The sequence below is a fragment of the Ferroacidibacillus organovorans genome (genome assembly GCF_001642725.1).
Taxonomy (GTDB): domain Bacteria; phylum Bacillota; class Bacilli; order Alicyclobacillales; family SLC66; genus Ferroacidibacillus; species Ferroacidibacillus organovorans.
This window is the reverse complement of record NZ_LSUQ01000004.1, coordinates 57,672-115,342: the sequence shown is the minus strand read 5'-3', so window position 1 is coordinate 115,342 and position 57,671 is coordinate 57,672. Positions and strand designations below refer to the sequence as shown.

Here is a 57,671-nt window from a genome sequence, read left to right as displayed (position 1 = left end):
TGACGACGACCGCTGATTGGCGTCCGACACAGAGACCGTAAACGAGCCTGAACCGGGTTGCTGTGGGATTCCTGTGAGCGTTCCGCCCGAAGAGAGCGAGAGTCCAACCGGCAGACTCCCATAGGTCGCGCCAGTTACCGTCGAAAAGGTATAGGGAGCCGTTCCACCGATCACCTGAAGTTGTGCAGTGTAGGGGAGTCCGACCGTGGCGGCTGGAAGTGTCGTATTCTGAATCAACGGGGTCGGCGGAAATCCCACAGAAAGCGTATAGTTTGCAGTTTGTGAGGCTCCATAGTTGTCTTTTACCGTCACTGTGACCGGATACGTCCCTGTCGCTAGGGGGGTACCATAAAAGCTTCCGCTCACAAAAGTTAAACCGGACGGAAGTGCACCTTGCTCGCTGTAGGCGTAAGGTTCTGCACCGTCGTTGACAGTAAGAATTGTCGCAGCATAGGACGTATCAAGCGTCGCCGTGGGAAGTGCTGACGTTAGAATCGTCGGCACAGGAGATATCGTCGTCGCATAGGCGTCATTAACCGTTACTGCGGACACAGCGGTTGGCACCACATATGAAAAATTGCTCCCAGGCGCCCAGTTCACCGTTGTCCCGCTGATCTCAACAAATTTGTATTGAAATGCCTCCCCTGGGCTCATCATGACCGTATCGGTGTACACATCAGGCGTTGACGTAGCGTGAAAAGGGCCTACGCCACTCTGTGGCGTCCAGTTGCCCAGTTCTGGCGCATTTCCTGTAACATATACAGCGCCCGACGGCGTCTGCGGCAAAGTCACCTGAAATGTGACAGCCACTTGATTCACTGTGGAAGCGTTTGCAATAAAGCCAGCGAGTGGAAAAGCATTCGTTAACGCGAGCGCGACGGTGAGTGCAGTTGCCAGTTTCCTGGCGCGAACGGCCATTGGAACCCTCCTCATTGCATTCAAAATGTGATTTAAAATTGCATTCAAAAAGTGACGATATAGCCGCCGTGCAAACGTTTGCGCAGCAAAAGAAAAATAGTCTTGAACAATAACATTTTTACGATAATCATAGAAGATTTAAAAGTCAAGCATTTTTATCTCACCCGTTCGCGACGACACGCAAACTCAACTCTTGAATCTCGCTTCGTTCTTCCTCGGTGAGCGAAATGTGCAAAGCTCCTGCATTTTCCTGTGCTTGACGTACGTTTGACGCACCCGGGATCGCAAAGACGAGTTCACCGTGAAGAGTGACCAACGCGTGCAGCGCAATCTGTGACGCAGTGGCCTCATATTTTTTTGCGAACGTTTCCAAGCGATCAATCAGCGGCCGACTCGTCTCAATTCGCTTTGCAGTCACCTGGAGTTTTCGCGCACCACGCAGTACCTTGAGACGCTCTGCGTCACGATGGAAGGCGCCGGTGAGGATTCCTTGCTCAAGCGGGGAGTAAGCGATAATAGATATCCCCAAGTCGTGCGCCGTGTCTAGCACGCCATTTCGCTCAATCCGGCGATCAAGCAGGCTGTACTTCACTTGATTTGAGGCGAGTGGGATGCCATACCCAGCGAGCGCCTTGTGAGCAGCGCGCATTTGTGCAGCGCTAAAATTGCTGACGCCAACCGCGCGAATCAGTCCTTGCTCGTGAAGGCGGGCCATTTCTTTCATTTGACTCGGAATCGACGCGAGCGAGAATGGCTGATGAATCTGGTGAAGCGTGATCGGGTACGGGCTTAGGCACGAGACCCGCTCCGGAAACGTTTGCGCAATGGAAGCAGCGCGTCGTCCTAATGGCCACCATTTCGTTGCGATCACAACATTGTCTGACGCGACGTCAAGTGTTGACAATGCGTGCGCAAGTGCACGCTCTGATCCACCCCGACCATAGATCTCCGCCGTATCAAACCAGTTGATTCCGCCAGCAAGCGTCGTCTCTACGATCTCGCGCACACCCCGTTCCGCGATACTCGACCAATAACCGCCAATCAAACCGCGACCGTTGCTGAATTGCCAGCAACCTAACCCGAGTGCCGACAATTGGAGATCTGTCCTGCCTACGCTTCGCAACTTCAGCCCATCCACAAGACGACCTCCCTCTAACCCTGATCACTCCATCGACAATTTCCTGAATGGTGTCAAACCCATAGCCAAAAAAAGGGGACCGTAGTCCCCCAGCGAGTTAAAAGTAGATTGCCTTGCCTGATTTTGCAGATTCATAAATCGCTTCAAGGATCTGAGTGACGACGTAAGCCTGTTCCGGCAGTACGACAGGTGCGCGATCCTCACGAACCGCTTCAATCCAGAGACGCGCTTCCAGGTCTGCCGCATTCTCCATCTCACCATCGTAGAAATCGACTCCGCCTGCGCCGAGTTCAACATTCGTCGTGTACAATTTCCCGAACTGTTCCCCATTGATGCGCAGACCATCCTGCATGTCAGCGCCACCTTCCGTCCCGGAGAGCGTGCAGCGCGCTTCCCCCACTTGAAGGGTGTTTAGCGCCCAACTGGACTCAAGCAAGATCGTCGCACCGTTCTCCATCGTGACCATGCCAAAAGCGGAATCTTCCACCGTGAACTTTGCAGGGTCCCAAGGCCCCCAGGCATTCGCCGCGTTTTCACGTTTGCCAAGTTTATGGAAAGTCGTTCCTAGAACCGCTTTCGGTTGATAGTTGTCCATCATCCACAGTGCCAAGTCAAGTGCATGCGTGCCAATATCAATCAGCGGTCCCCCACCCTGCTTCTCTTCATCGAGAAAGACACCCCAGGTTGGAACGGCGCGGCGGCGAATCGCGTGCGCTTTCGCAAAATAAACTTCACCCAGTTCGCCCTTGTCACACGTTTTCTTTAAATATTGAGAGTCCGGACGGAAGCGATTCTGGTAGCCGATCGTCAGCTTCTTACCCGTCTCGTTTGCCGCTTCAATCATCCGCTTCGCTTCGGCAGACGTTTTTGCCATTGGTTTCTCACACATCACGTGTTTACCCGCATGGAGTGACGCCACCGTGATCTCTGCGTGACTGTCATTCGGTGTGCAGACGTGAATCACTTCAATACTCTGATCTTTCAATAACTCGCGATAATCGGTATACACCACCGCATCTTCTGACCCATACGAAGCGCGCGCCTTTTCTGCGCGATCCATTTCCAAGTCGCAAAACGCGACAATTGAAACATCCTTGACCTTCTTTAAGCTTGGCAAGTGTTTTCCATTAGCAATTCCGCCACATCCAATGATTCCGACACGCACAAGACGACTCACGTATGCTCCCCCTAAAGCCTCCATTAAAAAATCAATACAAGGCAGAGTGTGAAGCCCTCGTACAGCTTCATGAACTACTATAAACAAATCATTGACAGTACTCAACAAAACTGCTAAATATTAATTAGGCAAACTTACTGAAAAGTAAGGGCGCAAAGCCACGGACCTAAAGCGAGATCGCCAAGGTAGCCGGGTTGCCGGAACCCTAACCGAAAGAAGGGATTTTTGTGTTCAAATTTTTCAAACGTAGCCTTCCTGTGCTCACTTTTACGGTGTGCGCGAGTTTTTTTGCACTCAACCTCTTCGTAATTTCTCCAACAGGAACGTCAACATCAACCTCAACTTCGCACGGCTGGCGTGAGATTTGGTAATCTATCTTCTCCCTTGAGAAAAGTAAAAATTTTGAAAGGAGGATCACGTGTTGACACACGATCCTCCCTGTTGTTCATGTAAAAATAGATTTAATCAAGCAGCTAGACACGTTTCTCTTAAATTTTATCACGCAGCAATCGAATCTTATAAAGCCATTCTCGCATGCGCGAATACTCACGACATGAACGATGCTGTATGGGATGAACTGGGGAAAATATTTGTTCAACTCGGCACAGTGGATCATGCAAGATCCGCATTTATTCAGGCGATCGAGTTAAGTCGCGACCCCGTTCAACGCATTCGCTTTCAAATGCACTTAGCACTCATAGAGCGTCGCAACGGCAAGAATCAAGAGGCTCGTCTCATCCTCGAAAGTTTACTGCAAACTGAAATTCATATACCTTTTATATTACAAGCATCCCTTTTGGGTAATTATGGAATGTTGCTCGGCGAACTCGGCCTACTGGACGAATCCTTACACTTTTTAAATGAGAGTTTGCAAATCGCCCTCGCGCATCAGCTTGATTACATTCTCCCTGAGATATATACAAACCGCGCCATGGCACATCTCGAACTGAATCAATTCGAAAAAGCCAGCGATGATCTCGCAAGAGCGCACCAGTATGGCGATTATGCCTATCTTCCCGCCTATACTGTGCAAACACAACTCGATTTTGCGCTAAACCAGTTGGATGACGCTACGAAAACAGCAAAACGCGCGCTCGACGTCGTGTGGAGAAGTTACCTCCAATTTGAGCGTGAAGAAATCGCCAGCCTGGCGCAAATTTTGGCGATTGTGGCGCATCACGCAGGTGACCCTTCGCTCGCGCTTCGTTTGCTGCAAAAAGCGCTCGTGATGTTTGGACGTGCGCGCAACTGGCGGGCGTGGCAAACGGCGCAAACCTTGCAGGAGTCGTGGAGTGTCCCTTCCCACAAACGCCCCACCTATCCACTGACGCCCGAAGAGTGGACAAAGCTTGAACAGTTTGTCATCCTCTTGGACGTCACAGACGCGCTCGAACTGATCGAACCCAATTTCGCGCATCTGCTCGATGTGCGAACGTTTTACACGAGAGCGCTCGCCGAAGTTTGCCCTGAAACGGCCGCTGATGAAACGTCTGCCGTTTTTCTCAGCAGGCTCGCTGATTACGGGCTCACGATGGTCGAGCCTGAGATCATTAAAAATCCTCATCGCTCGATGGATGCCTGGAAACGCTACCAGCAACACCCGTTTTTCACCCTTGAGATGCTCACGGTCGAATGGCTCCCCGGAAATGTGTATACCGCCATTTTCCACCACCATGAAGCGTACGATGGCACAGGATTTCCCTTTCATCTCGCGGGTGATGAGATTACGCCGCTGGCGCGGATGGTTGCGATCACCGATACATATGCACAGAGCGTGACACGCGGCGTCGCGCATTCGGCCGCTCTTCAAGAAATCAGACAGCTTTCTGGAACGCGTTTTGATCCGCGTTACGTTGCATCCTTCTGTGAGTTATTTCAAATCTGATCGATGGAATGATTTGCGCCCGGGCCCTGAAGTGCGCTACGCTTAGAACGCATAGAATGTGAATGGAAATGAGGCGGCAACAATGAGCGAACCGACCCAAACCATTGAAGGCTGGTATGCATACCACGACTTTCGAACGGTGGACTGGGCATCCTGGAAAAGCATGCCCCCTGAGATGCGACAACAGCGCATCGAATCCCTGCAAGCATACTCGCGCAGCCAACGTGAAATCGAAGGGCGAGAAGATGGAAGCTATGGCGTCTATTTGATCGCTGGCCACAAAGCAGATTTGCTGATCGTTCATTTCCGCAAAACGATGGAAGAGCTTATCGCGTGTAAGACGGAGTTTGAAAAACTGGAGATCTCCGATGAACTGATTCCTGCCTATTCGTATGTATCGATCGTTGAATTGAGCAGCTATTTATCCAAACCGGGCTCCGATCCGAAAGATGATCCACGCCTCAAAGGAAGACTGGAACCAAAACTCAGTACGCAGCCAAAGCACGTCTGTTTTTACCCGATGAACAAGCGCCGAAACGCGGATGATAACTGGTATATGCTTGATAAAGAAAAACGCATTGAACTTATGACCAGCCACGGCATGATCGGTAGATCGTACGCCGGACGAGTCTATCAGATCATTACGGGATCGATTGGATTTGACGACTGGGAGTGGGGTGTCACGCTCTACGCGCAAGATCCACTCGAGTTTAAAAAACTGATCTATGAAATGCGTTTTGATGAAGTGAGCGCTCGCTATGCAGAATTCGGCCCATTCTACGTTGGTCACACAGTAGATGAAGGCGAACTCGCGGCGTGGCTGAACGTTTGAGCGAACGGTTGTTAAGCTGCGCGCAATTCATATCCATCTTATGATCCAACACAACGCATCTTCTGGCATGTCGACGCAAGGATTCTTCGCAAAAAAAAGGCGCGCCGTTCGCGAGTGGCTCCTTCATCTCGGAAGAATTTACCTGATCGTGCCCCTTCTGTCTGCGCTCATCTTCTCACTCTTTCCAAGCACTGCGCTGACCGATTCTCCACTTATGTTGCGGCGACAGTTCCAACTCGAGGGCGCAGCGATGGGGCACACCGATCTATTCTCGGCGCAGGGTGACACTGGGTTACTTTTGCGCGTCACCCGGCTCCGTCAGTTGCCGAGATATCAAAACGGGTGTGAGATTACGAGTCTGGCAATGCTTCTACGCTATCTTCATATCGACGTGTCCTTACCCGAACTTGCCCATAAGATTGCGCGCGATAAAACACCCCTCACGCAGTCTCCAAACGGGGCTATCCTCTCTTGGGGAAATCCGGAACGCGGTTTTGTGGGAAGTATGCGCGGCAACGCGCCAGGCTATGGCGTCTATCACACCCCCATTGCCAATCTGCTCAATCAGTTGGCGCAAAAGCGGGCGCTCGACATGACTGGCAAGCCCTTTCGCGCTCTTCTCACCCTTTTAGGCACAGGGCGTCCAGTCATCGTATGGACCACCATCGACTATACGGCGCACGTCCCCTTTATCACGTGGCAAAGCCCTACCGGGCGCGTGCGCGCAACCTGGCAAGAGCACGTAGTGCTCCTGGTCGGCTACAACGCGCGCGATGTTTATGTGAACAACCCCCTGACAGGGACACGCCAAGCCATACCGCGCAAAACGTTTGAGAGCAGTTACGTCGCCATGGGACGACAAGCGATCACCGTAACATCTCTCGCGCAAAAGCCTGCCCCAAGGCGCGCGTAAGCTTTACGCGGATGAGCCGCCACCAGAAAAGGATCGGGAAGAAGGGGAACTGTGCCTGAGCGAGTGACGATTCTCATTCCCACCTATAATCGACCGCGCATGCTACTGGAATGCGTGCGCGCGATTGCAGCCGATCCATACCCCGCCAAAGAAATTCTCATCATCAATGACGCAGGCAGTCCCATCAGCGATGCGCTGCATCATCTCTCGTCTGGGATGTCGGTTCGCTGCATCGAGCAACCCGTCAATCGCGGACACGTTCACGCCAGGAACACCGGGCTGCGCGAAGCGACGGGTGATTACATCATGTTTTGTGACGATGACGACATTCTCTTGCCAGGTCACGTCACGCGCATGATGCGCCAGATGCGCGAAGGAGGCGACGCCCTCCTCTTTTCTGACGCAGAGATCGTTCACTACGCACACGCAGACGGAGGTCGCAAAATGCGCTCGCGCCACCGTTTCGCCTTTGATCTGGATCCTTTTTTACTTCGCCGCTGGAACACGATCATCCCATCTGGCGTCGTGTATCCGCGAACCTTTCACGACACACTCGGCGCATACGATGAAGACATGCGCGATTACTGGGATTGGGATTTTTGGCTTCGCGCAAGCGCGCTCTTTCCCGCGCGGCGCGTACCTGTCGCGAGTGTTCTCTACATGGTCGGCACAGCCGGAGAAAACCTGTCCCAGTGCACTCCTGCGATGAGTCGGGCGCTCACGCGTTTTGTCGACAAACATCGTCTCGGCCCCCTGCCAGTCAGTTCTTTCGCGTTGATGGCGCAAGACCCGCGCTTGACACCCTTTCTCCGACCGACACGACTCATCTGGGATGGCTCACTCTAATCCACAAGCGACTACACCTTTTGCACGCCCCACGTCTCTTCAAAGAGCAAGTCTTCGAGCGGAATTCGTTTGCGCCATCCAGAGCGCTGCAAAAGCGGTTCCTGTGGCCACTCCAAAGGATAGCCGATGGTGAGCAGTCCAACAGGTTCAACGTGCGGCGGTATGTTCAAGATTTGCTGCACATCGGCGTGCTGGTAGATGCTCACCCAGCCAACCGCCACATTCTCCGCGCGCGCCGCGAGCCAGATGTTTTCAATCGCACAAGAGACCGAAAAGCGATCCGTATCGCGAATCGAGTTGCGCCCCAAGACATGCGCGCCACCCCGCGTGGGATCTGATGTGATGCACACCGTAATTGGCGCCTCACGGATACCCTCCACTTTCAGACGCAAGTAATCATCTCGCCGCTCACCCTCAAAATGAACAGCCGCTGCCATCCGTTCGCGATCGACGACGCGCCACAGCGTCTCCTTCGTTTCTCGGCTTCGGACCACCAAAAAATTCCACGGTTGCATGAACCCGACCGACGGACCGTGATGTCCCGCATCAAGAATCCGGTACAAAACATCATCAGGCAGCGGATCACGCGCAAACTGGCGAATGTCTCGGCGCAAAAAGATCGCCTTGTAGACCGCCGCTCGCTCGTTCTCCGTAAACGCGAGATTCTCTGTTGCATAGGCAAATCCAGGCTCATCCGAGGCGCGCTCGTGCTCATTCTGCACTGCACGCGACACAACCTGAGCCCCAGAGGCGTTGCGATCTGCCGTGGCCGTCAAGGCGCGTGCCAAAGGGTCGCCCGCAGGCACAATTTTTGTCTGTTCACGCGCGAGTTGCTCATCGTGCGCGTGATCGACACTCGCCTCTTCAAACGTCGCCATCTCACGCATAGCGCGCGCGCTCGCCTGTAGCACTGTGAGTGCGAGTGCGGCGCCACTCGCTTCCCCCAACCTCATCCCGAGTTGCAAGACTGGCGTGAGACCCAGTTGTTCAAGAGCGACGCGGTGACCGGGCTCCTCGGACTGATGACCCGCGATAAAATAGCGCACCAGCCGCGGTTCAAGCCGCTGCGCAATGACGCCCGCAACCGTGCTGATGAGCCCATCGAGCAGAATAACCGCGTGTCGCTGTGCGGCACCAATCGCAACGCCTGCAAGTCCCGCTATCTCATAACCACCGATGCATTGAAGCGCCCGAAAGGCGTCGCTGTGCGCATCGCGATGAAGCGCAAGCGCTCTGCGAATCACGTCCACTTTGTGCCGGCGCACCTCCGCGCTCACACCGGTCCCAACGCCAACCAACGCCTCTGGATCCATCCCTGTCAGCGCAGCAAGCAACGCCGCGCTCGTCGTCGTATTTCCGATGCCCATCTCGCCGAGCGCCACCACGCGGCCGCCCGGTTCGGCGAGTGACTGACCAAGCTCAATGCCCGCGAGCAGCGCGCGCGTCGCCTCACTCTCTGTCATCGCCTCTTCTCGCGCAAAATTGCGCGAACCACGACGCACAGCACGCTGAAACAGCAGCGGGTGCTCAACGTTTGTCGCCATGCCCATGTCAACGACGTGCACCTGTGCATTCGCCGTGCGCGCAAGCGCGTTGATCGCGGCGCCTCCCGCGAGAAAGTTGTGCACCATTTGCACCGTCACCTCGGACGGATACGCAGAAACGCCTTCCTCCACGATGCCGTGATCCGCCGCCATTACGACAATGTGCGGATGATCAAAATCGGGCAGTGCGCGCTGCTGAATCCCCGCGCTTTGAATCAGCAAGGTTTCACACATTCCCAGACTGCCACGCGGTTTTGTGAGTTGATTGAGTCGGGCGCGCGCCGCGTTCTCAGCACGCGCGTCTGGCCGTTCAATCTGCGCCAATGCCTCTTCAATCCTGCGATCAAGCATCCTTATTCATCTCCCTTAAAACGAATCGGTTTCGCGTCAAGCGAGTCATAGAACATGTGACCGTGGAGCAACTCCACATCGCTGTGTTTTTCACAATTGCCATAGAGCCGTTCTGCCAGATAGAGCCGCAGGGGACCACCGTGACTCACGACAGCAAATAACCGGTCGGTGCGCGCGGCATTTTCACGCAGTTCACACAGCACCGCGCGCACGCGCGAGGCAACCTGCCGTCCTGTCTCACCGCGCGGCGGACAGCGATCCATTGCGTTTTCATACCATTTTACGGCAGACGATCGATCAAATGACATGACCTCTTCATACGTCATTCCCTCAAAAACCCCAAAATTCATCTCGCGGAGTCGCCCGTCCTGTTCTACAGGCAGATGAACCAGTTCGCCAATCTGCGCGGCGGCGGCAAAAGCGCGCCCTAGATCAGAGGAGAGAACGCGCGCGAGCGGGAGCTTTGCGACACGCTCTGCCACGCGCATAAACGCGACAAGCGCCTTAGGGTCACACGGTGAATCGCTGTGCCCAAGGTACCGTCTCTGCTGATTGGCGAGCGTCTCTGGGTGGCGAATCAAAAGCAAACCGCGCATGAGGTGATCACACTCCCTCTAGTCTAAGGCAGATGCACTGCTGCAGCGAGAACGGTCGCCACCTGTGCGAGTTCAACCGCAGCGCCGTATACATCTCCCGTCATTCCACCAATACGCTGTCGCGCGACACGGCTGAGCCAAACTGCCACAGCGCCCGCGGCAAGCGCCATGATAAAACCGGAAAGTCGCGCAAGCCAGACGGTAAGTAGCAGCGCGACAAGATACGGAAGAAGATCCCGCCAGTCAAACACATCGAGCGCTTGTCGGCTCAGACCATCGTCGCGGGCAAGCGGATTGAAGCGAATCACAAGAAGAAGTTGTCCGCGCGCGAGAAAGGGCGCCACGAGAAGGACGCTGAGCCGTGTGGCAGTGGGGAGCGCGGCGAGTGCCGCGATGCGCACAGTGAGCGTGATGATGACGGCAAGCACCGCCATGGCTCCGACGCGACTGTCGCGCATGATGTCAAGGACGCGCGCCTTATCCCGGTAACTCAAAAATCCGTCTGCCGTATCCATCAGCCCGTCCAGGTGAAGCCCACCCGTGATCAACAGATCAAACGCGACGAGCAGGACACTTTGCAGCAGGCGCGATGGGAAAAGCAGCGGGAGCAGCAGCGCGAACAGTACCGTCAGAATGCCGATAAACAGGCCGACAAGCGGGTAGCAGCGCACGCTCGCGCGGAAATCGGCGTCATCAGGCGGACCGAGATCAGGCACGGGAATGCGCGTGAGAAACTGAAGCGCAATGAGAAACGGGCGTAGGAAAGGGATGTGCGAAAACCGTTTCGCAGTCACGGAGAATCAGCCGTCCGTGATCGCAGTTCCTGCTCCCGTGATCGCAGTTCCTGCTCCCGTGATCGCAGTTCCTGCTCCCGTGATCGCGTATCATGCTGGCTCGGCTTAATTTGAACCGGGATGCCGGCCACGGTAAGCGTGACGCGCGCGGCAAGCGCGGCGGCAAGCGCGTTCCAGCGACCAAGCGCATCGCGGTACATGCGCACCGCTGCGGTTTCAGGCACGATCCCCATACCGACTTCGTTGCTGACGATGACAAAGCGTGGCGTGCGCCGCGCAAGCCCCTCCAAGAGTGCCGTGCCTTCTGCGATCAACGCGTCGTCGCTTACGCGCGCGCCAGCATCGTGCCAAAGTGTCCCCATGTACGTGGCAAGGCAGTCAATGAGGCATACGGCGTCTGGATCAAGCGTATCAACGATCTCAAGCATGTCGCGCGGCGCCTCACGCGTGACAAAACGTGATGCGCGCAACTGAACGTGACGCTCAATGCGCGCGCGCATCTCCGGATCGGTTGCGACAGCCGTCGCGATGTAGAGAGGCGTGACATGCGCATTTTCTGCGAGCGTCAATGTGGCGCGCTCTGCAAAAGCGGTCTTGCCACTGCGCGCGCCACCCAGTACAACGTGTTCAATCAAGCGAGATCCCCCCCTCCACCGCTACGCGGTTGCGGTGCACTCGTTCCCCTTCACTCTTTCGCGCAAACGAGAGGCGCGGTTCTCCCGTGAATGGGTCGTCAAAGAGCGCGACATCAACAGCAAACGCGTCGCAGAGCGCGTGCGACGACATCACATCGCGCACTGCGTGATCCGCCGTTATCTTGCCGTCGCAAAGAAGAATGACGCGATCGGCAAACGTGACGACATGTTCCAGATGATGGATCGAAACGAACACCCCCTGTCCTTCTTGCGCGAGTGACTTGAGCACCGTGAGGATCTCTAACTGGTGCTGGATATCGAGCGCGGACACCGGTTCATCGAGAAGAAGATAGTCTGCCTTTTGCACAAGCGCTTTAGCGAGCAGCGCGCGCTGACGCTCACCCCCTGAGAGCGAACGCAGATCGCGATGCAACAGGTGTTCGACATGACAGCGCGCGATCGATTTTTCTATGATGTCGTGATCAGGACGGTCGTGCGCGTAGGCACCCATCTGGATGATGTCAGAGACGGTGTACGGCACGTCAAGCACGGTTGTCTGCGGCATATAGGATAGTCGCGCGGCGCGCTGCTTGGCGCGATACGAGCGGATTGGCCGATCAGCGAGTTGCACGATGCCAGAGGTCGGCGCAAGGAACCCTGCCGCCACTTGCAGCAGGGTGCTTTTTCCGGCGCCATTCGGGCCGATGAGCGCGACAAATTCACCTTTCTCTATGGAAAACGTGATGTCGCGAAGAATCGAGCGGTAGGACATCGACGTAATGGTCAACATACGCTCTCTCCTAGCGAAACGTTTTTCGTTCGGTGCGCAGCAACAGCGTGAGGAAAAAAGGACCGCCAAGAAACGACGTGACTACACCGACGTTGATCTCAAAGAGTGGATCGATGCTTCGCCCCAGCATATCTGCGAGAATCAGCAGGCTGGCGCCGAGTAGCGCGGACGCAGGGATGAGCAGCGCGTGGGATGAACCAACGAGGCGGCGCGCCATGTGGGGAACGAGCAATCCGACAAACCCGATCATGCCGCTCACAGAGACGGCCGCACCTGTCATGACGGCGACCAGCGTAATGAGAATACGCTTGGTCCACTCGACAGAAACACCGCTCGAGTACGCGTTGTCCTCTCCGAGATGGAGCAAGTCCAGTGGTCGCGCATAGAACAAAACGATGACAATGCCAAGCAGAATGGGCGGGGCGATCATGCCGACCTGGCTCCATCCATCCCCGTCAAAGCCGCCTAGCAGCCAAAAGACGATGCTGCGCATGCTCTCATTATTGACGAGCGTCAAGACGAGGGAAACGGCCGCGCCAATCATCGAACTGACAACGAGGCCCGCAAGCAACACTCCGATGAGGGAGGTACGCCCGGAGCGCGTCGCGAGCAAATAAACGATGGTCACGGAGAGGCCTGCCAACAAAAATGCGCAGAGCGGCAGAATGTATGGAGATGCGATGTCCCAGCCGAGCGCGAGCGCGATCACCGCCCCAAGCGTCCCGCCGGAAGATACCCCGAGAATGCCAGGATCGGCCATCGGGTTCTTGAACACCGACTGCACGATAACGCCGGATACAGAGAGCGCCGCCCCGACGAGCGCCGCGCAAACGACGCGCGGTTCGCGCAGTGCGCTGACGATGATATCATTCGGCGCGCTTCCATTCGGGTGAAAGACACCGTGAATGACCTGCGCGAGCGTGAGCCGCACAGGTCCGATCGCGATGCCAAGCAGCATGCTCACCGCGAGCAGGATGAGCAAAATGATCATCCTGATCGAGCGAAAGGAGGATGGACGCACCCCGGAGATCATTTCGTCGCGTTCAAAATCATTTGCCGCATGTCGCGCACACCCCAAACGACAAACTGAGAGACTGCCGAGAGATCCGCGTCAGGCGCCGTGTACACATGGTGATTCACCACCGCTTTAAGGTGCGCAAAGGCTGGATTGGCGAGAAACGTCTTTAACTCCGTGTCGGCCGCCCCCGAGTCATCCGGAATGACGATCACATCAGGGTTCATCGCAATCACCTGCTCGGCTGTCAATTGCGCCCACCCATTCACTTTGGCTGCCGCATTGATTCCACCCGCTGCAAGGATGATGTCATTCGCCGTCGTGTTTGTTCCCGAGACATAATTATAGCTGTCATAAAGCACCGTCGGTTTTTTCTTCGGTTGATGCGCTTTATACCATGCGAGGTTCGTTTTCATCTGATCGATGAGCTTGGTTGCTTGCCCTTGCGCGTTTACAAGTTGTCCAAGCACCTGAATGTTCTGTTCAATGTTTGCAATCGAGTTAAAGTTGTTAAACTCGTAGACCGGGATCCCCGCGTTCTTGAGTTGTGCAACCACTTTTTGATTCACATAATCCGCTACGAGAACGAGATCCGGCTTCGCTTTAATGATTGCCTCTGCATTCAGTGTGCCGTTTACGCTGCCAAACACAGGAATGTGATCTTTGACGATGGCTTGGGTGACGTGGGAGTATGTCGCTTCTGTCGCTGTATAGTCCACGCCAATGAGATGTTTGATAGGGATCATGTTGAACAGCGCCTCATCATTCCCAAGAGTTAGCGAAATGATCCGCGTCGGCTCTGATTTGAGCACCACAGTTTGCCCCGTTTGATCTTTAATCGTGAGTGGATACACCGTTTGCGGCGACGATGAGCGACGCGCTATCGTCGCTGCGCGATGAGTGGTCTGCTTGCCAGCGTGTGCCGTAGCGGCATGGGCGAGACCGACGCCAAGCAGCGACGTGCCAAGTGCGAGTGTTGACGCAATTCGGGTGAGTGAACCTTTCTTCAAAACAAAAACCCCCTCTGAAAATATGCCCCAGTACATGTTAAGCATCGCAAAAATAGCCGACAGCTTCGCTGTCGGCTTGTATCGAATAGGCGTTGTCAATGAGCTTATAGACGCACGATCCGCTACACCCTACCTTTTGCGCGAAGGTCTTCTGGTGGCATTTGAAGGTAGGTCTCCTGGCTTTCGATCTCACACGTGAGACGCCTTCCCTCACCGCAGTGAAGTGGCTGCTCCATAGAGCCTGTCTCTCGCAAAACCGATACAGTGGCGCGACCGCTCGGGACTTTCACCCGATTCCCTTTTATGCGCTGATGCGCACCTTCATCAAGCATTATAGCGAAACCATGCGAGAAAGTCGATAGACTCCATTTGCCGCATATTCTAAAGAAGCCCGACAATCCGTTTGGATTGTCGGGCTTCTTATAGATGTCACTCAACGCAACAATTCGCGAGATTGATTACGCGTTACGCCACCGTCGAGTTTTTGCTCGCATTCTTCTTGAGCTCTTTCAAATCATTCGTCTCAAATCCGGAAGCGACAGCCCAGTAATAGCAGATGAGCGAAACAATCGCAATCACGATGATATCCATCGGGAAGGCGATAACGCCGATACCGCCAAAGTTTTTGTCTCCGAGATAAGAAATGATAAGCAGTGCCGCAATATAGACGACAAGCCAGATTCCACGAGAAATGTCGCTCGCGGAAAAACCGTTGACGAAAAAAGCCACCGCATAAATCACAAGTCCGGCGAGAATCGCGTAAAGGGCAGCTTGGTCAATATTCCAACCAGACCAGTACACGATAAGTCCTGACATGATAAAGGCGATCGGTGCCACGACTGGTAAGCTTTTTAAGAAAACTGGACGATGAAGATCGGGTGCCGTCTTCCGAAAGCTCGCCGCAGAGACGGGGCCGATCAGGTAGCTGAACACACCCGTCACGGAGATAAATCCAATAATATGCGCCCAACCTTGCGATGGGAACAGCGTAATGATACCCACAATCATGTTCAGAATCATCGCGTTGGCAGGCACACCTTGCGCGTTGATTTTGCCAAGCCATGAATGCATGTAGCGGTTTTTTGCCATAGCATAGAGCCCGCGTCCGGTCGAAGCCGTGTAAACAAGACCCGTTCCACTCGGCGAAAGCCATCCGTCAATCTTGAGAAGAAGTGCCAACCAACCGAGACTGAGCGTTACTGAGAGGCGTACCCACGGGTTGTCAAAACTCACATTGCCCCAACCTTTTGCCACATCGGCAGTAGGAACACCCGCGACAAACGCCGCCTGAAGCGCCGCGTAGACGACGATTCCGATCAGGATCGAGAGAACGACTGCGCGCGGTACGTCGCGCGTTGGATTCTTTGCCTCACCTGCGAGTTCAATCGCTTGACGAAACCCGAGAAACGAAAAGACGATGCCCGAAGTACCGATCGCGAGAAAGACTTTAGAAAATCCATTGCTGGCAAACCCTTGACTTGTAAAATTGCTGTAGTGATGCGCGCCAAACAGAAAAATGAGGGCAGTCCCTAGCGGCACCAGAAATTTAAACCATGTGAGTGCAGTGTTAGCGCGAGCAAAGTATTTCACACCGTAGTAGTTGATCAAGAAGAAAATGAGAATAAGCGCAGCCGATATGAGCAACCCTACAGGTGTGAGAAGGCTCGTCTGAGTATTGTAGAGTCCAGGAATATATGCGTTTGCAAGCTGTGTGACCGCTTCTGCCTCAGCGGGGGCGACGGTCACCCATGTCAGCCAGCCGGCCCACGCCATAATAAAACTGACAAACGTGCCATGTGAATACTGTGGATAGCGGATTGCCGCTCCCGCTTCCGGCATCATGGCGCCAAGCTCTGTGTACACCAAACCTAACAGCAATATGGCAACGCCACCGATAATCCAAGAGATAATCGCGGCGGGTCCTGCAATGGACGTGGCGGTCTGTGACGCCAAGATCCATCCGGATCCAATAATTCCTCCGACGGACGCGAAGGTCAAATCGACGAGAGATAGCTCTCTTTTTAATTCAGGTGCTTGCATGATACGCCCCCTCTTTTATTTTTGTGAGCTTGCAAATCGCTTGCAGACCCACACACAGCTGACTTCGCCATGTATGGGTCTAGTATATTCGCGAGTTATGACGCTTTTCCTGCAAGTCATCGCATATTCATTCAAAGAATTGCTTCGACATTCGTATTATTCAAGGATAAACAGAAGATCGCCCGCCGAAACAGAATCTCCGACACTCACCGCAATCTGTTCTACAAGCCCGTCGCGTGGGGCCTGCACCTGCATCTCCATCTTCATCGCTTCGGTCACCAACAAGTACTGTCCTGCAACGACGTGATCCCCTTCTTCAACCATAAGCGAAATGACCGTACCCGACATCGAGGCGCCCACTTCTTTGAGGTTCGAGGGGTTAGCCTTGCGTCGCCCCTTTGCGCTGACCGCTTCTTGTTGATCGATCACTTCCACTTCACGCGGCTGTCCGTTCAACTCATAAAAAACAACACGCGTTCCATCCGGTCGTGGAGCAGAAACGGAGATTAGGCGGATCATTAGCGTCTTGCCGCGATCGATTTCGACGATCGCTTCTTCTCCAGGGCGCAATCCGTAGAAAAATGTGCCTGTATCAAGCACAGACAAGTTACTGTATCGGTTCTGTGCCACCGAGAAATCGACGTACACCTGTCCGTACAGGGCGTACGAAATGACATCTTGTTCTGTGCATATGCGACCCGTCTTCTCTTTCAACTCTGCAGCAAGTTGTCCAAAGTCAACGGCGGGAAGTCCCGCGCCTGGACGTTCCTTGAGCGCTTTTCTTCCTTTTAATACAGCCTCCTGTAACCATGTCGGAAAGCCGCCAAACGGCTGCCCCATGTGACCTGAAAAATAGTCGACAACAGACGCCGGATAGTCAAGCTCGTGCGCTCGCCGCTCCAACTCCTGAGCGGAGATTCGGTTTTGTACGAGGAAAAGCGCGAAATCTCCCACCATTTTTGAACTTGGCGTCACTTTGACGATATCGCCCAAGAGATCGTTGACTTCACGGTACGCACGCTTCACTTCATCAAACCTTCCGCCCAGTCCGAGCGATTCTGCCTGCTTTTGCAAGTTGGTGTACTGTCCACCTGGCATCTCGTGCTCATACACGTCAGCCGCACCCGCTTGTAGCCCACTCTCAAACGGTTGATACCACTCGCGAATTGCGGAAAAATAGTCACTCTGTACGCGAAGAGCGGACAGATCCAAATGAGTGTCACGCGCTGTATTCATAAGTGATGCGACAACTGCGCTACTGCTCGGCTGTGATGTTTGACCAGACATCGAACTGAGGGCGACATCCGCAATATCAAGTCCTGCCTCGACCGCCTGCAGAATTGTGGCCACGCCTGTACCCGCCGTGTCATGTGTATGCAGATGAATTGGCAATCCAACGTGCTCTTTCAGCGTTTTCACCAATAAATGTGCGGCTTGCGGCTTTAAAAGTCCTGCCATATCTTTGATCGCGAGAATCGTCGCGCCCGCCTGCTCAAGCTGCTTAGCCAAGTCAACATAATAGGCAAGATTGAACTTCGTGCGCTTTTCGTCCAATAAATCGCCAGTGTAACAGATCGCCGCCTCAGCGATCATTCCGTTGTGTCTCACGCGCTCAATCGAACCAGCCATGTTCGGCACCCAGTTCAAGCTGTCAAAGATGCGAAAAACATCAATGCCGGCCATTGCCGCCTCATCAATGAAGTGATTGACCACATTGTCTGGATAGTTTTTGTAACCGACCGCGTTTGCCCCGCGCAAAAGCATTTGAAAAAGAATATTTGGGATGCGTTCGCGCAAAACGGCGAGGCGTTCCCACGGATCCTCTTTCAAAAAGCGCATTGACGTGTCAAACGTCGCGCCTCCCCACATTTCCAGCGAAAAATAGCCAGTTGTCTCATGCGCAATCACATCGGCGATTCGTACAAGATCATAGGTGCGCATACGTGTTGCCAAAAGCGACTGATGCGCATCACGCAACGTGGTGTCCGTCAACCAGAGTTGCTTGCTTTGTTTCATCATGCGTAGAAGCCCATCGACGCCTTCAGCAAGCAAAACGTCACGCGTACCTGGTTTTGGCTTATCGTCATAACGGTACGTCGGGAAAGAAGGGAGACGCACAGTCGGCTTCTTTACACCATGTTTAATTCCCTCAGAACCATTGACCGTCACATTAGAGATGTATTGAAGCAATTTGGTTGCTCGGTCTTGTCTTTTGCGAAAAATGAAGAGTTCAGGGTGATCCTCGATCAAGCGCACCGTGTACCGACCACTGCGAAACTCCGAGTGATGGATGACATTGTCAAGAAACGGGATGTTTGTTTTTACACCGCGGATTCGGAATTCTGCGAGTGCCCGACTCATCTTGTCGATCGCACCGTCAAAACGCAGCGACCACACCGACACTTTTTCAAGCATCGAATCATAGTACGGCAGAATGCGCGCGCCGCTGAATCCGTTTCCGCCATCCAGGCGTACGCCAAATCCACCGCCTGTGCGATAGGCAGTGATCCGTCCCGTATCCGGTAGAAAGTTGTTTTGTGGGTCTTCAGTCGTGACGCGGCTCTGAATTGCAAAACCGCGACACACGATACTCTCCTGCCGCTCAATGCCAATCTGTGGGTCGGACATTGGGACATCTTGCGCGATCAATAATTGTGCCTGTACGATGTCAATTCCGGTCACCAGTTCCGTGATTGTGTGTTCGACCTGTACGCGCGGATTCACCTCGATAAAATAGAGAGCACCATCCGCGCCAAGCAAAAACTCGACAGTTCCGGCGTTTTTGTAATTCACACTTTTCATAAGGCGAAGCGCCGTTTCACAGATCATCATGCGTTTCTCTTCAGGGAGCAAAGATGGCGCGACTTCGATCACCTTTTGATGGCGGCGCTGAACAGAACAATCTCGCTCGTAAAGGTGAACAATATTGCCTTGCGCATCGCCGAGAATCTGCACTTCGATATGTTTGGGGTTGTCAACCAGCTTCTCAACATAGAGACTCGCCGCACCGAACGCAGTCTGTGCTTCAGATTGCGCGCGTGAGTACGCTTCTTCCAGTTCCGTGTGATTGGTCACCGCGCGCATACCTCGTCCGCCGCCACCACTGACCGCCTTAACCATCAGCGGATACCCGAACTCATCCGCAAACTCGCGCGCCTCTTGAAGTGAAACAGGCCCTTTACTGCCTGGGACGACCGGCACATTCGCCTCCATTGCTTTTAGGCGCGCTGTCACCTTGTCTCCAAACATCTCAAGGTGTTCAGGTGTAGGACCGATAAATACGATTCCCGCTTCCTCGCACGCTCGCGCAAACGTTGCGTTCTCGGAAAGAAAGCCGTATCCCGGGTGGATCGCGTCACACTCGTGACGCTTAGCGATGTCTAGAATACCTGGAATATCGAGGTACGCCTCGACTGGCGCTTTGTTCGCGCCCACAAGGTATGCCTCATCCGCTTTGTAGCGGTGCAGCGCCAAACTATCCTCTTTTGAATAGATCGCGACGGTGCGAATGTTCAATTCAGTACACGCGCGACAAATACGAATGGCAATCTCACCGCGATTTGCGACAAGAACCTTTTTAAATTTCATCAGTGCTCTCTCCTGTCTCCTTATCTGTGTGGTGAGACAGGGATATTGTACCATGACAACACAAAACCATTCGAGTGCATTCAAAGAATTCAGCAAGAGACGCCCGAATCAAAATCCTTGGAATACAGGCGCCATTGGAGATTTGATATCCGGATCGATAATTGGTGAGTCAATCACGTCAGAATCGATGTACACACTGTTCATGAGAAACGCGATGGTGGCATCTCCCATATTTAGATACGCGGCCACTTTCGTCACTGCGTGGGAATCCCAGCCATTCTGGATGTTTTGGCCAAAAAAGATGCCCACGTCATTCGCCTGTGCCGACGTCTTAATAAATCCGCAATTGATTATCGCCGCCATATCCTAACCTCCTGTGCGTTTATCCGCCCTGCACATAGCTCATCGCAGGAGATTTGATATCATTGTCAAAAATCGGTGCATCGATCAGATCACTGTCAAAGAGTTGACTCATCCACACCAGCAGTTGATTGCCATCTCCTACGACCGCGCCAAATCCTGCATTCGTTTTTCCGTGACTATCCCACCCATGCTGCATGTTATCTCCGATAAAGATCCCGCAGTCACTAGCCATCGATCCGACACGGATACCGCCTAGATTTACATTTACGTTCAGGAGCACCACCCCCGCAGACTTTAGCCTACGCCGGAAATAGCCGGAATGTGTATCGATTTTTTGATTTAACCGCATTGATTTTCTCCGCATACGCTGATTTTCAGGAGGAATGAACATGAGTGACTTCGAACTGAACATCGGATCAGTTTCATCAAATTTCATTTTAAGCAACTCAGGAATTTATGTGGGGAAAACGCGTAAAACGCACGTGCGAGCAACCTCGAAGGCAAACGCTGGGTTTGGAAAAATCACTGGCGATGAGAATAAATTCATCGCTTCAACACGAACAAAGGACTTTGATTTTCTCGACACGATTAAAAAGATCGACTAAATCAATCCTTAGCACCTATTCAAAGCGGATGGGGACGTCTTTGCCCGTGCGGGCGGGGCGTTCCCCATCTTTCATCATGCGAATCTCAAGAAAGCCCTGACGATACGACGCGCGCACCTTATCGGTACGCACACGAACAGGAAGAGCAATCTCGCGCGTAAAATCTCCACGAAAAAGCTCCACATGGATGTTTTCATGGTCCGTGATCGGTTGTAGCGGGTTCTTGATATGCCCGCGAATCACGAGCGCCTCTGGATCAACACTGATTTTTACATCTCCAGGGGACGCGCCGGGAACTTCCGCAAGCACGATCACTTCATGACGCGTCGTATACACGTCGATTCGCGGAAAAGAGATCATCGCCCCTTGATGCTGCCCCCCTTGATTCGAAGAACCCGGTTCACTCGCAACCCCCTGTTTTCCGAAAGGGAAAAACGGATTTTGACCAAACGGAACTCCGCCGTTTGCAATTCCACTCTCTCCTTGACGCGAACCACCAGACATTCCCACACCACCAAATCCAGCGCCGTTTGCCATGTCAGAGAGATTGACCGATTTCATTAGATTTTGTACGAAATCATCGCCAAAAACACGGCGGAACTGTTCCGTCATGGATTGCCACATCCCCGATGGATCCATGCCCGAGTTCATCGGTCATGACCCTCCCCGTGAATCCTCGGTCGATACGTCTGGTACGTCTCAGCCATAATTGAATCCACCGTGTCTGGATCATCCACGCGACTCTTCGTATCTTCGATATGGTTATGGCTTCCCGTAATTTTCCCGAATCCCGTGTTTGTCTTGCTGTAGCTATCCCAGTCTGCCTGAACACTCTGCCCAAAGTTGACAGCCGATGCGTTTTCAATGTTTGAAAACCGAATGGAGCCAATGTTGAATGTCATACGAATGCGCACGCGTTTTCACCTCGCAAGCCATCGTATGCGCCGAGTGAATGTGTTGGCACATGCGAGACGACGTTCAGTCAATCACACACAATTCGCGCGTAAACTGTGTCAAAACCTCAACGCCCGTTTCGGTAACGCACACATCATCTTCAATGCGGACGCCAAATTTTCCCGATAAATACACTCCAGGTTCAACGGTGAACACCATACCTGGCCTAAGAATCAGCTCATTGCCCTCCATCACACTCGGAAACTCATGGACATCGAGTCCAAGCCCATGTCCAGTACGGTGAGTAAAATAAACTCCCAATCCCGCCCCGCGAATCACTTCACGCGCCGCGCGATCCACTTCCTGCGCTGTAATGCCAGGCCTTACAATCTGAACAGCCGCAGCCTGCGCCTTTTTGACCACTTCATAGACAGATAACGCCTCTTCTGACGGCACTCCGAATGAAACTGTACGCGTCGTGTCAGCCGCGTATCCATCGATCATTGCGCCATAATCGAGCACCACCAGATCCCCACGCTTTATGACCGACATGCTGGGGCCTCCGTGAGGCAGCGCGCCGCGCGGACCCGCACAAGCGATGGTTGCAAATGGAGTACCTTCCGATCCCAGTTTGCGCATCTGATATTCTAGTTCTGCAGCGACCTCCAATTCGGTCATCCCTGATTTAAAAAGCGGGAGAGAACGCACAAGCGCGCCATCCACGATCTGCGCCGCTCGGCGAATTTTTTCGAGTTCATCCTCCCCTTTGATCAGTCGAATCGAAGCCAGTACGTCATCCGCGGCAAGAAAGGATATCCCCGCAAAACCTGCCAACGCCTGGTACTCAAACATGCGAATCATCTGCGCTTCGTAACCGAGAATCGTTTCAAATGAGAACCCCATTTTCTGGGTTAATGCTTGCAGGGCACGAAGTGGACCTTCCTCATCGCGATACGTTTCAAGATGCAAAAAATCAGCGCCTTTGGCAGACTCCGCCTCAAGCGCAGGGAGGAGCGCCGATTTTTCTCCGTCAATGTTTACAAACAAAAGTGTCAATCGCTCACTCGCATGTAAAGAAAGCCCAGATAGATAGCGAAAGCTGGCGCCTGGTGTCAAGACGAGATCAGAGATGCCCAATGTCTCGAAGGACTCTCGCAGTGTATGGTTATTCATCGATAAGCTCCTTTAATAAGTAATCGTTTGACCAGCAAATTCCCCGACGTACGATTCATTTCCGGAATTGTTATTTACAAGTCCTGACGAGTGACGCCCGCGAGTCGTCTCCTTTGTCCAAACAATGTCCTTCGTGACGTTCACATGCGCTCCGTTTGAGTAAATCGCCGTCACCGCTGGTCTAGTATGAATGAGTGAAACGGGTGAACGTTGTGACGATAAATGAAGCGTGACGACGTGGGCAATCTGCAGATTAATGGAGGCCAGTTGTGACCTATAGACAACATTTACGGTCACGATCTGATCACGATTCGACAGCGTAGTCACCACCCCATTTACCACACGGATCACATCGTTTGACGCGTACCAATCGCCAGAAGGCGTAACATTCTTAGAACTCTTATAGCTTGATCCATAAAATGCATTCAATGGAAGAGGCAATCCGGAAAAGAGGGTGAGACCTGTTGTCGGTCGCGCGATAAATAGCCCTTTTCCCTGCTGCCAGTCAATCGTGTCAAACGTGACCGTTCCATTTTTGTGCCGCGCAATGTTGCGCACGTCCATTCCGAATGACGGCCCTGCAAACATCTTGTTCGAAGGATGACTCGAAGCTGTTAATTTATTGTTTCCTGTCATGCTGGGATAGGCGTCATCATACGATATTCCACTGTCTGCGGGAGCCAACAAATCGTTTTTTCCGGATGCCCCGATAATCGCCAAATCATCGTGTTTCGTCACGTTTTGCGCAGGGGTGTTTAATACATTGTTCAACCAGTCTGGACTGTTCGGGTTGACCTGGCTTGCATCCACGTGCCAGATCAGGAGTCCTTGATTGGGCAGCGCCGTGTCATATCCGATCGGTTCCACGTTATCGAGCAGCAAATACTCCTTTTGATGCTGCGGCGCAGGAATCAAGTCAATGGACGCGAACTTTTCAATCGGCAACAATACATTGCCTGTCACACTGTGATCTAAGATCTTTGGCTGCGCCCAGCCAAGAAATAAGAGACTGTACGGATCGAGAAAGGAAGGCGAAGATCCAGAAGGGTTCCCGTTCCAATTGCCTGTTCCCATCAGACTAAACGGGCCGTCTCCAACCCCGGCGCTCGCGCTTCCCGACGTGTCATAGAGATCATCCAACCCTAACATGTGCCCAAATTCATGCGCATAAACACCAATTGATGACGGTGAACCTCCGGGATCCGCGAGTTCAGGTGCTAAATCATACGTACTCACCTTGGCAGAGACAGGGCTTGAAGCGTACACCGGAACAGAGATTGACGTATTCAGCGTGCTCTCGACAGGCCAGATCAATCCAGTGTCCGTTGGATCAACATCCGCCCCATAGCCACTGTAGACAATCGCCAAATATGGAATCACTCCACGGTATACATACGGGCTAAAAATAAAATGTGCTTTTACTAATTGCGCAATCACGTCGTTTACAATTCCGTCATCATTGGTGGGAAACGGTCCACCCGATCCATTATCTTTATTTGCGTAGTACGCCTCCGTGTGGGGAAGAGTCATCCACGCTAACGACTTTCCCTGTGCCCCTACAACATTCCCTTTCATCTTAAACTGTCCATATGAAACACTACGGAAATAGGCAGCCACAGAGTTTGGCGAATAAAAATACGTGTTTGCAAGATGGACGAGTGACGTTGTCGCCTTTTGCCCCGCAAATTGTACTGCGACGACAAGCACTTGCGCATTCGCGAGGGTCGGCATCGTCCCAAAAGCATACTGAGAAGAATGTTTTTTACTGGATCGATGCAGCGCCGCACTGCGAAGCAGCGCGTTTACGTGTAGCTGTGTGTTTACAACAGCGTGACGCGCCACCTTTGTAGAGAGACGTTGCGCAAACGTATCGCTCACAGGCAAGAGTGCAGAAATTCCGAGGATAGCGATAATAAAAATGCGCACAGAAGTGTGAGTCATTTTAACGCGCAAAGGCGTAAACGTCAGACGAACCACCCGATTCTAACCATTGTTGTAACTCGATCATACAATGGCTGAGCAAACCTTACAATCTTTTTGCTTCTAGGGCATGTTATTCATGGATGATAGAAGCATCCTGCTCCAACATGTTGTATAAAACCAACGCCGCACTCTCACCAATCTGTGCGAAGGTTCGAGTAAACATTTTCACGGCGCTCTCCGCCGGTGAACACAGTGTGTCGGAAAAAAATGCGTGGAGACTTCCGTATTGATCCCGCAAAGCGACACACCTTTTCGCATTTTCAATCGTCGCCTTCACTTTCCGAGCATTTCGTACAATTCCAGACTGAATCGAGAGCAATTGCTCAAAACGCGCATCATCATAGACTGCGACCTCATCAAGTGCAAAAAAATCAAATGCAATCCGAAAAGCAGGCCAACGTTTGCTTACAACATGTGCACTGAATCCTGTAAGAAAAACCACGCGCGTCAACATCTCAAAGTATTGTTCATCACTTTTAAACGTTACATTTGCACGTGGTATCGAAGACAGCATTCGTTCCATGGTGTTCCCCCTCGCAACGGTTAATAGAACGATCGTAACCGCAACGCAAACATCTGACCATGCAGGATTGTAGCATTTCATCACGTATTGAATAGTCTTCCTTTTATGAAATAAAATGCCTCCGAAATTGAAAAATAGATCCGCCGATTGAAAACGCTAGTTCACCCCCGCGTCCCATTGAGACGGTATAAATGCGCAAGACCTGAAACGTAAGCAAGGCGCCTAACAGTTTATTGAGCGCGTGTGTTGATCTCGTCTGCTCTGGGAATGTAAATTTACTCGGCAGTTTGCGTTCAACGCGTTGTATCGTATTAGCCGTTGTAACGAAGCGAATCTCCTTGCCTTCTGGAAAACTGACTGCCGTAATGACAAAAGGCAATTTGCGAAAGAAAAGTTGCACTCCTACCGCAAAATTCATAAGTGCGAGCACAGCCTTCGCTGTGCCGAGGTGTTCAATCGAGCGCTCCGTCGATAGACGTTTCCACTCGAACATTGGAGAGCGTATGCGTAGAAACAACGCAGAAGCACCCACAGTGATTCCATCGACGTACGCTTCACCCGTAAAGAGAAGAAGCGCCATATACGCTTCGAGTTGAATATAAAACTCTGATCCTGGACGATGCAAAAGCGGCTGCAACCCACTCGTCAGTCGCCAGAATAGTGGGCCTCGCAGGTCAAAATGAAACTCCCTCGAAGTGATATTTACCGAACCTATGTTCACATACCCAGTCGCGAGCAATATACCCGCCAAGATAGCTAATTCTCTTTTTGTAAGTTGTGTCAAACGCGTTTTCACATGACGGATTTCCTCTCACTCTCACGCTCTCGAGCGTCTTCAATCGTTTCCTTCCACCACGGTTTAAGGTGATCAAACGCCAAAAGTGTTACTGCGACAATCCCTAGGATCGAAGCGACACCTGCTGCTCCACGCGTTCTTTTCACCCAAGTAGGCTCTGGCGTATTGTCACTCGGCTGCGTGGAGCGATTCTGTTCATTCGCTTTCATAATAGATTCCCTCCAGATTATGTGGGCAATAAATAGAAGAACAAAAATAGTACAATACCCGTAAAAAGCAGAATGATATCATGAATAATGTCTTGTTTTTTTCCACTCACAGCGCTCACCGCCATCACATTTTGCCCTGCCCCTCATTGTATGGCAAAAGCAGAGACACGGGTACCTCCAAACACACAGCACCATTCTCCAAACAGCCTAAACCTTAACGATCCGGCTTTTAGTCTCGGCAAAACAGCGTGTTTCGTGACAACTTCAATGCTCTTCTTGACGTTACCGCGTCAATCGAATCACTGTCCACTGTGCAAATGAAAATGAGTCAGAACCGCATCATCAAGCGACGCATATGATTCTGACAATATTTTCTATTCAACCTAAAAAAAGAATCCCTTGTTACAGGGATTCTCTTCATTTCAAATCACAGTCAACAGCCTTACGCGCAAGCGATTACTCTTCGCTGCCAACGAGTACAGCCAAGCGTTCGACAGCCTGCTCAGCGTCGCTGCCCGTCGCGCGAAGCGTGACTGTCGCACCTTTTGGAATGACGAGTGACATGACACCCATAATGCTCTTTGCGTTGACAGACTTGCCGTCCTTGTCTAGAAATACATCACTGCTAAAGCGGTTTGCTTCCTGCACAAATTGAGCCGCAGGGCGCGCTTGAAGTCCCGCACGCAAATTGACTTGCACCGTACGTTCTGCCATCTTCCGTTCCCCCAATAACCCTGTGTCGTCAGTCGCATTTCATTCAACATTACAGTCCATCCATGATTTATCACATTATACCAAATCCGAGACAGTGTGACTATGTGTGAAACTGCCATCATCAGAAATCCCACATTCTGCACGGATTCGTTGGGCAATTTCATCAAGTTTGCGCAATCGGTGGTTTAATCCTGACTTACTTACGCGTTCCGGTAAAAGTTCCGCAAGCTCCAACAGCGTGATTTCCGGGTGACGCAAGCGCATCTCTGCGACGACGCGTAGCTTTGGCGCAAGCGTATGCAGCCCGCGTTCCTCTTCAATCAATCGAATGTTTTCAAGCTGTCGCACAGCCGCCATGATCGTTTTGTTCAGGTTAGCCGTCTCGCAGTTTACGAGCCGATTCACCTGATTGCGCATTCCTTTTACGACGCGGACATCCTCAAAATGTAACAGCGCTTGATGCGCACCAATCAATCCTAAAAACTCGACGATTTTCTCGCCTTCTTTGATATAGACCAGGAATTCTTTCTTGCGCGCCGCAGTCTTTGCGTGAAAGTGGTAACCGCTCATCAGGTCGAGAATCGCTTGCGCCTGTCGCTCTGTATGTGCAGATACTTCCAAGTGATACGAGTTGCTATCAGGATCATTTACCGACCCACTCGCCATAAACGCCCCACGCAAATAGGAGCGCTTGCAGCAATCGCGCGCGATGGCAGATGGAGGAATCGCAGATTGGAGCGTGTCTTCCGTCAATCCAAGGGCGTTCAGCACAGCGATCCGCTCGCGGCGAATCCGAACGATGTAGACATTGTTTTTCTTGAGCCTCATTTTTTTCTGAACGATAACCTCAAGCGCGGCGGACGTGTGTGTCTTTAGAAGCGAATAGATTCGACGCGCAATCGCCGCATTCTCCGTCGAGAGATCAAGGATGGCTCCCTCGCGTATCGCGCCACACTGCTGAATCAATGCCGTCAACTCTGCCCGCTCACAACACGGCTTTGTGACAATGTGCGTCAGTTCCTTTTTCGTGCGCGCAGCAAACGACATGATTCATCCCCCTCGCTTAGCGTCGATGTTCCCGTCCGATTAAAGCGAGCACTTGCTGCGCAATCAGATCAGGATCATGCCGGACATACGAAGCGTTGTGCAGAAAGTTTCGCGCAATCACCGTAAGCCCTAACGCATGTAGTTTTTCCACATCTGCTGTGACCGCGTGCGCGCCGCGTATGCCGTATTGATCGCTCATCTCCGCTGGAATCGAAGCAGAGTTCACAATGATCATATCAAAGAAACGCGGCCCGACATGACGATACACCGCTTCGACATGCTGTGAAGCCGTAAAGCCATCCGTTTCACCAGGTTGTGTCATCACATTACATACGTACATCACTTTGCCATGCGACTCACGCACCGCGTCAGCGATACCAGGGACGAGCAAATTAGGCAGCACACTCGTGAAAAGGCTCCCCGGACCAATTACGATCGCGTCTGCCTCGCGAATCGCGGCGAGCGCGTCAGGGAGTGCCAAGACATCAGGCGGGGCGATATCGATTCGCTCAATCGATTTTCCCTGCTTCGGAATCGCTGACTCTCCGACCTCCGTCGTTCCGTCTGTATACGTCGCAAAGAGCGTGATTTCCTGTGTCGCCGCAGGCAACACGCGTCCACGCACCGCCAAAACGCGGCTCGTCTCTTTGACAGCCGTTTCAAAATCACCCGTAATGCTCGTCATCGCGGCGAGAAATAAATTTCCGAAACTGTGCCCGGTCAGCACGGACCCTTCTTTAAACCGGTGTTGCAAGAGTTCCTCGAGAAGGGGCTCCGTATCGGCGAGCGCGACCAAACAATTGCGGATGTCTCCGGGGGGCGGCATGTCAAACTCTGTGCGCAAGCGACCCGAACTTCCACCGTCATCCCCTACGGTTACAATCGCGGTAATCTCCGCACCTTGGTTCTTCAGCCCACGCAAAAGCACAGGCTGCCCCGTTCCCCCGCCGATCACGACAACGCGCGGACGCCGCTCAAACACAAGTGCAGCATAGCGTTCACGTGCGCGCTGTCGCACAAAAACCAGAATCAGTGAGAACAGGCCAAGCAGCACACAAAAAAGGCCGATAAACCACCACTTCAGTGCGACGTACGGGGATGTGAGGTTGGTGATCAGAAGGCCTGCGCCAAACGCGACAATGATCCACGCGTACTTTACGATTCGTCCGCTCATCGCTCACCGTCCTTACCCACATCGCGGTGTGTGACCGTGACGGCGCGGCGCGCCTGCAAATGTTCACGCAACCGCTCTGCAAGCGCGACCGAGCGGTGGCGTCCGCCCGTGCAGCCGATGCCGATGATGATTTGCGACTTGCCTTCGTTCTCATACTGTGGAAGCAAAAAATCGATCATCTCAAACCAGCGCCTGACAAACTCCTCCGTCTGCTGAAACCCCATGATGTAATCGTACACTTCCGGATCTTGTCCCGTGCGCGGGCGAAGCGCCTCGACATAGTAAGGGTTCGGCAAAAAGCGGACGTCAAATACCAGATCAGCGTCAATCGGAAGTCCGTATTTAAAGCCGAATGAGATGACATTGACTGAAAAAACCGGGTCATCCCCACCTGCGCGAAACCGCTCTGTGAGTAGATCTTTCAATTCGAGCGGTCGAAGGCGACTCGTATTAAGGATGACATGCGCGCGTTCGCGCACCTCTTTGAGAAGCTCTCGCTCCCGGTTAATCCCGTCAACCAGCCGACCATTCGCAGAGAGTGGGTGTTTTCGTCGTGATGCTTTATAGCGTCGAACGAGCGTTTCATCATCCGCTTCTAGATAGAGAATCTGGTATTCAATCTCGTGTTCTTCGAGTTCTGTCAACGAATCGAACAGTTGATCAAAAAAGGCCCCCCCGCGCAGATCACAAACGAGCGCGACGCGACGCACCGCATTCGCAGAGTGCAAGAGCAATTCGCTAAATTTGCGAATCAGCGCAGGTGGCAAATTGTCGACACAAAAAAAACCGAGATCCTCCAGGCTTTGAACTGCGAGCGTCTTTCCTGCGCCGGACATTCCCGTGATGATCAGCATGCGAACAGGTTGCGCCACGTCGTCACCTCCTCACTTTCTGGCTTAACGATCCATTTCTAGTTTATTCAAACGCGAGATGCGCGACACCGACGACGCCTGCGTCATTGCCAAGCGTGGCCGGAACCACCTGAACAGCGTGGCGCACGCGTGTGAGCGCATACCGCGAGAATGCGTGTTGCAGTGGATGAAAAAGAGCGTCACCGGCGCGCGACATCCCGCCGCCTACCACGATGATGTCCGGGTTCAAAAGATTAGCCGCAATCGCCAGCCCCTGCCCCAGGCGTTCAATCGCGCGCGCCACCACATGGGACGCAGCCTCATCGCCGCGCGCCGCCGCCATAAAAACGTCCTTCGCGGTGATCTCTTCGCACTGAGCGAGCGTTGTTTCAACCCCTGATGCCACCGCTTCCTTCGCCATGCGCGAAACCCCTGTCGCAGACGATGTCGTCTCAAGGCACCCGCGATGCCCGCAATTACAGAGTGCGCCTTCGGGATCAAGCACAATATGTCCAATTTCGCCGGCCATATCACTCTGCCCGTGAAGAATTCGGTGATCAAGCACGATTCCGCCGCCGACACCTGTGCCAAGCGTAACGCACAAAACGTTCACTCGACCTTTTCCTGCTCCCGCGATCGCCTCTCCGAACGCGGCCGCATTTGCATCATTCTCTAGTCGAATCGGCAATTCGAGCGCCGACCCAAGCAACTGACCGACAGGAACGTCACGCCACCCCATGTTGACCACTTCTTTTGCGACGCCAGTCTTTCGATCAAGAAATCCCGGAATCGTCACACCGATACCGGCGAGCTCCGAGAGCGGGACCTGCGCGCGCGTTGCAAGATCGCGAATCATCACCGCGAGTCGCTCAAGGACGCGTTCCGCGCCTTCGTCCGCACGCGTTGGAATCTCATCTTTCACAAGGATTTCGCCGCCTTGCGCGACGACTGCCCCTTTCATAAACGTACCGCCAAGATCAATACCTACCGCTTTTCGCATACATGACCTCCTAGCTACCTAAGCGCTCGCATCATATTGAATGCATTGTAACATGAAGACAAAAAAAAGACGCAACGCTAGGCAACATGCCCACGTCACGCAAAGACAATCATCAAAAGGGGGTCAAATATGTTACAAGATCATCATAAGCGACGAAGATTGCAAAGCCGTTACACGAGAGTAAAGTTTCGGTTACCGTTGTATCTAGGAAAGATCAAGAAGTTTCTCGAAATGTTCATAGTAGGTCGGAAACGTTTTTGAAACACACATCGGATCGAGAATCTGCGTGTCGTGAACGCGCATTCCGAGCAGGCTGAACGCCATCGCCATGCGATGGTCATCATACGTCCTGACCGACACGCCCTCGCGGAGATTGCGGCAAGGGGAGATGCGCATCCCATCTGCAAATTCTTCAACCTCGACGCCAAACGCGCGAAGTTCTGCGACACACGCCGCGATGCGATCCGTCTCCTTGACGCGAATGTTTGCGACATTGCGAATGGTGACCGCCGATGAGGCGAAGGGAGCGATCGCCGCGAGTGTTGGCACCGTGTCAGAGAGGTGAAACAAATCGACATCGACACCGCGCAGGGGTTCATCTCCGCGCGCAATCGTGACTCCGTGTGAAGAAAATGTCACCGTACATCCCATTTGCTCCAGCACATCAGCAAACGCAACATCCCCTTGCAGTGACTCACGCGTCAACCCGCGAATCGTCACCTCACCGCCGCAAAGCGCCACTGCCGCCATAAAATAGCTCGCACCCGACGCGTCCGGTTCAATATCATACGTTGTATTCGCTTGATACACACCCTGTGGAATCTCCAAAATACGCTCCCGACGAACCGTGTGAACGCCAAACGCTGCCATCATGGACCGCGTCATTTCCACGTACGGCTCGGAGACCAATTCCCCAAGAATCTCGATGCGCAGCGGGCTTTGCGCGTACGGTGCCGCCATGAGCAGCGCCGACACAAACTGGCTGCTCTCATCGCCGCGAATCGAAACCGTCCCTCCGGGGAGTCCCGCGCCGCGAATCTCAATCGGTGGACATCCCGTCCCTAACAAATCGCGTACATCGACGCCCATAGCGCGCAAGCTATTTAGCAGGTCGCCAAGCGGCCGTTCACGCATCCGCGCAACGCCATCCATGCGATAGACGCCCTTGCCGAGCGCCAAAAGTGCAGTCAAAAACCGCGTGCTCGTACCTGAATTCCCGACGAATAGGTCATATTCCGCACGCTGTTGTAGCGGCTCGGTTTGCGCGCCAAAAACATCGATTGTCGCACTCGCTTCATCTGCATTCACCGTGTACCCAACCGTGCGCAGCGCAGCCATGAGGATGCGGCTGTCGTCACTGAACAGGGCGTTGTTTAAGCGCGTCGCACCCTTTGCGAGCGCCGCAATCGCCAACGCCCGATTCGTGATCGACTTAGACCCGGGAACGCTCACAACACCATAAACTGGCTTATCGTGGTATGGAACACGATATGTAGCGGAAATTGTCCCCACCCTATCCATTTTTGGATTTTCAATTATAGGTACGTCCGCACATCACCCGTGCGCTTCGTACGCTTTTGTCGATCAAAATACTCCAAAATCGCCAGCGCAAACTTCCGGCTACTGCCAATGGCGTCGCGAAACTGAGCCATCGTGAAAGAGCCGTGCTCCACAGTCAGGTCGCGCGCCAAACGATCCGCCTCGCGCAGTGCTTCGGCGCTCAATACTAGATCCGGACTGATGATGCTGATTTTACCTTCTTGTTCCAAAAGATGCATCATATTTTTAACAACGCGATCGCGGTTTTTTTCGCGTGCTTCAAGTTCCTGAATCGCGGGTGGCGAGAAAAGCGAGGTGTGGAGTGTGTCGAGGATTCGATCATAGATCTCCCGCTCAAACGGCTGTAAAGGAACCTCACGATCCGAGCGAATGCGCTCACCCAAAAGCGTAAAGGCGCCCTGCTCACACATGAGTTGAAACACATCCTCTGCAGAGCGGGTATCGAGACCTCGCTCGCGTAACATCTGAAAGATGAGCGATTTTGGCGCAAATACATCGTATTTGTTTCGCTCAAAATAGGTATCAAGCGTACGTTTTGCGTGTGTCAGACAATCCAAAAGATACGCTCGCGACAAAAGAAACCCCGTTTTTGTGACGAGCAACCCATCCCCACGAAGCGTATCGATCGCTTGTTCAATCTCCGCTTTTCCGAGGCCAAGCGTCGCTGAAAGCTCATCGATCCCCTGCACCAGCGGTCTTTGAAATAGCGATTCGAGCACACGCTCCTCAGGGCTTCCCTGCTCTTTGCGAATCAACCGCTCGCGCACAAGTTCACTGTGGCGACGGTGCAGTCGAGGCGGATGTGGATCAATAATTACCCCTCCGCCAATCGTGTGCATCGGCGAATAGGAGCGCAAGACAAAATGATCGCGCGCCTCAAAAACCGCATCCTGTTCGAGTAAAAGCTGCGCGAGTCCCTCTTCACCCGCTTGCAGATTCTGCACGCCAAGCATGAGCACCCGCCCGAGAATCTCGGCCGTCCCCGCGTAGACGCGAACGCGCTGTCTGTGCTCGAGCGAACGTTCACTGTCTTTAAGCATCTGGATGCGTACGTCGAGCAGACGTGTCGTTTCATACCCGTCGTGAATAGCAAGGGTCATCCCGCGTTCCAGCTCTAGCTTTCCACCCGTTAAAGAGACGGCCGTCCGCTGTCCCGCAAAGGCGCGCTCGACTGCTTGCCCGTGCACTTCGACACTGCGCACCCGCACGCGCTCCCCCGCAGGGTAAACGCTGAGCGTGTCACCCACAGCGACGCTTCCGCGCCACACCGTCCCGGTCACCACCGTCCCGATGCCGGGCACTGAAAAGATCTGATCCAAGGGCATGCGAAACGCGCCATCCCGTGGTTTCGGATGGGCGCGCTTTAATTGCTCCTCGATTGCCTGCTTTAACGCGTCGATGCCATCCCCCGTTTTGGCAGAAACTGCGAGAAAGGGGGATTCTTCAAGAAACGTTCCCTTTAATTCGCGCGCTGTCTCTTCCTTAACGAGTTCCAGCCACTCCTCATCCACCAAGTCTCTCTTTGTAAACACGACAATTCCCGCCGTGACAGACAATAGGCTCAGAATCGCAAGGTGTTCACGCGTTTGCGGCATTACCCCTTCGCGCGCATCCACGATGAGCAGAATTACGTCCATCCCGCCGGCTCCCGCCAACATATTGCGGATGAAACGCTCGTGTCCTGGCACATCGACAATCCCAATACGCTTGCCACTTGGCAAGCGAAAAGGGGCGAATCCCAGATCAATCGAGATGCCCCTCTCCTTCTCTTCTTTCATTCGATCCGTATCCACACCTGTAAGCGCCGCGACGAGCGTCGTTTTTCCGTGATCGATGTGGCCGGCTGTGCCGACAATAAAAAAGTCTTCCACGTTCGCCTCCCACACGCGCAACTCCCATTATTCTCGCGCAAATCCTTTTCTCGTGAGCGTTCAAATTACAGTGTAATCATGATCGCGTGTGCAGCTTTTGAAAGCGCCTTGACGGAGACCTCGTAACGCGCCGCTACAACCGCCTGCGGCTCTGTGCGTCCAGAGTATCTTCGCGTCACGTAGTCGAGCGCCGCCGACCAGACGCTTCGTTTGACGATGCGCGGGAGATCCGTATAAACCGCCTGCACATAGCGCAGCCAGAGTTCCGTTGCAACGTGTGTCAGTTCCTGATCGCGCGCCGCCATCTGTTGATGCACATCCTTCAAGATCGAGAGCAGTAACTTGTTCCACATAAGAAGTCGCTCATCCTGCATGGGAATGCTAACGTCCTGTAGCGCCCCTTGGAGATAGGCCGGGATCGTTTCGTGAATCCCCATCCGTTGCAATACGAACAGTCCATTCCAAATGATATCCTGGGACTGGCCTGTGTCTTTGACAAACTCCTTTAAAATATGCGTCGTCTCGCGATCGCCAAGCACTGCAAACGCCTGAAGTGCCTCACGCTTCGTCGAGTATGGCCCGCGATAAAGCGCAAAATAGAGCGACGAGCGAACGCTTGGATCCTTCGCCCAATGAACGACCTGCGTCGCGCCCTTTTGTTGCATGAGTCCAGTCGTTCCACTGTTGCGCAGGTGAAAGGGAAGCTGGTACGTGTAGCTCATAAAAAACTTCCCGCGCGCATCGACCACGCGATCCATCTCGCGCAGGTAGTAGTCTGCAATGTCCGTCTCCGGATCGAGCGCCTGCACCTCAAGCAGCCACTGCCTGGCGCGCTTGATTTGCCCGAGGTTTGCACTCGCCGCAGCGAGAGCAAAATAAAGCGTCGGGTCATGCCGATCTCCGTATTGAATCAATTGCAAAAAGATCCGATACGCTGCTTGATGCTCACCGAGAATTCCGAGCGTTGTCGCGAGTTTATACCCTTGATCAAACTGGAGCGGGACAAGCTTCTTTAAAAAATCGAGCAGTGTGTGATACGTTTCATCCTGGCCGCAATGCCGATAAAAAACCACCAGGTTACACAGCGCGTGAACATTCGCAGGATCCCGCTCCAGCACTTCTTCACAGAGCGCAATCGCGCGATCCATTTGCCCCAGATAGTAGCGCGCCAGCGCAAGATTATTGCGCGCAGCAATCGCGTCATCCTGGCGGCTAATCTCCTGTTCTAGCAGTTCGCTCGCCTCGTGAAACTTTCCTTCTTCTAAAAGCGTACGCGCGAGGTCTTTCTCCCGCGTCGTTTCGTGCTGCTGGCGTCGTCGCTCGCGCAGGATTTCGCCGCCGCCAAACTCGTGGATCAATACGTCAAGCATCTCATCCGCATCAGGTGCAAACTCACCCGAAGGATCCTCTTCCAGATACTTGACGACATGCTCTTCTGCAAGCTCGTATTGTCCTAGATTGGCATAGTTATTCGCCATATAAAAGTAGCACTCGCTCATATCCGGGGCGATCGATTCGACCACGCCTTGCAAAATCTCATTTGATTTTTCAAAATCGCCGAGTTCGGAAAGCACACCTGCTAAATTACAGTGATTGACCGCATTTCCCGGCTCACAATCGACGGCACGCTGAAACGATTTGAGCGCACGCGATAAATCGTGCCGGTTAAGAAACCGCACACCCCGCTCAAAGAAGAACGCTGCATCTGCCGCAAACGGCACAATCTTTTTTCCCTTCTCCCGACCTTCCATGAAGCAACCTCCTCAGTGGCATGATGGGAGTTGATCTACGAAATTAAGTATAGCACAGCAAAAAGTCGACTGTCATACAGGGGAAAATTGCCGCCTCCGTCAAGACTCGGTTATAATGTCAGGAAGTGCAGTCGAACGTAGAGAGGACGTTATGGTGTTGCAACGTTACAAACTTCAAATCGCGTCCCATTTTGTCGCGCAGACAGGATGGACCGCAGAAGAATTGGCAAACTTAATGGAAGTTCCGCCGGATCGAACGCTCGGGGATCTTGCGCTTCCCTGCTTCAAACTGGCAAAAACGATGCGTCTTGCGCCACCCGTGATCGCCCAAGCACTCGCACAAGATCTTCAGACGTGTACGATTGTCCATCACGCAGAGGCGACGGGCGGTTATCTCAACGTGCGCTTAACACGTGAAACGGTCACGACCGATACGCTCGTGCATTTGCGCTCGAACGAAACTGTCTTTCAAGACGCGCGCGGCGCGGGACAAACGGTGGCGATCGATCTCTCTTCGCCAAACATCGCCAAACCCTTTTCCATGGGACATCTTCGCTCGACGGTAATTGGCACAGCACTCGCCAACTTGTTTGAAACATCCGGATACAAAACGGTGCGAATCAATCACCTCGGCGATTGGGGTACGCAGTTTGGCAAGATCATCGTCGCGTATCGCACCTATGGGGACGAAGCCACGGTCAGTGCCAATCCGATCACGGAATTGAATCGCCTCTACGTCCAGTTTCACGAGGAGGCAAACGAGCGCCCCGAGCTTGACGACGCGGCACGCGCCGCGTTCAAACGATTGGAAGATGGCAACGAAGAAGATTTGACGCTCTGGCGCTACATGATTGACGTGAGTATGAAAGAGTTTGAGAAAACGTACCGTCTGCTTGGCACGAAGTTTGACTATAATTTGGGTGAAAGCTTCTACAACGACAAAATGGACGCTGTCGTCGACGAATTGCGCGAAAAAGGATTGCTCGAAGAGAGTGACGGCGCCGAAGTGGTACAGCTTGGGGAGACCATGCCGCCGTGTCTGATTCGTCGCTCAGACGGAGCAACGCTTTATCCAACGCGTGACTTAGCGGCTGCACTGTATCGCGCCCGTCATTTTCACGCAGATCACCTGCTCTATGTCGTCGGGGGCGAACAGCGCCTGCACTTTCAACAGGTGTTCGCAGTTCTTCGGAAAATGGGGTACACGTTTGCCGACGCGTGTGAGCATATCGCGTTTGGCTTGATGCGCATGGGTGGAAAGAAAATGTCGACGCGAAAAGGTCAGATCGTTCGTTTACAAGAGGTTTTAGATGAAGCGATCACCCGCGCCCGCGCCATCATCGAAGAGAAAAATCCTCACTTACAAAATGCAGACGCGGTGGCTCGCGCGGTAGGCGTCGGTGCCGTGATCTTCAATGATCTTAAAACGTACCGACTTCACGACATTGATTTTACGATGGACACCGCACTCGCGTTTGACGGCGAAACGGGTCCCTACGTCCAGTACGCACACGCGCGGACGTGTTCGATTCTGCGCAAGGCAGGTGTGCTTCAAGCAGGTCCCTCGGTAGAAGGGTGGGTCACATCTCTGCCAAATACGCACGCAGAAGATGCGGTCGACGACGCCACATGGTATCTCACACTCACACTTCAAGGCATTGAGGCGATTCGTGTGCGCGCGATTGAGGAACGCGATCCCTCACTCGTTGCAAAACACGCGCTCGATATCGCACAGGCGTTCAATCGCTTTTATCACGACTGCCCCATCCTCACGTCCGACGGCGAGCTCAAGGCGATGCGCCTTGCGTTGACCGACGCTGTACGCGTCGCACTCTTGCACGCCATGACATGGCTCGGCATCGAGGCCCCCTCCGAAATCTAGGCACACACCCGTCAAAAAGCCCCTTTGTGCAGATGCTGCACAAAGGGGCTTTTATCTTCTCGCAAATCTCAATACGTGATGCGCGGATCAATCAGTCCGTAGAGCAAGTCAACAATAAAGTTAAACGCGACGACGAATACAGCGGCGAAGAGCACCGTCCCCATGATGATAGGCGTGTCAAGATTGTTGATCGCCTGCACCGCCATCTGTCCAATCCCAGAGTATCCGAAGACATCTTCGATAACGACAATTCCACCAAACAGTGCGCCAATATCCGTTGCGCCATACGTGATCACCGGAATGATTGCGTTGCGAAACGCGTGACCCATGATCACACGAAGAGGCGCTGCGCCCTTCGCTCTCGCTGTGCGAATATAGTCAGAATTGAGTACGTCCACCATACTCGATTTAAGCAGTCGCGAATAATAAGCCGCGCCCGTAATCCCGTACGTGAGACCAGGAAGAATGACAAACGATAGTCCGCCTGTGCCGCCCACCGGAAAGAGATTGGCGCGATATGCGACCCAATACATCAGTTCAAGGCCGACAAAGAACGTTGGCAAGCTAATGCCGATCAGACTGACCAGGTTGAACACATGATCGGTCATCTTGCGATCTTTAAGCGCCATAAAAACGCCGATTGGCAATCCGATAATAAGTTCCATCAACCACGCGACTAGCGCGAGTTGAAAGGTTGCGGGGAGCCGCTGACCAATCAACGTGGCGACAGGCAAGTTTTGAAGAAAGGAGAAGCCAAGATTGCCGTGTATGATATTCATAAGATAGTTTCCGAATTGCTGAATAAAGGGTTCATCGAGCCCCATCTGCTTGCGCAGCGCGTCCACCTGTTGAAGGGTCGCATGCTGACCGAGAATCATGCGCGCAGGGTCAGACGGAACGGCATATGCGAGGATAAAGGTAATGAGTGCGATCCCAAAAAGAACAATCACAGATCCACCGAGACGGCGAATGATATACGAAATCACGGCAATCCCTACCCCCTTAAAGGCTGGGTTTCAGCGCCAGATGACGCTGAAACCCAGTTGAAAATCTCTTAGTGCTTCGCGATCCAAACGTATTGCAGTGGATCGACCTGATTTGGGTTCAGATAGTACCCTTTCAGCCAAGGCTGGACAGCCGCTGTGAAGACTGGATACGCGTATGGAATCCACGCAGCTTGCGACATGATGATGTTTTGCGCTTGCTTGTAGAGATTGTCACGCGCTGTTCCCGCAGGCATGTTTGCTGCAGTGTTTAGCAGTTTGTCAACCGCCGGATTGGAGTACATCGTCGAGTTGTTAACCGGTCGTTGGTTGGAATTGAACAGTGTGTTCAAGAAGTCAGACGGATCCGGGAAATCCTCAACCCACGCCAGGTTAAACATCGGCTGATTGCCCGTCTCGTTGTTGGTCAAGAACGTACCCCACGACGACTGATTAATGTTCGCCGTCACGCCGACTGCCTTCAACATGCTCTGCACCGCTTCAGTGATCCGCAGATCGTCTGGGTTCGAGTTGTCACAGTAGATCGTTGTCGTAAAGCCGTGCGGGTAGCCAGCTTGCGCGAGCAGTTTCTTTGCGAGCGCCGGATTGTACGAATACGTCGCATTCGCCGGCAGTTTCGCCTCATAGCCAGAAGGCATGCTCGGCGGGATGATCTGGTTCGCCGGGAGTGCGCGTCCACCCAAAACTTTGACAAGGTAGTTCTTGTTGATCGCGTACTCGAGCGCGCGACGGACTTTTACGTTTGCCGTCGGGCCGACCTTGTTGTTAAGGCCGATATACTGAGTCGCCACCTGAACCACTTTGTACACCTGCTTGCTGTACGTCGGGCTCATGACAATCGGCAAATAGTCTTGCGACGGAATGCCGTTACCGCCGATGTTGTAGCCGAGTAGCCCCGTCAAGCCTTGCTTGTAGTGCAGAAGTTCCGCCGAAGGAGACGAGTTGTTTGTAAACACAATCTCATTCAGATAAGGGATACCCTTTTGGAAATAGTGCGGGTTCTTCTTGAGTACCCACTGTTGGTTCGGTTGATAGCTCGCAAGATAGAACGGACCTGTACCCATTGGGTTGTGATCGATGTACGACTCGCTGTGCCCCGCGATATAGGTCGGATCGACTGCCGAGAAAAACGGCATCGCGAGCACATACAAGAAGACTGGATCACGCTGGGTCAAAGTGATTTGGAGCGTCTTGCCGCCGTTGAGCGATTTCAGTCCAGAGATCGTCTTGGCGTGACCGCTGTAGTACGCGTTCGAGCCTGCGATGAACGGATCGATAAACCCTTGGCCGCCGCTGCTGTTCACAGGGTTCAACACGCGCTCAAACTCGGTGATAAAGCTCTGCGCTGTCACCGGGTGACCATTCCAGAACTTCGCATTCGCTAAGTAAAAGGTATACACTTTACCGTTCGGGCTGATCGTGTAGCGCGAAGCCAAGCTCGGAATAATCGTATTCGTCGCGCCTTTGTACGTCACGAGCTGATTGTAAAACTGAAGTACCGCCTCATACGAGGTCGTATCGTACGCCTTGACTGGGTCAAGGTGTGGGAAAGCGCCCGCCAAATCAAGGTTTAGCGTTCCGCCGTAGACCGGTTGTGCGCCCGTTGTCGCAGGAGCGGTAGGTGTGGTAGGCGCTTGCGATGTTGCAGACGGTTGTGTGCTGCAGCCAGCGAGTGCCGCGCCGAGCAGTGTAACCGATGCGACGACACCCAGCAGGCGCGTCTTTTTATTTATCTTCATGCGTGTTCCCCCTCTATGATGATTGCCTAGCGATTTGCTCTATCTCCTTAGCGGACGCGGCGCGGATTAAACGCTTCGCGCAGACCATCCCCAAGGAGGTTAAAGCCGAGAACGGCTAAGAGAAGTGCAAGCCCTGGGTAATAAAGAAGCCACGGCGCGTACTGGAAAACCTGCTGGCCTTCCGCAAGCATGTTGCCCCAACTTGCATTCGGCGGAGCGACACCGATCCCGAGGTAACTGAGTGTCGACTCTAGCAACATGTTATTGCCGATTGAAAGCGTCGTCAAGACAATCACTGGCGGAATGATGTTCGGGAAGATGATTTTCGTCAGGATTCGCCAGTTAGACGCGCCGAGCGCCTTGGCTGCCTGTACGTACTCATACTCCTTCACAGAGAGCACCTGCGCGCGCACAACGCGCGCTGTGACCGCCCACCCGAGAACGCCGATTGCAATAAACAGGTTGGTGATGCTCTGCCCAAGCGACGCGACGAGCGCCACAACAAACAGAATCAGTGGGAAAGCAAGCATGATATCGGTCAAACGCATGATGACCGTATCTACAAATTTCCCAAAATAGCCGGAGATGATGCCGAGTGACGTACCGATAAACAGACTGATGATGCTGGAAAAAACGCCTACTTCGAGCGAAACGCGAGCGCCAAACAACACGCGACTAAAAATGTCTCGACCGAGATCGTCTGTTCCAAACACGAAGGTGGAGTTTGGTGGCAATGGCCCGCCCATGGCGGAGAGTCCATTCTGGAATTGCTGGTTTGGATTAAAGTGTTGCAACTGCGGTGCAAATACGGCGACAAAGATAAGTCCGAGCACCAGAATTCCACCCAGAAAGACCAAAGGATATGCCTTTAACAGTCGCCACACGCGCGGAGCAGGTTTTTTCTGTGGATAAGCAAGTGTTTGCTTGATCCCATTTTGCGTTTCCATCACGGTTGCCACGATCATTCCTCCTCTCTGAATCTGTCCTAATTAGGAGTACAGATGACAAGCGACAAAGTGGTCGGGGCGAATCTCTTCCCACGTTGGAACCACCGTTTTGCAAATGTCTTTCGCGTCTTTACACCGCGGGTGAAACGGGCAACCTGTAGGAGGCTTTGAGGGGCTCGGGAGATCCCCTTGCAAGATAATCCGATCACGTTTCGCCTCCGGGTCAGGAACTGGCACCGCTGAGAGCAGCGCCTGTGAGTATGGGTGCAACGGTTCCGAATAGAGCGCGTCAGCCGGTGACAGCTCCACCATGCGCCCGAGATACATGACACCGATGCGATCGCTGATGTGTTTTACGACACTCAGATCGTGCGCGATAAACACATAGGCAAGCCCCAACTCTTTTTGCAGGTCATCAAGCAGGTTCAGCACCTGCGACTGCACTGAAACGTCAAGCGCCGAGACCGGCTCGTCCGCGATGATCAATTTCGGGTCCACCGCGAGCGCCCGCGCGATTCCGATGCGCTGACGCTGGCCGCCTGAAAACTCGTGCGGATAGCGATCCAAACGCGAGGGGGACAGCCCGACGATTTCCATCAGTTGACTGGCGCGTTTTTTGCGCTCCGCCGCAGTCGAAAAGAGGTTGTGAATCAGCATCGGTTCTTCGAGCACCTGGCGCACCGTATAGCGTGGATTGAGTGACGCGTAGGGGTCCTGAAAAACGATCTGCATCTTGCGGCGCATTCGCCGCATTTCCGCCGAGCCCATCTTGCGAATGTCGCGACCTTCAAAGAGAATTTCTCCAGCAGTCGGTTCAATTAGACGCAGAATCGAGCGTCCTGTCGTCGATTTGCCGCAACCGCTCTCGCCGACCAAACCGAACGTTTCACCTGTATCCACGCTCAAGCTCACGCCGTCCACCGCGCGAACGTGACCAACCGTGCGCTGAATAAGGCCTCGCTTGATTGGGAAGTGTTTCTTTAAATCGCGCACGACAAGCAGCGGCATCTTCTCTTTGTCGGCAGCTATTTTTCCCTGTTCCACAGTTTGTACATCGGCCATCCTGAAACGCCCTCCTTTCAGACCAGCACGCAACGTGCTTGATAGTCACCACTTACGTCGCGAAGTCCCGGATCTGCATCAGCACACCGCTGCGTCGCGTGTTCACAGCGCGCCGCAAAGCGGCAACCCGCAGGCATGTTCTCGATGCTTGGCACAGCGCCTGGAATCGAATCAAGTCGCGTTTTGCGTTCATCAAGCTTTGGAATCGAGTTCAAAAGGCCAATCGTATAAGGATGCGTCGGATTGCGGAAAATATCGCGTACATTTCCTTGCTCAACGACTTTCCCAGCATACATGACAACGACGCGGTCACACATTTCTGCCACGACGCCAAGGTCATGCGTGATCAGCATCATCGCCATCTGGCGCTCCGCTTTCAACTTCCTCATCAGATCAAGGATCTGCGCCTGAATGGTCACGTCGAGCGCTGTCGTCGGTTCGTCTGCGATCAACAATTTTGGATCACACGCCATCGCAATCGCGATCATGACACGCTGACGCATACCACCAGAGAGACGGTGGGGGTACTCATCCACAATCTCTGCCGCGCGAGGAATGCCGACGAGATTGAGCAGTTCGATCGCCCGCGCTCGCGCCGCCGGCCCGCGCATCCCTTTGTGAATACGCAGCGACTCGGTAATCTGTTTGCCGATCTTGTGCACTGGATTGAGCGACGTCATCGGCTCCTGAAAGATCATTGCGATGTCGTTGCCTCGCACCTTGCGCATGTCCGCCTCAGACAGTTTCACGAGGTCGCGGTCTTCAAACTGAATGCTGCCGGATTGGATTTTTCCGTTTGCAGTAAGCAGTTTCATGATGGAAAGCGAAGTGACGCTCTTTCCACACCCTGACTCACCGACAATTCCTAGTGTTTCACCTTTGTCGATGTGAAAACTGACATCGTCAATCGCTGGCACATAGCCACTCGTCGTTCCAAAACTCGTCGTTAAATGTTCCACAGATAAAATGGTAGACATGGTCTCACCTCACCCATCTTACGTAACACGTACCGTTCTTTAAATCCACCTGGGACGGACATCCAAAAGTCCCTGAAAAAAACACGCGCTCTAACTTGTTATCACGTACGAACTATGGTAGCACATGCTTCGTTTACTTTCGATGAGAATCTTATTCCATAGAAACTAGAATGACCCAACACAATGGGTCACTCTATCATACGAAACTCGTATTCGTCAAATATCGACAATCGGTTTGAATGGGTTCACAAAAAAGTCCGAATGATCATTAGAATTTACTCAGTTTTTCGTGGTCGTTCGTAGCGCGTGGACAGTTCTTCTAGAACTGCAGACAGCGGAATTCCCGTATGTCGCAGCATGACAAACAGATGGTAAAGCAAGTCAGCCGCCTCATAGCGAATCTCCGTGGGATCATCATTTTTCACAGCGAGAATTACCTCTGAAGTCTCTTCGCCCAATTTTTTAAGAATTTTGTCGACACCTTTTTCAAACAGATAGGTCGTATAGGCACCTTCCGGCCGTTCTCTGTAGCGCTGATCAATCAGTGCTTCGAGCGCCGCCAGCACGCCATACGCCGCCTGGCTCTTGGCGACCCCTTCAAAACAAGAATAGGCGCCTGTGTGGCAGGCCGGTCCATGTGGCGAGACCCGATATAAAAGCGCGTCATGATCACAATCGCGATGAATCGAAAGTACCGTTTGTCGGTTGCCAGACGATGTGCCTTTATGCCAAAGTTCATTCCGAGAGCGGCTAAAGAGCCACGTCTCCCCTGTCTCCATCGTTCGCGCGACAGCCTCGCGATTCGCGTAGGCAAGCGTCAAGACAGCGTATGTCTGCGCGTCCTGAAGGATCACCGGAACGAGACCGTCACGGTCATAGGCGAGACGATCCAGATCAAAGTCGACACGGATCATCGGATCGACACTCCCCTTTCGCGAAGATTTTTTTTCACTTCTGTGACGGATGTCTCCGCAAAGTGAAAGATCGAAGCGGCAAGCGCAGCATCCGCGCCACCTGCTGTAAACACATCATAAAAGTGTTCTGCGCACCCCGCGCCACCCGACGCGATCACCGGGATGCTTACCGCGTCCGCGATCGCCCGCGTCAGCGCAAGGTCATATCCATCACGTTGCCCGTCTTCGTCAAAACTTGTGACAAGCAATTCTCCCGCGCCGCGCGCCTCCGCCTCTTTTGCCCAGGCGACCGCACTCTTCCCTGTGTTGATGCGACCGCCGCTCACCAGAACGTCCCACGATTGCTCTGTGCGCCGTTTCGCATCCAACGCGATCACGACACACTGAGAGCCAAAGCGCTTCGCCGACTCTGAGATCAACGCGGGATTTTTGACGGCAGCCGAATTGAGCGAAACCTTGTCGGCACCCGCCCGCAAGACGTCGCGCACTTCTGCAACCGATCCGATCCCTCCACCAACAGTAAAAGGAATGAAAACCTGAGCAGCCGTTTCACTCACGATGTCAAGCATCGTCCGCCGCCCTTCATGTGTCGCTGAGATGTCGAGCATCACAAGTTCATCTGCGCCCTGTTCATCATATCGCTTTGCGAGAATGACAGGATCCCCGGCATCGCGCTCATTCGCAAAAAACGACTGAAACTTTACCACGCGCCCATTTCGCACATCAAAACACGGAATGATCCGCTTCGTGATCACGCTACATCGGCACCTCCCCGGCGGTGAGATTCAGGGCATCACGCAAGGACATCCGCCCGTCGAGCAACGCTTTTCCTAAGATCACACCTGATACGCCCGCGTCCGCGCGCGCAATAATCTGCCTGACATCTGCCAGGTCTTTGACACCGCCAGAGACGATCACAGACAACCCGGAGCACTTGGAGAGTTCTACAGAACGTTCCAGGGAGGCACCTGCAAGCGTACCGTCTTTCGAAATATCGGTATGAATACAGTCTTCGAATCCGAACTCACACAGCGCTTTCGCGAGTGCGGTCGCTTCAAGCGTTTCCTCCGCCAGCCAACCAGCCGTCGCAACCTTCCCGTTTCGCGCATCAATCCCTACCGTGACGCTCTTTCCATACGTTTTGCGATAGCCTCCCGCAACCTCTGGCGCACGCGCCGCGACAGTGCCGAGGACGACCCGCCACACGCCGAGTTTCAGCCAGTACTCAATATCTTCTTCTGTCCGTATACCGCCGCCAAGTTCGATGTAAAGCCCCGTATCTTCAAGGATTTCACGGATACACTCCGCCGTTTGCGGTGTGCGCGTGCCACTTCGCGCCGCATCTAAATCAACGATGTGCAAATGGGTTGCGCCATCCTCCCGATAGCTGCGCGCGAGCTTGTGTGGATCCCCATAAGACGTGACACGCTCATAATCACCCTGATAGAGGCGAACTGCATCTCCTGAAAGAAGGTCAATCGCGGGCAAAATGTACACGCTCGACACCTCCTCGCGCTGATGTGGTGATTGTCTTTTCGTCGCGCGCCACACCGCTTTGATCCGGAAAAACGGCAAACTGTTTCAAAAGCTTTAAACCTGTGTTTGAACTTTTCTCAGGGTGAAACTGCATGCCTACGATGTTATTCTGCGCAACAATGGCCGGAACATCGACGCCATACTCTGCCGTCGCAAGAAGAATCGAATCATCTGCGACACGCACATAGTAACTATGGACAAAATACGCGTAATCTTCGCCCTCTAATGAAAGCGTGAGCGCGTGTCGGCGAGCGGGTTGCAACTGGTTCCACCCGACCTGCGGTATTTTATAAGGCCCCGGAATTCGTTCAACACGCCCCGGCAAGAGTCCGAGCCCCGCGTGATCGCCATGCTCAGAGCTCGCGTCAAAGAGGAGTTGCATGCCGAGGCAAATGCCAAGCAGCGGCCGGTTTGACGCCGCAAAGGCACGAATCGCTGTAACGAGATCGCGATCGTGGAGCAATTCCATCGCATCGCCAAACGCGCCAACCCCTGGGATCAAGAGTCGATCAAGCGCGTCAAACTCGGACGCCGATTGAATAACGACAGATGGTTCACCCAAATAGTCAAACGCCTTTTTTACACTGAACAGATTGCCGACACCGTAATCAAGGATTCCAATCACTGCGCAACACTTCCTTCACACAGCGAATCGCGGATGCGCGAAACGACGTGATCCACTTCGCTCCCGCGCACTTGGTAACTGCGGCGATTAGCAATGAGGCGTGTCGAAATGGCAGACAAAGACACGAGCTCGATGAGCCCATTTTCCTTCAACGTACGCCCTGTCTCGACAAGATCCACAATGCAGTCGGATAATCCGATGATCGGCGCCAGTTCCACACTGCCGCTCAGCGGAATAATTTCAATCTGACGACCGAGCGTGCGGAAATAGGCTTGCGCATAGCGCGGATACTTCGTGGCGACGCGCGTCACCCGTTTTACATCGAGCCCGCTTGGACCAGCCACGACAATTCGGCATCTTCCGTCTTGTAAGTCAATCAATTCGTGAACATCTGCCTGCGACTCATAGAGCACATCCTTGCCGACGACACCGAGGTCTGCGGCGCCGTGTTCAACATACACCGGAACGTCAGACGGTTTTGCCAATAAATAGCGCAAAGGGTGTTTTTTATCTTCAAGCACCAATTTGCGCGTGTCGAGCAATTCCTCCGGAGGCGAAAACCCAGCAGATCGCAAACGTTGCATCGTATCTTCAAGAATGCGTCCCTTGGCGAGTGCGACCGTCAGCATGTGATCCCTCCCTCACGCAGGAAAGCGCGATAGTCGTCTTGTAAACGCACATCGCCGTGTACGCGCGCTCCACTCACTTCAAGCACACGCATGATGCCACCAGAGCATCCCCCAGCCGTTTCACCCTCCGCACCCATTGCATCTGATGGCATGCGCTCTGTTCGGACGATCGAACCTTTTCGCCTCAGCCACTCAGCAAACGAGAGGGCAGACATCCGCCCCTTTTCAACATACCGCACCACGATCCTCTCCTCTTCTTCCTGTGGCTCCGCGACTACGCGCATGAGACGTTCAACGAAGAGGGCACAGCCAGTGGCAGGCAATGGTCGATCAAAGCACCCTAGCAGGTTGTCGTATCTTCCCCCCACACAGATCGGCTGCCCCAGATGCTCCGCATATCCTTCAAAGACTGGTCCCGTGTAGTAATCGTGGTCAAGGACAAGCCCTAAATCCACGTGCACATACTCAAGAACCCCATAGAGATCTAGTAAATCAAACAGCGTCAGAAGTTCGTCACAACACGCACGCCCTGCCGGATCGGTCGCGGCGCTTCGCGCCTGAAGCAGTGCCGTGCGCGTTCCGCGCACCCTTGGAAGCGACCGCACCGCGTCGTACCACGTCGCACTCTGGTAAGGCTTTAGCTCTGTCTCATATTGCACCCAGTCCTTCTCTAGCATCGCCTGACGCAAACCGCGTGCGAGAGTCTCGGGTATTTTTTCAAACCATGTTTGTACATACCCGGTGTGGCCAATCGCAATTCGGAACGTTTGAATGCCAAGCGCCTGCAGACTGCGCACCGCGAGCGCGATCACCTCGGCATCCGCTTCCAGTCCCTCATCGCCAATGCACTCAAACCCCGCCTGCGTCACTTCAATCGTCTGCTTCGCGCGCAATGTCGGCGTCTGATACGTTTTTGCCGCATACATCAAGCGCAGCGGCAATGGCTCGCGCGCAAGGAGGGTAGCCGCCACGCGCGCGACTGGCGTGGTCATCTCTGGCCGCAGTGCGAGGGTGTGCCCCGCTGGGTCAAACGTGCGAAAAAGCCGTTCCTCGTCATCTCGCAAAAGACCGAATTGAAACGTCTGCGAATACTCAAGCATCGGTGTCTCAATCTCGTCATAGTCAAACGTTTTCGCCGTATTGCGAATCGCATGGATGATCTGATTGCGTTGACGCATTGCATCTCCAAAGAAATCACGCGTTCCTACCGGTCTCTCCCAAGCACGCGCCATTTGCTCTCGTCCTTTTCCATACACTTTAGTGATTTAACATGCTAAAGCATCCGCTTGTACAATCCTATCATTCGGGCGTCGTTGCTGTCAATGAGCGAATGATTCGCGCAGGCACCCCTGCTGCAAATACGCCTGGCGGGACGTCGGATGAAACGACTGAGCCCGCCCCGATGACACTTCCGCTCCCGATCGTGACACCCGCGAGAATCGTTGAATTCGCTCCAATCATAACCTCATCGCCAATCGTGACTGGTCCGAATCGATACTCATGAATGAGGTATTCGTGTGTGAGTATCGTGGTCTGGTATCCGATGACACAATTTCGGCCAATCGAAATCCACTCGGGCTTCAGCATATCGAGCGTCACATCAAGCGCGATCGCCGTATGCACACCGATCTGTACCCCAAGCAGTCGCCGGTATATCGTATTTTTTAGTGAGAAACTGGGACAAACGCGAACCATTCGCTGGATGAGCACTGACCTTACGACACGAAAAAAAGGCACCGTCTCATAGAGACGATACAAGGGATTGCAGGGTTCTTTTCCAGTACGTTCAGGTAAGCGATAGACCGATACCTTGCGCGTCTCCACCACCTCCGACGCGCACAGTATGTCTCCGCCAGTCGGTTTTTACCCACCGCGTAGTGTAAGAAGCGTTTATTTTATTTCGCATTAGACCACATAGGACCTAATCTTCGTGCGCGTCCATCGAGGACATCAACTTTTCCGACAGTTCACGCGCCGCGTTGTACCCCATTCGTTTGAGGCGCTGATTCATCGCCGCCACCTCGATAATGATCGCAAGGTTTCGCCCCGGTCGCACAGGGATAATCAGACAGGTAAGATCTACATCGAGAATGCGCCGCTTGTCTTCATCGAGTCCGAGTCTGTCATACGAGCGATCATCCTGCCAAGCCTCAAGCTCAATGATCATTTCAATTTTCTTATGCGTGCGAATCGCGCCTGCGCCAAACAAGGTCATCGCGTTCAGTACGCCGAGTCCACGAATCTCAAGCAAATGCTGCAAGAGGGGAGGCGCCATCCCCACCAGCGTGTCCTCAGAAATCCGGCGAATTTCCACCGCGTCATCCGCCACCATGCGATGACCTCTTTTGAGCAGTTCGAGCGCTGTCTCACTCTTCCCAATGCCACTTGACCCGGTCATCAAAATGCCGATCCCGTACACGTCCACCAAGACACCATGGACGAGCGTTTCTGGCGCGAGGTGAAGTTCGAGAAAGGTTGTGATCTGAGCAATAAACTTAGGCGTCGAAAGGCGCGTCCGAAGAAGCGGAACGCCGTATTGTTCCGCTTCTTCACGCAGTTCATCTGAGATTTCCTGGTTGCGCGTCACTACGATACAGGGGGTCTGCTCAAAACTACAGATCCGCTTCAGTCGCTCACGCGCGTCCATCGCATCGATGGAGCTTAGGAAAGCCAGTTCTGTGCGCCCCAGCACCTGCACGCGATCGGATGGATAATACACGAGAAATCCGGCGAGCCCGAGGCCCGGACGATTGATCTCCTCTGAGTTGATCGTGCGCGCTAAACCGATTCCGCTGCCGATCAATTCAAGATTTAACTCTTCCACGAGTTGAGCGACCGTGACAAACCCGCTCATCGCGCAGCCCCCTTCCTATCAGAAGCTTGGGGATATAAGGTCATCACAGAATGGACAGTTCCGTCTCTTTGTCAAACATGTGAATCTTGCTCATGTCCATCACGAGTCTCACGTTTTCTGAAGCGTGCACGTCACTGCGCGCGACAATCCGTCCCGTAACCTGCTGGCCGCTGAGGTCCATCATCAAGTACATTTCCGACCCCATATGCTCAACCACTTCGATCACCGCTTCAAAAATGCCACCCGGATACGTCTCCGTGTAGACAGGCTCATCGTGGATGTGTTCTGGGCGAATGCCGAGCACCATCTCTTTACCAACCGCGCCCGCTGCACGCACCGCTTCGTGGCGTCCCTCCGGGATTTCTAGTGACAGTCCTTGCGCTACAAAGCGCAGTTTTCCGTTTTGTTCTTCAACCTGACCGTTGATAAAGTTCATGGAAGGTGAACCGATAAATCCAGCCACAAACAGATTGCGCGGATGATTGTAGATCTCTTGCGGGGTTGCCACCTGCTGAATAAAACCGTCTTTCATAACGACGATGCGATCGCCCATCGTCATCGCTTCCGTCTGATCGTGTGTGACATAGATGAACGTCGTTTGCAAGCGCTTGTGAAGTTTACTGATCTCTGTGCGCATCGCGACGCGCAACTTCGCGTCAAGGTTTGAAAGTGGCTCGTCCATCAAAAACGCCTGTGGTTCTCGGACAATCGCGCGTCCCAGCGCGACGCGTTGACGTTGCCCGCCAGAAAGCGCCTTTGGTTTTCTCGCCAACAAGTGGGTGATATCGAGGATTTGCGCCGCATCGCGCACGCGCTTGTCAATCTCAGCTTTTGGGAAGCGTCGCAGTTTGAGCCCAAACGCCATATTTTGATACACCGTCATGTGCGGATAGAGCGCGTAGTTCTGGAATACCATCGCAATATCGCGATCTTTTGGCGCGACGTCATTCATGCGACGTTGACCAATCATCAAATCGCCGTCCGAGATCTCTTCGAGCCCCGCAATCATGCGGAGTGTCGTGGATTTTCCGCAACCCGATGGGCCAACCAGGACGATAAACTCTTTATCTGCAATTTCAAGATTAAAATCGGTCACTGCGACAACGTTGCCGGTATAGCGTTTGTATACGTTTTTCAAAATTACTTCTGCCAAGGCTGTGAGCCCCTTTCAAAAAGTCGATGCGTTTCACTACTTTCGGTAGTATAGCCCGACTTGCCCACACCCCACCATATGGCACTCTACACAAAGTTCCACACCAATGTTTAGGCAGTTCGCGCGCCGAAAAATATTCGTTCACAGTCTACGCAAGAGAAGAGCCGCCCACACCGTCACCGCGTCGTCGAACCGACGAACGTCGTAGCCGGTCAATTCGCGTATGCGCTCAATCCGATACAGCAAGCTGTTGCGGTGCAGATAGAGTTTGCGCGCGGTTTCGCTCATGTTTAGATCGCATGCCACAAACGTCATCACCGTCTGCTCAAGCTCTGCCCCAAGCGTCATCGTGACAGACGGCGTGATCGTGTGCGCCGCATATGCCTGTCGCAAGTGCGGACGCAAGCCAAACAGCAATTCATAGACGCCGAGTCCCTGGGCCGTGAGCACGCGCGATTCTGGCGTGAGCGCCTCAGCGGTCATCACGACAAACAGCATGCGCCGAAGGGTCAGGAGCAATTCTGGCAAACTGCGCACCGCACCGCTATAGACCGCGCGCGCATCGATAAACGACTCAGATACCAGACCATCGACGAGCGCCTCAGCTGTTTCCCTAGGACTGTGCATATCTTCATCCGCATGCCTTGGAAAAACGCACACGACAAGCGCCTGGTCATATGTAAAGTAAAACTCACCGGAAGAGGCTTCGGCGAGCGAGTGAAGCGCGCTCTGCAATTCTTGACGCGTATCTTCTTTCGGTGTGTCGTGAGGCCGCACGCCAATCAAGTAGACGGGCCAACTCCACGGAACAGGCGTTTCTTCAACTTCATCTTCGATCCGAATCGCGCGTGGAAAAGGCTCCGGCGCTTCCCGCAGCGCGGCGTGAATCTCCTCTTGCCATCTCGGTTTTTCCAGCGTTTCGTCCTGATGATTCGTCAGCAAAAGGCGTAACAGCGTCTCTTCCGTTTTCGTCAATTGCGAAACGTGATACGCGACATAGTACTTTTTCCCGTGTTCGATCCAGGCAAAACAGCGCTGATCGCGCACGGTGCTCCCGCGTACCAATGCATCGAACGATTCGGCCTGGAACGCTTCTGGAGGCTCGTGATTGATCCGTAGTCGCCCCGCAAAAACGCGTTCAAGTTCGCGGATATAGCTCATCTCTGTTTCACCCTCCGTTCCTCGCTACGCGTCGACGGAGCGAAATACCACGCGGTCGCCAAAACCCAGACGCGCAGGCGGATCGGCATCCCACTGCCACAGCGCACCGGGCAGTGGATCAACGAGCGTCCCCAAAATCCACCATCCCCCAGCGCTCGCCGAAGGATAGATCCCCGTATAACCAGCTGCGATTGCCACCGCCCCAGGGAACACCTGAACGCGCGGAACAGCTTTGCGCGGTAGGTAAAGCGAATCCGGGAGGCCTTCGAGGTAGGCAAACCCTGGCACAAAACCCGCCGCGTCAACGATGTACGTCTGGCTCGTGTGCCGCGCGATCACGTCTGAAACGGAGAGGTTGACACGGCGTGCGACCTCTTCCAGATCGGTATCCTCGCCACCATAGCGCACGGTACACGCATGCAACTTTGGTTTTTGCGAAATGAACGCAGTCTCGCCTTGCCCCACAGCGTAAAGCCATGCGCAAATCACGGTGTGGAGCGCTGCTCGATCCGCGGAAATTTCGCGATCACGAGGCGGTGCTTGAAGATACAGCATCGCGTCTTCTCCCACACAAACGACCTCGCGCAGCCACGCTGGACGGACGGACAACACCAACGCATGGCGCAAGTCACGTGAAACGCCCTCAACGAGCGTCGCGTCATCGCCAAACCACGTGACGCGCATCTCAGGCAATCGGCGCGCCAAGCGGCACCGCGCGCTCTGGCGTGAGAAGTGTGACCGCCCCATCGTCATGCAGAGCACCGAGCACCAACACTTCCGATGTGAACCCGCCGATCAAACGCGGCGGAAAATTTACGACAGCGACAATCTGCCGTCCGATCAGATCTTCAGGCTGATACTGAACGGTGAGCTGAGCCGAACTCTTTTTGACGCCGAGTGTGCCAAAGTCGATCGTCAACTGATAGGCAGGTTTCTTCGCCTTCGGATGAAGCACAGCCGTTAGAATTTTCCCCACCCGCACCTCCAGTGCGGTAAACGCTTCGTAGGCAGTCTCCTCTTTTCGCTGAGAAGCATCATCCGTTACCATTCACAAAACCCCTTTTCACGCAACTCCCTGCCGCCCGCACCTGCTCTGCCGCCCTAAAGTGCAACCGTTTCACGCAACTCCGCGCGTGCCCGATCCCGCTCAAGCACAGGCGCAAGATATTGACCTGTATACGACTCAGGGGACTTTGCGATCTTCTCAGGTGTGCCGCTCGCGACGAGTCGCCCCCCCTGATCGCCGCCTTCAGGTCCGAGATCGATCAGGTAATCCGCCGTCTTGATCACATCCAGATTATGTTCGATCACGACCACCGTATCCCCTGCATCAACGAGTCGTTGAAGCACGATCAACAGTCGCTCAATGTCTGCGGCGTGAAGTCCCGTCGTTGGCTCGTCCAAAATGTACAAGGTTCTCCCTGTGCTGCGGCGATGCAGTTCAGACGCCAACTTTACGCGCTGCGCTTCGCCGCCCGACATGGTTGTCGCAGGCTGTCCCAGGCGCATGTAGTTGAGTCCCACATCAGAGAGCGTCTGTAGCTTGCGCGCAATTTTAGGAACGTTTTCAAAATACGTCAGCGCCTCTTCGATCGTCATGTCGAGGACGTCCGCGATCGAGCGCCCCTTGTAGTGCACCTCAAGCGTCTCACGGTTGTAGCGTCGACCCTTGCAAATTTCACACGGCACGTACACATCCGGGAGAAAGTGCATCTCGATCTTGATGATGCCGTCACCGCGACACGCCTCGCACCGACCTCCGCGCACGTTAAAACTGAAACGTCCCTTCTTATACCCGCGCACCTTTGCTTCCTGCGTCGTCGCAAACACATCGCGGATGTCGTCAAACACCCCTGTGTATGTCGCTGGATTCGACCGCGGCGTGCGTCCGATCGGCGATTGGTCGATATCGATCACTTTGTCGAGGTGCTCAAGTCCGCGAATCTCATCGTGGCGCCCGGCGCGAATCCGCGCGCGATTGAGTTTTGCCGCGAGCGCTTTGTGGAGAATTTCATTGACGAGCGTGCTTTTTCCCGACCCAGAAACGCCTGTCACACACGTAAATACGCCGAGCGGGAAGCGCACCGAGAGATTCTTTAGATTGTTTTCTTTCGCACCGCGAACCTCGACCACTCGGCCGTCTGATTGACGACGCGCCGGAGGAATCGGAATCGAACGTCGGCCGCTGAGGTACATGCCCGTAATCGAATGCGGGTGGTCCATCACCTCTTGAACCGTTCCTTGCGCAACGACATGACCGCCATGCTCACCCGCGCCGGGTCCAATGTCAATGATCTGATCGGCCGCAAACATCGTATCCTCGTCGTGCTCCACGACAATCAGCGTGTTCCCGAGATCGCGCATCTGTGTCAGCGTGCGAATCAGTCGCGCATTGTCACGCTGGTGAAGTCCAATGCTCGGTTCATCCAAAATGTACAGTACACCGACGAGGCTAGAACCAATCTGTGTCGCCAACCGAATGCGCTGCGCCTCACCACCCGACAGCGTTCCTGCCGCGCGCGCCAGCGTGAGATAATTGAGTCCCACATCACGCAAGAAACCGAGCCGCGCGCCGATCTCCTTCAGAATGAGGTGCGCAATCTGCAGCTCCTTTTCCGTAAGCGTAAGCGCCTCAAAGAATGCGATCGCTTCGACGATCGACCGCTCCGTGACATCTGCGATGGATGCACCTGCGATGCGCACGGCGAGACTCTCTGGCTTCAATCGCTTCCCGCGACAGGCCGGGCATGGCCGACTGCTCATGAACTCCTCGACAAACTCGCGAATATAGTCAGACGCCGTCTCGCGATAACGTCGTTCAAGATTGTGGACAACCCCTTCAAAGGGCACTTCTGCCTGTTTGACTTGCCCAAAATCATTTTCATAAGTAAATTTGATTTTTTGTCCTTTGATGCCATAAAAGAGTTGGTCAAGCGCAGCCTGGTCCACATCCTTGATCGGCACATCCGTCGCGATCCCAAGGTGCCTGCAGGCGCTCTCAAGCAGTCGCGGATAATAGGTTGACGTCGTCCCCGCCCACGGCACAATGCCGCCTTCGTCGATCGTCTTGCCCGGATCGGGAATGACCAAGTCCAAGTCGACCTCCTGCTTGGCGCCAAGCCCCGTACACGCTTCGCACGCGCCAAACGGGCTATTGAATGAAAACATACGGGGCGCAAGCTCATCAACGCTATACCCGCAATTCGGACAGGCGAGATTCTGACTGAACAGGAGCTCCTCCTGTTCCAGCACGTCAACGATGACCGTCCCCCCCGAAAGCGTCAGCGCATTTTCCAATGACTCTGCAACGCGCGTGCGCACGTCTTCTTTCACGATGATACGGTCAATCACCACGGCGATCGTGTGTTTTTTATTCTTCTCAAGCTTGATCTCTTCACCCAACTCACGCAGTTCACCGTCAACACGCACCCGCACGTAGCCACTTCGCATCAGGTCCTCAAAGACCTTTTGGTGTTCACCCTTTTTCCCCGTGATGACTGGGGCGAGAATCTGAATCCGGGCGCGCTCGGGAAGCGTTAAGACACGATCGACCATTTGATCGATCGTTTGAGAGGAAATCGGCGTGCCACACTTCGGACAATGCGGGATGCCGATACGCGCAAAGAGCAACCGCAGATAGTCATAGATCTCGGTCACCGTGCCCACCGTCGAGCGCGGGTTTCGGCTCGTCGTTTTCTGATCAATGCTAATCGCGGGAGACAGCCCTTCAATCGAATCGACGTCCGGCTTGTCCATCTGCCCCAGAAACTGTCGGGCGTACGCCGAAAGCGATTCGACATACCTCCGCTGTCCCTCTGCGTACAGCGTGTCAAACGCGAGCGATGATTTCCCTGAACCGCTAAGTCCGGTGAATACGACCAACTTATCGCGCGGAATGACCACATCTATGTTTTTTAAGTTATGCGCGCGCGCGCCTTTAATCACAATCGATTCGTGTGCCATTCGGGCCTCCAAACGAGTCTTGTCTCTGCTCGCGACCGCGTTCGTCGCACCTCGCGTTTTATTGCGTCCCTCAGGACGCAGACAACTCAATCAACATATCACGCAACTCTGCCGCACGTTCAAACTGCAACGATTTTGCCGCCTCTTTCATTTCCTGTTCCAAACGCCCGATCAACTCGCGGCGCTCCGCTTTGGTCATCTTTGCAACTTTCGTCGCTAGTTCTTCCCCATCAGAGACGAGTTTCGTCGCTTCTATCACATCGCGCACCGCTTTATGAATCGTCTGCGGTGTGATGCCGTGAGCCTCGTTGTGCTCCGACTGGAGTAAACGCCTGCGCTCCGTCTCTGAAATCGCCAGCTTCATCGAGTCAGTGTACACATCGGCGTACATGATCACCTCGCCCGACGCGTTGCGCGCGGCTCTTCCAATCGTCTGAATCAGCGACCGCCACGCTCGCAAAAAGCCTTCTTTGTCCGCATCGAGGATGGCGACGAGTGATACTTCAGGCAAATCAAGCCCTTCACGCAAGAGGTTGATTCCGATCAGCACATCAAAAACGCCAATCCTCAAATCGCGCAGTATCGCCATGCGCTCAAGCGTCTTAATGTCGCTGTGCAGATAGCGCACCTTGATGCCTA

The 57,671-nt window shown here is 53.6% G+C and carries 54 protein-coding genes and 2 riboswitches (2 of these 56 cut by a window edge); of the genes, 6 read left to right on the top strand and 48 right to left on the bottom strand.

Features of this window, described 5'->3' with window-relative positions; genetic code table 11:
• From AYW79_RS02450 to AYW79_RS02440, 3 genes are all read right to left on the bottom strand, one after another.
• Positions 1–918 carry the 5' end (the start) of an alpha-amylase family glycosyl hydrolase gene (locus AYW79_RS02450; RefSeq protein ID WP_067561149.1) on the bottom strand. It extends 3,741 nt beyond the left edge of the window, so 918 of the gene's 4,659 nt are visible here — the first part of the coding sequence; the start codon lies at positions 916–918; its stop codon lies off the left edge, out of view.
• Between the two features lie 160 nt (positions 919–1,078).
• A complete protein-coding gene (locus AYW79_RS02445) occupies positions 1,079–2,056 on the bottom strand; it encodes an aldo/keto reductase (RefSeq protein WP_067561147.1) in 978 nt (325 codons plus the stop codon).
• 97 nt (positions 2,057–2,153) lie between these two features.
• Entirely contained in the window at positions 2,154–3,233 is a 1,080-nt protein-coding gene (locus tag AYW79_RS02440; RefSeq protein ID WP_067561145.1) for a Gfo/Idh/MocA family protein, read from the bottom strand.
• Between the two features lie 117 nt (positions 3,234–3,350).
• A riboswitch (cyclic di-GMP riboswitch) is annotated at positions 3,351–3,435 on the top strand.
• Between the two features lie 351 nt (positions 3,436–3,786).
• Between AYW79_RS02440 and AYW79_RS02430 the strand changes: the two genes are divergently transcribed.
• The 4 genes from AYW79_RS02430 to AYW79_RS02415 all read left to right on the top strand — a co-directional run bounded on the left by AYW79_RS02430 (position 3,787) and on the right by AYW79_RS02415 (position 7,709).
• The gene (locus tag AYW79_RS02430) at positions 3,787–5,118 is read left to right on the top strand and encodes an HD domain-containing phosphohydrolase (protein ID WP_143216062.1); all 1,332 of its coding nucleotides are present in this window, start codon (positions 3,787–3,789) and stop codon (positions 5,116–5,118) included.
• A gap of 82 nt (positions 5,119–5,200) precedes the next feature.
• Positions 5,201–5,950: a hydrogen peroxide-dependent heme synthase gene (gene hemQ / locus AYW79_RS02425; RefSeq protein ID WP_067561139.1), complete on the top strand. Its 750-nt coding sequence runs from the start codon at positions 5,201–5,203 to the stop codon at positions 5,948–5,950.
• 67 nt (positions 5,951–6,017) lie between these two features.
• A complete protein-coding gene (locus tag AYW79_RS02420; RefSeq protein WP_067561137.1) occupies positions 6,018–6,863 on the top strand; it encodes a C39 family peptidase in 846 nt (281 codons plus the stop codon).
• 51 nt (positions 6,864–6,914) lie between these two features.
• On the top strand, positions 6,915–7,709 hold the full coding sequence (locus tag AYW79_RS02415) for a glycosyltransferase family 2 protein (RefSeq protein WP_067561135.1): 795 nt from the start codon (positions 6,915–6,917) through the stop codon (positions 7,707–7,709).
• 11 nt (positions 7,710–7,720) lie between these two features.
• On the opposite strand, the gene cobT is transcribed toward AYW79_RS02415, so the two are convergent.
• The 11 genes from cobT to AYW79_RS15085 form a co-directional block, all read right to left on the bottom strand.
• Positions 7,721–9,604, bottom strand: coding sequence for a nicotinate-nucleotide--dimethylbenzimidazole phosphoribosyltransferase (gene cobT / locus AYW79_RS16040; RefSeq protein ID WP_067561133.1), 1,884 nt, complete (start codon positions 9,602–9,604; stop codon positions 7,721–7,723).
• Positions 9,605–9,606: 2 nt separating this feature from the next.
• Positions 9,607–10,200, bottom strand: coding sequence for a histidine phosphatase family protein (locus AYW79_RS02405; protein ID WP_067561132.1), 594 nt, complete (start codon positions 10,198–10,200; stop codon positions 9,607–9,609).
• Between the two features lie 23 nt (positions 10,201–10,223).
• Positions 10,224–10,994: an adenosylcobinamide-GDP ribazoletransferase gene (gene cobS, locus AYW79_RS02400; protein WP_079289606.1), complete on the bottom strand. Its 771-nt coding sequence runs from the start codon at positions 10,992–10,994 to the stop codon at positions 10,224–10,226.
• Positions 10,991–11,629, bottom strand: coding sequence for a bifunctional adenosylcobinamide kinase/adenosylcobinamide-phosphate guanylyltransferase (locus AYW79_RS02395; RefSeq protein WP_067561130.1), 639 nt, complete (start codon positions 11,627–11,629; stop codon positions 10,991–10,993). Before AYW79_RS02395 ends, cobS begins: the two co-directional genes overlap by 4 nt.
• Positions 11,622–12,419 carry an ABC transporter ATP-binding protein gene (locus AYW79_RS02390; protein WP_067561128.1) on the bottom strand — a complete coding sequence of 266 codons (798 nt, stop codon included), beginning with the start codon at positions 12,417–12,419 and terminating at the stop codon, positions 11,622–11,624. Before AYW79_RS02390 ends, AYW79_RS02395 begins: the two co-directional genes overlap by 8 nt.
• Positions 12,420–12,429: 10 nt before the next feature.
• Positions 12,430–13,452 carry a FecCD family ABC transporter permease gene (locus AYW79_RS02385; RefSeq protein ID WP_067561126.1) on the bottom strand — a complete coding sequence of 341 codons (1,023 nt, stop codon included), beginning with the start codon at positions 13,450–13,452 and terminating at the stop codon, positions 12,430–12,432.
• The gene (locus tag AYW79_RS02380) at positions 13,449–14,444 is read right to left on the bottom strand and encodes an ABC transporter substrate-binding protein (protein WP_067561124.1); all 996 of its coding nucleotides are present in this window, start codon (positions 14,442–14,444) and stop codon (positions 13,449–13,451) included. Before AYW79_RS02380 ends, AYW79_RS02385 begins: the two co-directional genes overlap by 4 nt.
• A gap of 149 nt (positions 14,445–14,593) precedes the next feature.
• Positions 14,594–14,782: riboswitch (cobalamin riboswitch) on the bottom strand.
• A 127-nt stretch (positions 14,783–14,909) separates the two neighbouring features.
• Positions 14,910–16,484, bottom strand: a complete 1,575-nt coding sequence (locus tag AYW79_RS02375; protein ID WP_067561122.1) for an APC family permease — start codon at positions 16,482–16,484, stop codon at positions 14,910–14,912.
• A gap of 156 nt (positions 16,485–16,640) precedes the next feature.
• Positions 16,641–20,072, bottom strand: a complete 3,432-nt coding sequence (locus tag AYW79_RS02370) for a pyruvate carboxylase (RefSeq protein WP_067561120.1) — start codon at positions 20,070–20,072, stop codon at positions 16,641–16,643.
• Positions 20,073–20,180: 108 nt separating this feature from the next.
• Positions 20,181–20,435 carry a hypothetical protein gene (locus AYW79_RS02365; RefSeq protein ID WP_067561119.1) on the bottom strand — a complete coding sequence of 85 codons (255 nt, stop codon included), beginning with the start codon at positions 20,433–20,435 and terminating at the stop codon, positions 20,181–20,183.
• Positions 20,436–20,454: 19 nt separating this feature from the next.
• Positions 20,455–20,784 (bottom strand): hypothetical protein, encoded by a 330-nt coding sequence (locus tag AYW79_RS15085; RefSeq protein WP_067953218.1) that lies wholly within the window; start codon positions 20,782–20,784, stop codon positions 20,455–20,457.
• A 40-nt stretch (positions 20,785–20,824) separates the two neighbouring features.
• Between AYW79_RS15085 and AYW79_RS02355 the strand changes: the two genes are divergently transcribed.
• Complete coding sequence (locus AYW79_RS02355) at positions 20,825–21,040, top strand: hypothetical protein (protein WP_067561117.1); 216 nt, start codon at positions 20,825–20,827, stop codon at positions 21,038–21,040.
• A gap of 15 nt (positions 21,041–21,055) precedes the next feature.
• Here AYW79_RS02355 and AYW79_RS02350 read toward each other — a convergent pair whose 3' ends face one another.
• The 15 genes from AYW79_RS02350 to AYW79_RS02280 form a co-directional block, all read right to left on the bottom strand.
• On the bottom strand, positions 21,056–21,691 hold the full coding sequence (locus AYW79_RS02350; RefSeq protein ID WP_067561115.1) for an Hsp20/alpha crystallin family protein: 636 nt from the start codon (positions 21,689–21,691) through the stop codon (positions 21,056–21,058).
• Entirely contained in the window at positions 21,688–21,954 is a 267-nt protein-coding gene (locus AYW79_RS02345) for a hypothetical protein (RefSeq protein WP_067561113.1), read from the bottom strand. The genes AYW79_RS02350 and AYW79_RS02345 overlap by 4 nt, the downstream gene beginning before the upstream one ends.
• Positions 21,955–22,018: 64 nt before the next feature.
• Entirely contained in the window at positions 22,019–23,107 is a 1,089-nt protein-coding gene (locus AYW79_RS02340) for a M24 family metallopeptidase (protein WP_067561111.1), read from the bottom strand.
• Positions 23,108–23,119: 12 nt separating this feature from the next.
• A complete protein-coding gene (locus AYW79_RS02335; RefSeq protein ID WP_067561109.1) occupies positions 23,120–25,084 on the bottom strand; it encodes a M6 family metalloprotease domain-containing protein in 1,965 nt (654 codons plus the stop codon).
• Positions 25,085–25,160: 76 nt separating this feature from the next.
• Positions 25,161–25,613 carry a DNA-3-methyladenine glycosylase I gene (locus tag AYW79_RS02330; protein WP_067561107.1) on the bottom strand — a complete coding sequence of 151 codons (453 nt, stop codon included), beginning with the start codon at positions 25,611–25,613 and terminating at the stop codon, positions 25,161–25,163.
• Between the two features lie 103 nt (positions 25,614–25,716).
• Positions 25,717–26,409: a hypothetical protein gene (locus AYW79_RS02325; protein WP_067561105.1), complete on the bottom strand. Its 693-nt coding sequence runs from the start codon at positions 26,407–26,409 to the stop codon at positions 25,717–25,719.
• Positions 26,406–26,618, bottom strand: a complete 213-nt coding sequence (locus tag AYW79_RS02320; RefSeq protein ID WP_067561103.1) for a hypothetical protein — start codon at positions 26,616–26,618, stop codon at positions 26,406–26,408. The genes AYW79_RS02325 and AYW79_RS02320 overlap by 4 nt, the downstream gene beginning before the upstream one ends.
• Before the next feature lie 456 nt (positions 26,619–27,074).
• A complete protein-coding gene (locus tag AYW79_RS02315) occupies positions 27,075–27,332 on the bottom strand; it encodes an HPr family phosphocarrier protein (RefSeq protein ID WP_067561101.1) in 258 nt (85 codons plus the stop codon).
• Positions 27,333–27,407: 75 nt separating this feature from the next.
• On the bottom strand, positions 27,408–28,379 hold the full coding sequence (gene whiA / locus AYW79_RS02310; protein WP_067561099.1) for a DNA-binding protein WhiA: 972 nt from the start codon (positions 28,377–28,379) through the stop codon (positions 27,408–27,410).
• A gap of 16 nt (positions 28,380–28,395) precedes the next feature.
• The gene (locus tag AYW79_RS02305) at positions 28,396–29,553 is read right to left on the bottom strand and encodes a gluconeogenesis factor YvcK family protein (RefSeq protein ID WP_067561097.1); all 1,158 of its coding nucleotides are present in this window, start codon (positions 29,551–29,553) and stop codon (positions 28,396–28,398) included.
• Complete coding sequence (rapZ, locus tag AYW79_RS02300) at positions 29,550–30,407, bottom strand: RNase adapter RapZ (RefSeq protein ID WP_067561179.1); 858 nt, start codon at positions 30,405–30,407, stop codon at positions 29,550–29,552. Before rapZ ends, AYW79_RS02305 begins: the two co-directional genes overlap by 4 nt.
• A 61-nt stretch (positions 30,408–30,468) precedes the next feature.
• Positions 30,469–31,404, bottom strand: a complete 936-nt coding sequence (locus tag AYW79_RS02295; protein ID WP_067561095.1) for an ROK family protein — start codon at positions 31,402–31,404, stop codon at positions 30,469–30,471.
• 204 nt (positions 31,405–31,608) lie between these two features.
• Positions 31,609–32,925, bottom strand: coding sequence for a 3-phosphoshikimate 1-carboxyvinyltransferase (aroA, locus tag AYW79_RS02290; RefSeq protein WP_067561093.1), 1,317 nt, complete (start codon positions 32,923–32,925; stop codon positions 31,609–31,611).
• 14 nt (positions 32,926–32,939) lie between these two features.
• On the bottom strand, positions 32,940–34,835 hold the full coding sequence (gene selB / locus AYW79_RS02285) for a selenocysteine-specific translation elongation factor (RefSeq protein WP_197460988.1): 1,896 nt from the start codon (positions 34,833–34,835) through the stop codon (positions 32,940–32,942).
• A gap of 65 nt (positions 34,836–34,900) precedes the next feature.
• Entirely contained in the window at positions 34,901–36,586 is a 1,686-nt protein-coding gene (locus AYW79_RS02280; RefSeq protein WP_067561091.1) for a tetratricopeptide repeat protein, read from the bottom strand.
• A 151-nt stretch (positions 36,587–36,737) separates the two neighbouring features.
• On the opposite strand from AYW79_RS02280, the gene argS reads away from it, so the two are divergent.
• Positions 36,738–38,468 carry an arginine--tRNA ligase gene (gene argS, locus AYW79_RS02275; RefSeq protein WP_082806743.1) on the top strand — a complete coding sequence of 577 codons (1,731 nt, stop codon included), beginning with the start codon at positions 36,738–36,740 and terminating at the stop codon, positions 38,466–38,468.
• Between the two features lie 68 nt (positions 38,469–38,536).
• On the opposite strand, the gene AYW79_RS02270 is transcribed toward argS, so the two are convergent.
• From AYW79_RS02270 to uvrB, 19 genes are all read right to left on the bottom strand, one after another.
• The gene (locus AYW79_RS02270; protein WP_067561090.1) at positions 38,537–39,454 is read right to left on the bottom strand and encodes an ABC transporter permease; all 918 of its coding nucleotides are present in this window, start codon (positions 39,452–39,454) and stop codon (positions 38,537–38,539) included.
• 68 nt (positions 39,455–39,522) lie between these two features.
• Positions 39,523–41,211 carry an ABC transporter substrate-binding protein gene (locus AYW79_RS02265; protein WP_067561088.1) on the bottom strand — a complete coding sequence of 563 codons (1,689 nt, stop codon included), beginning with the start codon at positions 41,209–41,211 and terminating at the stop codon, positions 39,523–39,525.
• Between the two features lie 47 nt (positions 41,212–41,258).
• Positions 41,259–42,170 carry an ABC transporter permease gene (locus AYW79_RS02260; RefSeq protein WP_197460987.1) on the bottom strand — a complete coding sequence of 304 codons (912 nt, stop codon included), beginning with the start codon at positions 42,168–42,170 and terminating at the stop codon, positions 41,259–41,261.
• 30 nt (positions 42,171–42,200) lie between these two features.
• Positions 42,201–43,220, bottom strand: a complete 1,020-nt coding sequence (locus AYW79_RS02255; protein WP_231877860.1) for an ABC transporter ATP-binding protein — start codon at positions 43,218–43,220, stop codon at positions 42,201–42,203.
• Between the two features lie 17 nt (positions 43,221–43,237).
• Entirely contained in the window at positions 43,238–44,197 is a 960-nt protein-coding gene (locus AYW79_RS02250) for an ABC transporter ATP-binding protein (protein ID WP_067561086.1), read from the bottom strand.
• A gap of 275 nt (positions 44,198–44,472) precedes the next feature.
• A complete protein-coding gene (gene hisIE / locus AYW79_RS02245) occupies positions 44,473–45,111 on the bottom strand; it encodes a bifunctional phosphoribosyl-AMP cyclohydrolase/phosphoribosyl-ATP diphosphatase HisIE (protein ID WP_067561084.1) in 639 nt (212 codons plus the stop codon).
• On the bottom strand, positions 45,108–45,866 hold the full coding sequence (hisF, locus tag AYW79_RS02240; RefSeq protein WP_067561082.1) for an imidazole glycerol phosphate synthase subunit HisF: 759 nt from the start codon (positions 45,864–45,866) through the stop codon (positions 45,108–45,110). The genes hisIE and hisF overlap by 4 nt, the downstream gene beginning before the upstream one ends.
• A gap of 1 nt (position 45,867) precedes the next feature.
• Positions 45,868–46,608 (bottom strand): 1-(5-phosphoribosyl)-5-[(5-phosphoribosylamino)methylideneamino]imidazole-4-carboxamide isomerase, encoded by a 741-nt coding sequence (locus AYW79_RS02235; protein ID WP_067561080.1) that lies wholly within the window; start codon positions 46,606–46,608, stop codon positions 45,868–45,870.
• Positions 46,586–47,272 (bottom strand): imidazole glycerol phosphate synthase subunit HisH, encoded by a 687-nt coding sequence (gene hisH / locus AYW79_RS02230; protein ID WP_067561078.1) that lies wholly within the window; start codon positions 47,270–47,272, stop codon positions 46,586–46,588. The genes AYW79_RS02235 and hisH overlap by 23 nt, the downstream gene beginning before the upstream one ends.
• Positions 47,269–47,901: an ATP phosphoribosyltransferase gene (hisG, locus tag AYW79_RS02225; RefSeq protein WP_067561076.1), complete on the bottom strand. Its 633-nt coding sequence runs from the start codon at positions 47,899–47,901 to the stop codon at positions 47,269–47,271. Before hisG ends, hisH begins: the two co-directional genes overlap by 4 nt.
• Positions 47,895–49,133, bottom strand: a complete 1,239-nt coding sequence (gene hisZ / locus AYW79_RS02220) for an ATP phosphoribosyltransferase regulatory subunit (protein WP_067561074.1) — start codon at positions 49,131–49,133, stop codon at positions 47,895–47,897. Before hisZ ends, hisG begins: the two co-directional genes overlap by 7 nt.
• A 67-nt stretch (positions 49,134–49,200) precedes the next feature.
• Positions 49,201–49,725 carry an acyltransferase gene (locus tag AYW79_RS02215; protein WP_067561072.1) on the bottom strand — a complete coding sequence of 175 codons (525 nt, stop codon included), beginning with the start codon at positions 49,723–49,725 and terminating at the stop codon, positions 49,201–49,203.
• A 97-nt stretch (positions 49,726–49,822) separates the two neighbouring features.
• On the bottom strand, positions 49,823–50,755 hold the full coding sequence (hprK, locus tag AYW79_RS02210) for an HPr(Ser) kinase/phosphatase (protein WP_067561071.1): 933 nt from the start codon (positions 50,753–50,755) through the stop codon (positions 49,823–49,825).
• A gap of 43 nt (positions 50,756–50,798) precedes the next feature.
• Positions 50,799–51,908: an ABC transporter ATP-binding protein gene (locus AYW79_RS02205; protein ID WP_067561069.1), complete on the bottom strand. Its 1,110-nt coding sequence runs from the start codon at positions 51,906–51,908 to the stop codon at positions 50,799–50,801.
• Between the two features lie 141 nt (positions 51,909–52,049).
• Positions 52,050–53,069, bottom strand: coding sequence for a PucR family transcriptional regulator (locus tag AYW79_RS16035; protein ID WP_067561067.1), 1,020 nt, complete (start codon positions 53,067–53,069; stop codon positions 52,050–52,052).
• Positions 53,070–53,093: 24 nt separating this feature from the next.
• Positions 53,094–53,774 carry a 5-oxoprolinase subunit B family protein gene (locus AYW79_RS02195; protein ID WP_067561066.1) on the bottom strand — a complete coding sequence of 227 codons (681 nt, stop codon included), beginning with the start codon at positions 53,772–53,774 and terminating at the stop codon, positions 53,094–53,096.
• Entirely contained in the window at positions 53,755–54,117 is a 363-nt protein-coding gene (locus AYW79_RS02190; RefSeq protein ID WP_067561061.1) for a tRNA-binding protein, read from the bottom strand. The genes AYW79_RS02195 and AYW79_RS02190 overlap by 20 nt, the downstream gene beginning before the upstream one ends.
• A 53-nt stretch (positions 54,118–54,170) precedes the next feature.
• Positions 54,171–57,032: an excinuclease ABC subunit UvrA gene (uvrA, locus tag AYW79_RS02185; protein WP_067561059.1), complete on the bottom strand. Its 2,862-nt coding sequence runs from the start codon at positions 57,030–57,032 to the stop codon at positions 54,171–54,173.
• A 70-nt stretch (positions 57,033–57,102) separates the two neighbouring features.
• On the bottom strand, positions 57,103–57,671 hold the end of the coding sequence (gene uvrB, locus AYW79_RS02180; protein WP_067561169.1) for an excinuclease ABC subunit UvrB. The gene runs 1,408 nt beyond the window's last position; 569 of the gene's 1,977 nt are visible here — the last part of the coding sequence; its start codon lies off the right edge, out of view; the stop codon is at positions 57,103–57,105.

Coding starts and splice junctions, on each gene's coding strand:
- AYW79_RS02280 (WP_067561091.1), bottom strand. CDS start 36,586: ATGGAAGGTCGGGAGAAGGGAAAAAAGATTGTGCCGTTTGCGGCAGAT.
- aroA (WP_067561093.1), bottom strand. CDS start 32,925: ATGGATAGGGTGGGGACAATTTCCGCTACATATCGTGTTCCATACCAC.
- uvrA (WP_067561059.1), bottom strand. CDS start 57,032: ATGGCACACGAATCGATTGTGATTAAAGGCGCGCGCGCGCATAACTTA.
- AYW79_RS02370 (WP_067561120.1), bottom strand. CDS start 20,072: ATGAAATTTAAAAAGGTTCTTGTCGCAAATCGCGGTGAGATTGCCATT.
- AYW79_RS02365 (WP_067561119.1), bottom strand. CDS start 20,435: ATGGCGGCGATAATCAATTGCGGATTTATTAAGACGTCGGCACAGGCG.
- AYW79_RS02250 (WP_067561086.1), bottom strand. CDS start 44,197: ATGTCTACCATTTTATCTGTGGAACATTTAACGACGAGTTTTGGAACG.
- AYW79_RS02375 (WP_067561122.1), bottom strand. CDS start 16,484: ATGCAAGCACCTGAATTAAAAAGAGAGCTATCTCTCGTCGATTTGACC.
- AYW79_RS16035 (WP_067561067.1), bottom strand. CDS start 53,069: ATGAGCTATATCCGCGAACTTGAACGCGTTTTTGCGGGGCGACTACGG.
- AYW79_RS02355 (WP_067561117.1), top strand. CDS start 20,825: ATGAGTGACTTCGAACTGAACATCGGATCAGTTTCATCAAATTTCATT.
- AYW79_RS02320 (WP_067561103.1), bottom strand. CDS start 26,618: ATGAAAGCGAATGAACAGAATCGCTCCACGCAGCCGAGTGACAATACG.
- AYW79_RS02305 (WP_067561097.1), bottom strand. CDS start 29,553: ATGAGCGGACGAATCGTAAAGTACGCGTGGATCATTGTCGCGTTTGGC.
- whiA (WP_067561099.1), bottom strand. CDS start 28,379: ATGTCGTTTGCTGCGCGCACGAAAAAGGAACTGACGCACATTGTCACA.
- hprK (WP_067561071.1), bottom strand. CDS start 50,755: ATGAGCGGGTTTGTCACGGTCGCTCAACTCGTGGAAGAGTTAAATCTT.
- AYW79_RS02295 (WP_067561095.1), bottom strand. CDS start 31,404: ATGCGAAAAGCGGTAGGTATTGATCTTGGCGGTACGTTTATGAAAGGG.
- AYW79_RS02340 (WP_067561111.1), bottom strand. CDS start 23,107: ATGAATAACCATACACTGCGAGAGTCCTTCGAGACATTGGGCATCTCT.
- rapZ (WP_067561179.1), bottom strand. CDS start 30,407: ATGCTGATCATCACGGGAATGTCCGGCGCAGGAAAGACGCTCGCAGTT.
- AYW79_RS15085 (WP_067953218.1), bottom strand. CDS start 20,784: ATGCGGTTAAATCAAAAAATCGATACACATTCCGGCTATTTCCGGCGT.
- AYW79_RS02390 (WP_067561128.1), bottom strand. CDS start 12,419: ATGTTGACCATTACGTCGATGTCCTACCGCTCGATTCTTCGCGACATC.
- hisG (WP_067561076.1), bottom strand. CDS start 47,901: ATGCTGACGGTCGCACTCGCCAAGGGACGCATTCTTGAAGATACGATG.
- AYW79_RS02430 (WP_143216062.1), top strand. CDS start 3,787: ATGAACGATGCTGTATGGGATGAACTGGGGAAAATATTTGTTCAACTC.
- AYW79_RS02315 (WP_067561101.1), bottom strand. CDS start 27,332: ATGGCAGAACGTACGGTGCAAGTCAATTTGCGTGCGGGACTTCAAGCG.
- hemQ (WP_067561139.1), top strand. CDS start 5,201: ATGAGCGAACCGACCCAAACCATTGAAGGCTGGTATGCATACCACGAC.
- cobT (WP_067561133.1), bottom strand. CDS start 9,604: ATGCTTGATCGCAGGATTGAAGAGGCATTGGCGCAGATTGAACGGCCA.
- hisIE (WP_067561084.1), bottom strand. CDS start 45,111: ATGATCCGTGTCGACTTTGATCTGGATCGTCTCGCCTATGACCGTGAC.
- AYW79_RS02420 (WP_067561137.1), top strand. CDS start 6,018: ATGTCGACGCAAGGATTCTTCGCAAAAAAAAGGCGCGCCGTTCGCGAG.
- AYW79_RS02385 (WP_067561126.1), bottom strand. CDS start 13,452: ATGATCTCCGGGGTGCGTCCATCCTCCTTTCGCTCGATCAGGATGATC.
- AYW79_RS02330 (WP_067561107.1), bottom strand. CDS start 25,613: ATGGAACGAATGCTGTCTTCGATACCACGTGCAAATGTAACGTTTAAA.
- AYW79_RS02190 (WP_067561061.1), bottom strand. CDS start 54,117: ATGGTAACGGATGATGCTTCTCAGCGAAAAGAGGAGACTGCCTACGAA.
- AYW79_RS02405 (WP_067561132.1), bottom strand. CDS start 10,200: ATGCGCGGTTTGCTTTTGATTCGCCACCCAGAGACGCTCGCCAATCAG.
- AYW79_RS02265 (WP_067561088.1), bottom strand. CDS start 41,211: ATGAAGATAAATAAAAAGACGCGCCTGCTGGGTGTCGTCGCATCGGTT.
- argS (WP_082806743.1), top strand. CDS start 36,738: ATGGTGTTGCAACGTTACAAACTTCAAATCGCGTCCCATTTTGTCGCG.
- hisZ (WP_067561074.1), bottom strand. CDS start 49,133: ATGGCGCGTGCTTGGGAGAGACCGGTAGGAACGCGTGATTTCTTTGGA.
- AYW79_RS02350 (WP_067561115.1), bottom strand. CDS start 21,691: ATGAACTCGGGCATGGATCCATCGGGGATGTGGCAATCCATGACGGAA.
- AYW79_RS02255 (WP_231877860.1), bottom strand. CDS start 43,220: ATGGCCGATGTACAAACTGTGGAACAGGGAAAAATAGCTGCCGACAAA.